The 57671-nt window shown below is 57.6% G+C and carries 49 protein-coding genes and 2 pseudogenes (1 of these 51 cut by a window edge); 19 read left to right on the forward strand and 32 right to left on the reverse strand.

All coding sequences use genetic code 11. The features are described from left to right. Positions 1 to 318 precede the first annotated feature (318 nt). The 4 genes and pseudogenes from CLV84_RS22375 to CLV84_RS21930 all read right to left on the reverse strand — a co-directional run bounded on the left by CLV84_RS22375 (position 319) and on the right by CLV84_RS21930 (position 2883). On the reverse strand, positions 319 to 654 hold the full coding sequence (locus CLV84_RS22375; protein ID WP_104421735.1) for an arsenosugar biosynthesis-associated peroxidase-like protein: 336 nt from the start codon (positions 652 to 654) through the stop codon (positions 319 to 321). Between the two features lie 288 nt (positions 655 to 942). Further along, positions 943 to 1644 (reverse strand): annotated as a pseudogene (locus tag CLV84_RS22380) (metallophosphoesterase family protein); the annotation flags it as partial. After that, positions 1610 to 1951, reverse strand: a complete 342-nt coding sequence (locus tag CLV84_RS20085) for a tRNA-binding protein (RefSeq protein ID WP_104421636.1) — start codon at positions 1949 to 1951, stop codon at positions 1610 to 1612. The pseudogene CLV84_RS22380 and the gene CLV84_RS20085, both read right to left, overlap by 35 nt. A 767-nt stretch (positions 1952 to 2718) precedes the next feature. After that, on the reverse strand, positions 2719 to 2883 hold the full coding sequence (locus tag CLV84_RS21930) for a hypothetical protein (protein WP_170067799.1): 165 nt from the start codon (positions 2881 to 2883) through the stop codon (positions 2719 to 2721). 69 nt (positions 2884 to 2952) lie between these two features. On the opposite strand from CLV84_RS21930, the gene CLV84_RS20090 reads away from it, so the two are divergent. From CLV84_RS20090 to CLV84_RS20095, 3 genes and pseudogenes are all read left to right on the forward strand, one after another. Continuing rightward, on the forward strand, positions 2953 to 4371 hold the full coding sequence (locus tag CLV84_RS20090) for a sigma-54 interaction domain-containing protein (protein WP_170067800.1): 1419 nt from the start codon (positions 2953 to 2955) through the stop codon (positions 4369 to 4371). A 783-nt stretch (positions 4372 to 5154) separates the two neighbouring features. Beyond that, a pseudogene (locus CLV84_RS22385) lies at positions 5155 to 5421 on the forward strand (PAS domain-containing protein); the annotation flags it as partial. Between the two features lie 58 nt (positions 5422 to 5479). Next, entirely contained in the window at positions 5480 to 6577 is a 1098-nt protein-coding gene (locus CLV84_RS20095) for a sigma-54 interaction domain-containing protein (protein WP_104421638.1), read from the forward strand. 13 nt (positions 6578 to 6590) lie between these two features. Here the strand turns inward: CLV84_RS20095 and CLV84_RS20100 are convergent, their stop codons facing one another. The 7 genes from CLV84_RS20100 to CLV84_RS20130 form a co-directional block, all read right to left on the reverse strand. Next, positions 6591 to 7979, reverse strand: coding sequence for an SLC5/6 family protein (locus CLV84_RS20100; RefSeq protein WP_170067806.1), 1389 nt, complete (start codon positions 7977 to 7979; stop codon positions 6591 to 6593). Beyond that, positions 7979 to 9403: a SusD/RagB family nutrient-binding outer membrane lipoprotein gene (locus CLV84_RS20105; RefSeq protein WP_104421639.1), complete on the reverse strand. Its 1425-nt coding sequence runs from the start codon at positions 9401 to 9403 to the stop codon at positions 7979 to 7981. Before CLV84_RS20105 ends, CLV84_RS20100 begins: the two co-directional genes overlap by 1 nt. Positions 9404 to 9421: 18 nt before the next feature. Beyond that, the gene (locus CLV84_RS20110) at positions 9422 to 12655 is read right to left on the reverse strand and encodes a SusC/RagA family TonB-linked outer membrane protein (protein WP_104421640.1); all 3234 of its coding nucleotides are present in this window, start codon (positions 12653 to 12655) and stop codon (positions 9422 to 9424) included. Between the two features lie 40 nt (positions 12656 to 12695). Further along, complete coding sequence (locus tag CLV84_RS20115; protein ID WP_170067801.1) at positions 12696 to 13358, reverse strand: DUF2064 domain-containing protein; 663 nt, start codon at positions 13356 to 13358, stop codon at positions 12696 to 12698. A gap of 62 nt (positions 13359 to 13420) precedes the next feature. After that, the gene (locus CLV84_RS20120) at positions 13421 to 14917 is read right to left on the reverse strand and encodes a xylulokinase (RefSeq protein ID WP_104421642.1); all 1497 of its coding nucleotides are present in this window, start codon (positions 14915 to 14917) and stop codon (positions 13421 to 13423) included. 43 nt (positions 14918 to 14960) lie between these two features. Further along, the gene (locus tag CLV84_RS20125) at positions 14961 to 15746 is read right to left on the reverse strand and encodes a (Fe-S)-binding protein (RefSeq protein ID WP_104421643.1); all 786 of its coding nucleotides are present in this window, start codon (positions 15744 to 15746) and stop codon (positions 14961 to 14963) included. 17 nt (positions 15747 to 15763) lie between these two features. Then, positions 15764 to 17113 (reverse strand): (Fe-S)-binding protein, encoded by a 1350-nt coding sequence (locus CLV84_RS20130; RefSeq protein ID WP_104421644.1) that lies wholly within the window; start codon positions 17111 to 17113, stop codon positions 15764 to 15766. A 581-nt stretch (positions 17114 to 17694) separates the two neighbouring features. On the opposite strand from CLV84_RS20130, the gene CLV84_RS20135 reads away from it, so the two are divergent. After that, positions 17695 to 19002, forward strand: coding sequence for an aspartate kinase (locus CLV84_RS20135; RefSeq protein WP_104421645.1), 1308 nt, complete (start codon positions 17695 to 17697; stop codon positions 19000 to 19002). A gap of 198 nt (positions 19003 to 19200) precedes the next feature. On the opposite strand, the gene folE is transcribed toward CLV84_RS20135, so the two are convergent. From folE to CLV84_RS20150, 3 genes are read right to left on the reverse strand one after another with little or no spacing between them, the layout of a single operon-like run. Then, on the reverse strand, positions 19201 to 19797 hold the full coding sequence (gene folE / locus CLV84_RS20140; RefSeq protein ID WP_104421646.1) for a GTP cyclohydrolase I FolE: 597 nt from the start codon (positions 19795 to 19797) through the stop codon (positions 19201 to 19203). A gap of 3 nt (positions 19798 to 19800) precedes the next feature. Next, the gene (locus CLV84_RS20145) at positions 19801 to 20226 is read right to left on the reverse strand and encodes a 6-pyruvoyl trahydropterin synthase family protein (RefSeq protein WP_104421647.1); all 426 of its coding nucleotides are present in this window, start codon (positions 20224 to 20226) and stop codon (positions 19801 to 19803) included. Between the two features lie 28 nt (positions 20227 to 20254). Next, a complete protein-coding gene (locus CLV84_RS20150) occupies positions 20255 to 21934 on the reverse strand; it encodes a GNAT family N-acetyltransferase (RefSeq protein ID WP_104421648.1) in 1680 nt (559 codons plus the stop codon). Between the two features lie 111 nt (positions 21935 to 22045). Here CLV84_RS20150 and pyrR point away from each other — a divergent pair, with 111 nt between their 5' ends. From pyrR to CLV84_RS20165, 3 genes are read left to right on the forward strand one after another with little or no spacing between them, the layout of a single operon-like run. Continuing rightward, a complete protein-coding gene (gene pyrR / locus CLV84_RS20155; protein WP_104421649.1) occupies positions 22046 to 22585 on the forward strand; it encodes a bifunctional pyr operon transcriptional regulator/uracil phosphoribosyltransferase PyrR in 540 nt (179 codons plus the stop codon). A gap of 8 nt (positions 22586 to 22593) precedes the next feature. Further along, the gene (locus tag CLV84_RS20160; protein WP_104421650.1) at positions 22594 to 23538 is read left to right on the forward strand and encodes an aspartate carbamoyltransferase catalytic subunit; all 945 of its coding nucleotides are present in this window, start codon (positions 22594 to 22596) and stop codon (positions 23536 to 23538) included. After that, positions 23539 to 24750: a 1-acyl-sn-glycerol-3-phosphate acyltransferase gene (locus tag CLV84_RS20165; RefSeq protein ID WP_104421651.1), complete on the forward strand. Its 1212-nt coding sequence runs from the start codon at positions 23539 to 23541 to the stop codon at positions 24748 to 24750. Here CLV84_RS20165 and CLV84_RS20170 read toward each other — a convergent pair. Further along, the gene (locus tag CLV84_RS20170; RefSeq protein ID WP_104421652.1) at positions 24745 to 25167 is read right to left on the reverse strand and encodes a Dabb family protein; all 423 of its coding nucleotides are present in this window, start codon (positions 25165 to 25167) and stop codon (positions 24745 to 24747) included. The genes CLV84_RS20165 and CLV84_RS20170 overlap by 6 nt on opposite strands. A gap of 49 nt (positions 25168 to 25216) precedes the next feature. Between CLV84_RS20170 and CLV84_RS20175 the strand changes: the two genes are divergently transcribed. From CLV84_RS20175 to CLV84_RS20185, 3 genes are all read left to right on the forward strand, one after another. Continuing rightward, positions 25217 to 25846 carry a rhomboid family intramembrane serine protease gene (locus CLV84_RS20175; protein WP_104421653.1) on the forward strand — a complete coding sequence of 210 codons (630 nt, stop codon included), beginning with the start codon at positions 25217 to 25219 and terminating at the stop codon, positions 25844 to 25846. A gap of 62 nt (positions 25847 to 25908) precedes the next feature. Then, on the forward strand, positions 25909 to 27006 hold the full coding sequence (gene ychF, locus CLV84_RS20180) for a redox-regulated ATPase YchF (RefSeq protein ID WP_104421654.1): 1098 nt from the start codon (positions 25909 to 25911) through the stop codon (positions 27004 to 27006). A gap of 538 nt (positions 27007 to 27544) precedes the next feature. Beyond that, positions 27545 to 27844: a putative quinol monooxygenase gene (locus CLV84_RS20185; RefSeq protein ID WP_104421655.1), complete on the forward strand. Its 300-nt coding sequence runs from the start codon at positions 27545 to 27547 to the stop codon at positions 27842 to 27844. A gap of 304 nt (positions 27845 to 28148) precedes the next feature. Here the strand turns inward: CLV84_RS20185 and CLV84_RS20190 are convergent, their stop codons facing one another. The 4 genes from CLV84_RS20190 to CLV84_RS20205 are packed head-to-tail and all read right to left on the reverse strand — an operon-like array spanning position 28149 to position 32136. Then, the gene (locus tag CLV84_RS20190) at positions 28149 to 29228 is read right to left on the reverse strand and encodes a chorismate mutase (protein ID WP_104421656.1); all 1080 of its coding nucleotides are present in this window, start codon (positions 29226 to 29228) and stop codon (positions 28149 to 28151) included. Between the two features lie 6 nt (positions 29229 to 29234). Beyond that, entirely contained in the window at positions 29235 to 30077 is an 843-nt protein-coding gene (locus CLV84_RS20195) for a prephenate dehydrogenase (RefSeq protein WP_104421657.1), read from the reverse strand. Next, positions 30074 to 31282 (reverse strand): pyridoxal phosphate-dependent aminotransferase, encoded by a 1209-nt coding sequence (locus CLV84_RS20200; protein ID WP_104421658.1) that lies wholly within the window; start codon positions 31280 to 31282, stop codon positions 30074 to 30076. The genes CLV84_RS20195 and CLV84_RS20200 overlap by 4 nt, the downstream gene beginning before the upstream one ends. Positions 31283 to 31284: 2 nt before the next feature. After that, a complete protein-coding gene (locus CLV84_RS20205) occupies positions 31285 to 32136 on the reverse strand; it encodes a prephenate dehydratase (RefSeq protein WP_104421659.1) in 852 nt (283 codons plus the stop codon). A 287-nt stretch (positions 32137 to 32423) separates the two neighbouring features. On the opposite strand from CLV84_RS20205, the gene rseP reads away from it, so the two are divergent. From rseP to yaaA, 3 genes are all read left to right on the forward strand, one after another. Then, the gene (rseP, locus tag CLV84_RS20210; protein ID WP_104421660.1) at positions 32424 to 33767 is read left to right on the forward strand and encodes an RIP metalloprotease RseP; all 1344 of its coding nucleotides are present in this window, start codon (positions 32424 to 32426) and stop codon (positions 33765 to 33767) included. Positions 33768 to 33834: 67 nt separating this feature from the next. Then, positions 33835 to 34344 carry an iron-sulfur cluster co-chaperone HscB C-terminal domain-containing protein gene (locus CLV84_RS20215; RefSeq protein ID WP_104421661.1) on the forward strand — a complete coding sequence of 170 codons (510 nt, stop codon included), beginning with the start codon at positions 33835 to 33837 and terminating at the stop codon, positions 34342 to 34344. A 2-nt stretch (positions 34345 to 34346) separates the two neighbouring features. Continuing rightward, positions 34347 to 35099, forward strand: coding sequence for a peroxide stress protein YaaA (gene yaaA / locus CLV84_RS20220; RefSeq protein WP_104421662.1), 753 nt, complete (start codon positions 34347 to 34349; stop codon positions 35097 to 35099). On the opposite strand, the gene CLV84_RS20225 is transcribed toward yaaA, so the two are convergent. Next, positions 35096 to 36190: a CgeB family protein gene (locus tag CLV84_RS20225; RefSeq protein WP_104421663.1), complete on the reverse strand. Its 1095-nt coding sequence runs from the start codon at positions 36188 to 36190 to the stop codon at positions 35096 to 35098. The two genes, yaaA and CLV84_RS20225, sit on opposite strands and share 4 nt — an antisense overlap. A 570-nt stretch (positions 36191 to 36760) precedes the next feature. On the opposite strand from CLV84_RS20225, the gene CLV84_RS20230 reads away from it, so the two are divergent. Next, complete coding sequence (locus tag CLV84_RS20230) at positions 36761 to 37177, forward strand: RDD family protein (protein ID WP_104421664.1); 417 nt, start codon at positions 36761 to 36763, stop codon at positions 37175 to 37177. Positions 37178 to 37208: 31 nt separating this feature from the next. Here CLV84_RS20230 and CLV84_RS20235 read toward each other — a convergent pair whose 3' ends face one another. The 6 genes from CLV84_RS20235 to serC form a co-directional block, all read right to left on the reverse strand. Next, a complete protein-coding gene (locus CLV84_RS20235) occupies positions 37209 to 38201 on the reverse strand; it encodes a S66 peptidase family protein (RefSeq protein ID WP_104421665.1) in 993 nt (330 codons plus the stop codon). 97 nt (positions 38202 to 38298) lie between these two features. Beyond that, entirely contained in the window at positions 38299 to 41175 is a 2877-nt protein-coding gene (locus CLV84_RS20240; protein ID WP_245911569.1) for a TonB-dependent receptor, read from the reverse strand. 90 nt (positions 41176 to 41265) lie between these two features. Next, positions 41266 to 43002 (reverse strand): T9SS type A sorting domain-containing protein, encoded by a 1737-nt coding sequence (locus CLV84_RS20245; RefSeq protein ID WP_104421666.1) that lies wholly within the window; start codon positions 43000 to 43002, stop codon positions 41266 to 41268. 114 nt (positions 43003 to 43116) lie between these two features. Continuing rightward, positions 43117 to 43755 carry an HAD family hydrolase gene (locus tag CLV84_RS20250; RefSeq protein WP_104421667.1) on the reverse strand — a complete coding sequence of 213 codons (639 nt, stop codon included), beginning with the start codon at positions 43753 to 43755 and terminating at the stop codon, positions 43117 to 43119. 121 nt (positions 43756 to 43876) lie between these two features. Next, positions 43877 to 44086, reverse strand: a complete 210-nt coding sequence (locus tag CLV84_RS20255) for a hypothetical protein (RefSeq protein WP_104421668.1) — start codon at positions 44084 to 44086, stop codon at positions 43877 to 43879. 190 nt (positions 44087 to 44276) lie between these two features. Continuing rightward, the gene (gene serC / locus CLV84_RS20260) at positions 44277 to 45335 is read right to left on the reverse strand and encodes a 3-phosphoserine/phosphohydroxythreonine transaminase (RefSeq protein WP_104421669.1); all 1059 of its coding nucleotides are present in this window, start codon (positions 45333 to 45335) and stop codon (positions 44277 to 44279) included. Between the two features lie 214 nt (positions 45336 to 45549). Between serC and CLV84_RS20265 the strand changes: the two genes are divergently transcribed. Both CLV84_RS20265 and CLV84_RS20270 read left to right on the forward strand, forming a co-directional pair. Further along, complete coding sequence (locus CLV84_RS20265; RefSeq protein ID WP_104421670.1) at positions 45550 to 47019, forward strand: hypothetical protein; 1470 nt, start codon at positions 45550 to 45552, stop codon at positions 47017 to 47019. A gap of 150 nt (positions 47020 to 47169) precedes the next feature. Beyond that, the gene (locus CLV84_RS20270; RefSeq protein ID WP_146088886.1) at positions 47170 to 48438 is read left to right on the forward strand and encodes a peptidoglycan DD-metalloendopeptidase family protein; all 1269 of its coding nucleotides are present in this window, start codon (positions 47170 to 47172) and stop codon (positions 48436 to 48438) included. On the opposite strand, the gene CLV84_RS20275 is transcribed toward CLV84_RS20270, so the two are convergent. From CLV84_RS20275 to CLV84_RS20290, 4 genes are all read right to left on the reverse strand, one after another. Further along, entirely contained in the window at positions 48430 to 49521 is a 1092-nt protein-coding gene (locus tag CLV84_RS20275) for an AAA family ATPase (RefSeq protein WP_245911570.1), read from the reverse strand. The two genes, CLV84_RS20270 and CLV84_RS20275, sit on opposite strands and share 9 nt — an antisense overlap. Positions 49522 to 49576: 55 nt before the next feature. After that, the gene (locus tag CLV84_RS20280; protein ID WP_104421672.1) at positions 49577 to 51469 is read right to left on the reverse strand and encodes a DUF4139 domain-containing protein; all 1893 of its coding nucleotides are present in this window, start codon (positions 51467 to 51469) and stop codon (positions 49577 to 49579) included. Between the two features lie 63 nt (positions 51470 to 51532). Next, positions 51533 to 53329 (reverse strand): sodium:solute symporter family protein, encoded by a 1797-nt coding sequence (locus CLV84_RS20285; RefSeq protein ID WP_104421673.1) that lies wholly within the window; start codon positions 53327 to 53329, stop codon positions 51533 to 51535. A 15-nt stretch (positions 53330 to 53344) separates the two neighbouring features. Further along, entirely contained in the window at positions 53345 to 53602 is a 258-nt protein-coding gene (locus CLV84_RS20290; RefSeq protein WP_104421674.1) for a DUF4212 domain-containing protein, read from the reverse strand. 226 nt (positions 53603 to 53828) lie between these two features. On the opposite strand from CLV84_RS20290, the gene CLV84_RS20295 reads away from it, so the two are divergent. The 3 genes from CLV84_RS20295 to CLV84_RS20305 all read left to right on the forward strand — a co-directional run bounded on the left by CLV84_RS20295 (position 53829) and on the right by CLV84_RS20305 (position 57089). Beyond that, positions 53829 to 54494: a cyclase family protein gene (locus CLV84_RS20295; RefSeq protein WP_104421675.1), complete on the forward strand. Its 666-nt coding sequence runs from the start codon at positions 53829 to 53831 to the stop codon at positions 54492 to 54494. Between the two features lie 100 nt (positions 54495 to 54594). Further along, positions 54595 to 55350, forward strand: coding sequence for a glucosaminidase domain-containing protein (locus CLV84_RS20300; protein ID WP_104421676.1), 756 nt, complete (start codon positions 54595 to 54597; stop codon positions 55348 to 55350). A 119-nt stretch (positions 55351 to 55469) separates the two neighbouring features. Continuing rightward, positions 55470 to 57089, forward strand: coding sequence for a VWA domain-containing protein (locus CLV84_RS20305; RefSeq protein ID WP_104421677.1), 1620 nt, complete (start codon positions 55470 to 55472; stop codon positions 57087 to 57089). Here the strand turns inward: CLV84_RS20305 and CLV84_RS20310 are convergent, their stop codons facing one another. Both CLV84_RS20310 and CLV84_RS20315 read right to left on the reverse strand, forming a co-directional pair. Then, positions 57090 to 57290 carry a hypothetical protein gene (locus CLV84_RS20310; protein ID WP_104421678.1) on the reverse strand — a complete coding sequence of 67 codons (201 nt, stop codon included), beginning with the start codon at positions 57288 to 57290 and terminating at the stop codon, positions 57090 to 57092. Between the two features lie 85 nt (positions 57291 to 57375). Next, positions 57376 to 57671, reverse strand: partial view of an acyltransferase family protein gene (locus tag CLV84_RS20315; RefSeq protein WP_104421679.1) — the 3' portion only. Its footprint extends 790 nt past the window's final position; 296 of the gene's 1086 nt are visible here — the last part of the coding sequence; its start codon lies beyond the right edge, outside the window — the gene reads right to left on this strand; the stop codon is at positions 57376 to 57378.

Below are 57671 nucleotides of genomic sequence, written 5' to 3' on the forward strand. Positions count from 1 at the left end.
GCCGCCGGCTACCAACGCCAACAGGAATGTCCCGAGAAAAGTTATTCGATGGCGTGGGGTTGTAGATGGACCTTTGTACTTCGTACTTCCTACCTCAGACATTGTACATTTTGAAGTACAATATTTAAAGGGTAAGGGACAAAGTACAAAGGTCTGGTATGCTTTTAACCCCTGTAGCATGTACTGCCGTTTCCGGTCTTTGAAATGCTAACCGGCTACCAACGCCAACAGGAACATCGGGGCAAAAGTTACCAAATCGCAGGGGCTGGTAAGCGAACCTTTGTACTTCGCACTTCAAACATTAGACTTCGTACTTTCCTACATCGTCACCTTCTCCACCTGCCGCTGCATCTGGCGGGCGTAAATAAGGGTCGTACCGGCTTTTACTGCCGCGGCTACGTGCACGGCCTCCATCATTTGTTCCTCGTCGGCGCCGGCCTGCAGGCTGTTGGTCGTGTAGGCGTCGATGCAGTAGGAACACTGGATGGCGTGGCTCACGGCCAGGGCGATGAGGGCTTTCTCCCGCTCGGTCAGGGCACTGTCGCCTTCGGTGACGCCGCTGTACCAGTTGAAGAATTTTTCACCCATCTCCTCCTGCCATTCGGTGATCTTTCCGAAGGTGCGCAGGTCTTTGGGGTCGCTGTAGGGATTCATGGTAGTGGGTTGAGGGATGTCGGTTGTCGGGTGCGGGATGCTTGGGCGACGGGGCGCAGGTGTGGAAGATTCCCCCAAACGGTCGGGGTCCATGGCACGGCCTTCCTCTGCCGCTTCGGTCGGAGGCATTATTTCCGTGTTATCCCAAATGCCCGTCACAAGGGTGGTCGCGTAACTGAGCGGGAGCCGCGTCCGGTGTTGCAGCATTTTCGCGCGGGCGGTGGCCACGTCATACGGAAGCGGGTGGAAGGTGACGCGGATGGCTCCTTCGGTATCGTCGAGGATGGCGTACCAAGTGCGAGGCGTACCGTCGTTGGCGGGCATGCCGAGGGCCCCGCTGTTGATCCAGAGCTTGCCGTCGCGACCGTCGGTAAAGGGCAGGCCGCTGTGGGAAGCCAGTATGACGTCGGCTCCGGTGCGGTCGAAGCTGCGTTGCTTGACGGCCCAGTCGGTCGACTTCCAGACGAATTCGCTCTCGTGTTCGGCCGAGCCGTGCAGGACGTGCACCCGCCGTCCGGCGTAGAAAAAGCTCAGTCGTTCGGGCAGGGTGCGCATATAGGCCATGCCCCGCTCGCCCACCTCCGCGCGGGCGTAGGCGTACCAGAGGCGGGCGAACATGTCGCAGCGGCTGCCGTCACTGAAGTTGCAGCCGCAGTCCTCCACCCCCGAACGCAGGTTGATCTCGACGTTCCCCGCGATGCCGTAAATGCCCCAATTTTCCTGGAGGTTCAGGCAGGCTTCCGGATCCGCGCAGTAGCCCGGCGTATCGCCGGTGCAAATCACGTTTCCCGGTGGGATGCCACGCCGCTCGGCCTCCGTCCGCAGGGCGGTCAGGGCCTCCAGATTGGAGTACACGCCTCCAAACACCAGTAGCGGACCGGAGCGGTTTCCAAGGTCAATGGGCTGGGGTGCGGTCATGGTAGCTAGATACGTTGCACGGGGTACTTTGGTTGTTTCATCCGATGCGGGTACCATTGGGTACGTTGGCATCGGGGGCCAGGAGGGTGACTACTTGGCGCTCCCCTACCGCTCCCAAAACCAGGCACTCGCTCATCAGGGTCGCTATCTGCTTGGGAGGAAAATTGGTAACCGCTACGACCTGCCGACCGATCAGCTCCTCTGGCCGGTAACGATCGGTGATCTGGGCCGAGCTCTTGCGGATCCCGTGGTCACCGAAGTCGAGGCGGAGCTTAAAGGCCGGACGGCGCGCCTCCGCGAAGAGCTCGGCGGCGACGATCGTACCGACGCGCATTTCTACGCGTTCGAATTCCGCCCAGCTTAAGGGTTCAGGTTCCATGGGGGAGGTTAGTTTACGAACTAGTAAGGTAGCAGATAAGGGAGGAATTCGAGCGGCATAATTACCACCCGAAGCGACAGCACAACGGCGTGACTGGCCCGCTACGAGTCACTTTTCGGTGGGCCGCCCGCCCAGCACCTCAGGCGATTTACCGACCAGGCCGCCGACGATTTCCAATCAGGTGGATAATATCGGTTTGGCGCGCGGTCTTCCCCGACCGCGAATTCTGCCTATGCGCCGAACAGGCTACGAATTAGCCCGGCGGCACAACCAAAATAAAACCAAAAGGGGTCCGGGCTGGGCCGATGGTTGGCGCAATAACCTGGCGTGGTCTCGGAGAATACTACAGTATAGGGGGAACCAACCACCCGTCCGGCCTCGCTGCGAAGGGGGGCCTTTTTCCCATTTCCTATTGATCTCAATGAAAGAGACCTTTGCGACCGGGTAGCGATGAAGGGATCCGTCATGCTGGCTTTCTGCGAATGGAACCCACCCTTCCGCCCGCCCGCGAGACGGCTATTTTTTTGTATGATATGTCATAAATATTACACGTTTATTTTTTATTATCTTGCATAGTAGAATAATTTAAGTATGCCGACCACCACTCGGCCCAAAATCGCCTTCTTATTCCAACACGTGACCCATTTAGAGTGCCCCAACAACAGGACCATTTTTTTTCTACCGTATTTACCAACTGGATAAAGGCCCTACCTTATCCTGTTTTGATCGTGCGGGACGAAAAGGTGGTGGTGCTTTCCAACCTTCCGCTACAAGCGCTTGTCGATCAGGTCCATTCCACCCTGGACGTTTGCTCCCCTTCTTTTCTGCTCGCTCATACGATAGTTGGGTGCGGCTCCGTCACGAAGTACGACGAAATGGTTCCGGGGGAGTACGTAGAGAATCTCATATCGTTCGACCAGGGAGAACGTCAATATTCCCTACGTGCGGTGAAGGTGGTGGTAAATGGGTCCTCCTGTTTCTGCTGTATTTTGATTCCGAAGATGCTCCGCAAAGACGATCCCGCGTACCTGCTGGATCACCTGGCCTGCTACGCAGCCGTGTTTGATCGCTCCGGACACCTACATCACGTTAACCGTCCGCTTTACAGAAGACTTGGCTATACGGCAAAGGACGCTCACCGGATCACCCGCTTGACCGATCTGTCCAACGACTTCCCCAAACCACTGGCGAATTCCCTCCGTGACATGGAAGAAAATCCTTGCCATCCGTTGCGGGAGCAACACTTTCGTGCTAAGGACGGGGAGCTGATCTCCGTGAGGGTATCCGTGATGCCATACCCCTCTGACGGCCCGGAGCGGTTTCTGCTGAGCGCGGAGGAAACCTCTCGCCACCTGGCGCGTGAAAGGGCGCTTGAGGCGATAATTACCGAGGGTGCCGACGAAAACTCCCTGCTGGAAAAGAAGAATTCATCGCTCATAAACAAGCTTGAATTAGGGAGTTGCGAGGGGGAAGGCCTCGTCTACTCCAGTAAGGCCTTTGCCAAAGTAATAACCAGCATCGATCTGGTCGCCAAGACGGACGCCAACGTGCTGATCACGGGAGAAACCGGAACGGGAAAAGAGTTGATCGCGCGAACGATCCACGACCGCAGCTTACGGCGGGACGGGCCGATGGTCACGGTGGATTGTAGTTCGATTCCCGAGTCGCTGATTGAAAGCGAGCTTTTTGGTTATCGCAAGGGCGCGTTCACCGGGGCGAATCGGGATCACCAGGGTCGCTTTAAAGCGGCGGATAGCGGAACCATTTTCCTCGACGAGATAGGAGAAATGCCCCTAATCCTCCAGACGCGGTTGCTCCGCGTGCTCCAGGAAGGGAAATTCACTCCCGTCGGCGACAATCAAGCCCACACCGCGGATTTTCGGGTGATCGCGGCCACCAATCGCGACCTCGAATCCTGGGTAGAAGAAGGGAAATTTCGACGGGACCTCTATTACCGACTCAACGTATTCTCCATTCCATGTCCCCCACTGCGGGACCGAAAGGGAGACGTGGAATGCCTGACGAACCACTTTATGATGCACTTCAATAAGAAGTACGGTAAGGATATCAATAAAGTGGGCGATGGACCGATGGAAAGGCTCATTCAGTATCCCTTCCCCGGCAACGTCAGGGAATTGGAAAACCTGATCGAGCGGGCCTTCATCGTTGCCGAGGGAAAAACCCTGCAAAACGTGTTGCCCCCCGACCTCGACTTTGTGAAGGGTTCTCCCGTACTGGATGTATTTAACGGGCAACTTACCGAGTTCCTGTCTTTCGAGGACTACCAGCGTCGGTACATCGAGCTGGTACTCGCCAGTACTGAGGGGAGAGTCAGTGGCCCCGACGGAGCCGCGGAGATCCTGAAGCTAAACCCCCAGACACTCTTCAGCAAAATGAAAAAACTCGGGATCAAGCGGTAGGTGTACGGATCACTTCTACTGCCTCTGGTCTTTTTGGCTCGTAATCGCAAAGCCTAGCGATCCCAAATAGATGCGCCGAAGCGGAAGCTCCGTATGGCCGGTTGGCCACGGCGATCGCGCTGCCACCGACATCAAAATTTACCCTACTGATGCCGCTCCAAGCAGACCTGCCGCGAAACGCGCGTGGAGGGCGTCCCTCACGTTGGTCACGAAGGGTTCCGTCTGGGCCGCGCCTTCCGTTCCACTTGCATATTTACGGCATATCATAATTTTTGGCCGTCTCAGAGGAGGCGGTTCCCCCGGAGTATAGGTGATTCCCATCTTGAGGGTGTTGATCTACGGCAGGCTGGTATACAGGACATCGCCGTGCATACAACCGCTTACATGGCTCTTTCGTCGAGCCGGCGGATGTCGGGACCTGAACCCCCGTCCTAGCCTGCCGAACCAAAACCTATAGTGACCGAAAAACCAAGACTTCCAGACATGGTCCGTGATTGGGTAAATTTAAACCCGCTCCCGACCTTGCTTTTATTCGATGACCAAAGCCTCTTTTACCAGAATAGCGGATTCAGGGAATTGATGGCGGAGCTCGACACCGATCATGTAAACTTCCTGTCCGCGACGAATACTGCCGCTAAAGAGGGCGCGCAATCCAAGTTTACCTACCCTGCCGACTTAAAGACGGGGGAATGCGTGGTCAAACCCGTAATACTGGGAGACAATCGGCGCGCCATCCTGCACTTGACGAAGCTGGCCGTGGAACCCGTTTCCTGTACCTGTTGTATGATCCTTCCCGGGAGCGACCCCTCGGACGCCAATCTATCGGGAATTCTGAATTCGGTGGAATCGCTGATCCTCCAGATCGACGGTCGGGGAAACGTCAGTTTTGTCAATACGAGGCTACGGGAGCTGTTGGGATACGAACGCACCGAGCAGGAGCGCATCTCCCACCTGCGGCAAATCGAGGTAAATTTCGGGGAGGAGACGCTAACACGACGGATCGAAGAGGTCCGCTCCCGGGGCCTGGCCCGCTACCGTGGTCACTTTAGACACGTGGGCGGAAGCCACCTACCGGTAGAAATCAGCCTCGTGGCAAGCAGCCATCCCGGTGATAGTAGCTTCTACCTTCACCGCACGCGACATCACCAATCAGTCCGCCCACGAGGTCGCCATGAACGAAGCCCTGGCGAAAGCCAACGTGGATCACGAGAGGGTGAAACTGGAACACGACCGGATGCTGGCGGAGATCAATGATGCCACCTTACCCAGCCTGGGACTCACGAGTACCAAAATGAAGCGGGTGATGCAGAAAATCGAACAGGTAGCGCCGACCGACATCTCCGTATTGATTACGGGGGAAGCCGGAACGGGAAAAGAAATAATCGCGCGCACGGTCCACCTGCTAAGTCCCCGCTCGAAAAATCGCTTTATCGTGGTCAAATGCAGCGATCTGCCGGCCGAACTGATTGAAAGCGAGCTTTTCGGTTACCCCAAAGGCGCCTTCACCGGCACCTACCGCGACCGCATCGGTCGCTTCGAGGCAGCGGAAGGGGGAACCATTTTCCTGGATGAGATCGGCGACTTGCCTTTACTATTACAAAGTCGGCTCCAAAGAGTCCTGAAGGAAGGAGTTTATACCCCGGTCGGCGAGTCCGGTCACCGCCCCGTGGATGTACGAGTCATCGCGGCAACCGACAAAAATTTACGGGCGCTGATTGAGGACGGCAAGTTTCGCTCCGACTTGTACTATCAACTCAGTTTATTTTCGATCGAATCTATTCCCCTCCGCGATCGCCCGGAAGACATCGGTAAATTGATCGACCACTTCATCAGAAAATTCAACCGCAAATTCAAGAAGAATATCTCGGGTCTCGACGACACGACTCTGCTTAGGTTGCAGACCTATGCCTATCCGGGTAATCTGTGGGAACTGGAATCCATGGTGGAGCGCGCCTTTATCGGTACCAGCAACGGAGTTCTACCGATACAGGTGCCGCCGGATGGCAACCCCGGGCCTACGCTCAATGTGTTCGACGGGCGACTCACCGAGTTCCTGCCTTTTGAAGAATACCAGCGAAAGTACATCCAACTGGTTCTCGACAGTACGGGTGGAAAAGTGAGCGGAGAGGGAGGAGCGGCCGAAATCCTGCAGATACACCCGCAAACCCTGTTCAGCAAAATGAAGCGCCTGGGTATAAAACGGTAGCGAACGGAAAACCTCAAGTGGCGCGCCGGGAATTGAACCATAACGGTGCCAAAAAGAGTGCGGTACACACCACCAGGCTACAAACCGTGACGCTAAGCAAATCGGCGTAGGATGCAGTGCCAACGGTAAGGCTGGCGGGCCACGCTCCGGCCGCGTAAATGGTACCGAAGACGAGCCCCGTCAGGACGGACACCGCGAAGGAATACCGCGGTACCGGCACCCACCAAAGACAAAAGACGGGTGCCAACCCCACCACCATGGCCCCCGACACCGTGGTGGCCGACAGGATGGCCGGATTCAGAAAGACCGGCACCGTGCCCAGCAGCGTAATCCCAACCATCGCCCAGCGGCCCCGGCTGATACTTGCGGTGTCCGTTTGCCGGTTACCCAGGTCAATGACGCTCAGCTTAGCGAAGCTGGAAAACGTACTGTCCAGCGTACTCGCGGCCGAGGTGATCATGATGAAGTTCATGACCAGCAGGATCGGTCCGCCGAGCAAGCGGGCCACCTCGACCGGTGCCTGCCCTTCCACGCCGGCGATCCGTCCGAAAACCCCAACGAAGCTGAATAGTACAATACAGAGCATGCCCAGCGGTACCGCCCAGAGAAAGGCGCGCAGGCTGGTTTTGGGGTCCGAGAGGAAGCCGCGGTCCGTCAGCACCGGATCGTGAAAGGGGTAGCTGAGGCTCTGGAGGATGGCAACCAGGAGCAGATTGAATCCGCCGGAAGCCATTGCTCCTGCGCTTCCGTCGCCCACCTGATTTTCAAATAGTGGACCAAGTTGGTAGTCGAGTCGAGGAAGGATGGCTCCCAGCACCACGGCGAGCAGTACGGCGAACAGGGCCATCTGGATCACGTCGGTCAGTATGGACGAGGACATGCCCCCCTTCACGCTGTACGCCAGGGTAAGCGCCGTGAAGACCACGATCGCCCAGTAGTAGGCTGCCGTACCCGCGTCGCCGAAGTAGCTGCCGATGACCATCGTATTGGACCACACCTCGTTGAAGAGCCGGAAGGCGATGAGCAGCGAAAAAAGCAACAGGGCACCGCGCCCGAAGCGCGTATGCAGGAAAGCGTGAATGCTGGTAAACCCGCCCCGGGTACGCATGAAGTAGATCACCAATCCGGCCACCGCAAAGCTCAGGTAATAAGCCGCGTAGGCCACCCCGCCGATCCATCCGAAGGAAAGGCCCAGGTTGGCCGCGTTGGTGATCGACTTGGCGAACAGCCAGGAGATGACGAGGCTGCTCATCAGGGCCCACGTTCCCGGCTGTCGCTCCCGGCGCGCGCCCCGGTAGAATGCGGAGGCCGAGCCGGCCAGCGGCGACACTAGGAACAGCAGCAGACTGGAGCCGATGACCAGCGCCCACTGCAGGGTCGTATAGCTGATACTGCCGGGCATCAGTCGACGTCCCACCACACGGGGACGTTCACGGAGTTGCCGTCGGTGGCCTCGGCGGCGCCGCGGTAGTTCTGGAAATTCAGCGCCTGCTCGTCGGCGGGATAGGGAAAGCGGACGGGGTACCGGCCGTCGTTCAGGCTGGCCGCCACGGGCAGCAGAGCCGGGTAGCCGGTGCGCCGCCACTCGATCCAGCCTTCGTAGGCGTCCCCGATCCCGGCGATCCACTTCTGGGTGATGATCTGTTCCAGACCGCGCGAGGCGTCCCAGGCGGCGGGACCGCTGGTCAGGTAATCGTCGGGCAATTCGGTTTGCCAGTAGGCGAAGGCGAGGGCCACGCCGGCGTCGTACAGCTCCCGGGCATCGGCCTCGATCAGGCCCCGATAGGCGGCTTCGGCCAGGAGCAGCCGGGTCTCCCAGGCGGTCATATAGTTGAAGTCAAGGTCACCGGTACGTTCCCGCCAGATCGTACCGGGGCGGGCGTAGTCATCGGGCACGATGGCGGTGGCCGCGTCGATGCCGTTGATGATGCCCCTGTATTCCCCGGTGTTGGCGGCGGGTCGGTACAGGACGCTGACCCGGGGGTCGCCCAGCCCGGCAAAGATGCCTTCCGCGGTCAGCGACATCAGGAAGACATTAAAGATGCCGACCCGGGCGGTGGCGAAGGCGAAGCTGTTCGGCGGGCCGGCGGCGAAGTCGAAGGTGGCGTTCTGCTCCGGGCTTTGGATGTAATCGCCGGCGGCGTACAGCGACTGAAGTTCCGCGCCGACGTCCCGCCTGCCGGAAATGCGCAGCAGGGCTTTGATGCGCAGACTATTGGCGAAGCGGCGCCAGGCGGTCAGGTCACCATTGAAGACGATGTCTCCGCCCAGGGGTATCGCGCCGGCGTAGTTCTCTATCGCGGCCACCGCGCTTTCCAGGTTGTCGAGGATGCCGCCTTCGGCCAGGTAGATGTCTTCCTGCCGGTCGTATGCCGGCGTGACGATGCCGGTGGTGCGCCCGCTGACCGCTTCGAAGTACGGGACGTCACCGAAGATGTCGGTCAGTCGCATGGCCTGGTACGCCTTCATAACCAGGGCCGGACCCTCGTAGACGGCCGCGGCGGGATTGTTCCGGCTCTGTTGGAGTACGGTTTCGTTGTCGCGCAGGGCCACATAAAGTACGTCCCAGGGATTGCCGCCCTCCTGCGGACTGCTCAGCGCGTGGCGGTCCAGCAGGTTAAAGTCGATCATGGCGAAGTGCTGGCTCAGCAGGTTGCCGGCCACAAAGCCCTCGTAGCTCATGGCGTCACCGTAGCCGTAGAGCACCTGGCGGAACAGCAGCTCGTTCTGGACGGTAGACGGCGCGTTGCCATTCGTGTTGATCTCCTCAAAATCTTGGGTGCACCCCAGCAAGATGAGCGGAAGCAGGTAGCGGAGCTTGTTCATGGGTAGTGATTGGGGCGGTTAGAAATCGAGACCGAGGCTAAGGCCGAAACTGCGGGCGCTCGGGTAGGTCATGTCCTCGACCCCGAAGACGATGCCCTGTCCCTGGATGGCGAACTGCTCGGGATCGAAGTGCGGGATCTCCGACCAGGCGTAGAGATTCCGTCCGATGAGACTCACCGAGACACCCTGGAATCCACCGAGGGGGCCGTCCGCGAGGGCGCTGCGGTCCAGGCGGTAGGTAAGCCGCAGCTCGCGCAGCTTCAGGTAGCTGGCGTCGTAGAGATTATTCTCCTCGTGGTTGCGGTCGTAGTAGCTGCGGTAGTAGCTCTCCGCCGAGATGGCGGTGGTGTTGTCGACGTAGACTGGTTCGCTGTCCGTCCCGGTATTCACCACGCCGGGAACGACGATGCCCGCCTCGGGGCGATAGGCCGTCTCTTCCAGCTGACCCGCTACGCCGGCCAGGCTCAGGCTGCGGCTGACGATCTGCCCGCCCTGCCGCCAGTCGAGCAGGAGGTTCAGTTCGAGGTTCCGGAAGCGGAAGCTGTTGGCGGCCCCGAGGATGAAGTCAGGATTGGCGTTGCCGATCTTCCGCAGGGTATTATCGGCGATGAACTGGCCCTGGTTTGTAAGGATGAAGCGGCCGTCGTCCGTTTTGCGGTAGCCGGTGCCCCAGATGTCGCCGATCTCCCCGCCGGGCTCGACGATGAAGTAGACCGTCTGGTTCACCGAGTTGTACACCCGGCTGTAGGCTAAGGTGAAGCGGTCCGTGCCGGCGGGGAGCTCATCCACCACGGCGCGGCTGCTGCTGAAGTTGAAGCGGCTGGTCCAGCGGAAATCCTCCGTCACGACGAGCGTAAGCGACAGGATGGCCTCGACTCCACGCGAACTCACGGTACCGCCGTTCACGATCTGCTGGTTGTAGCCCGACGACTGGGCGATGGGCAGACTCAAAATCTGGTTCTCCGTGCGCTGGGTGAAGTAGGTGAAGTCCAGTCCGAGGCGGTATTCCAGCAGCCGGATGTCGGCGCCCAGTTCCGTAGTGGTGGTCTGCTCGGGCTTGAGGTTCGGTTGGGCGAGTACGGACTGCTCCGTGAAGGTCGGCTGACCGTTGTACGGTGAACGCGCCACGAAGGTGGAGCTGGTCCGGAAGGGATCGGTATCGTTACCGACCTGGGCCACGTTCGCCCGCAGCTGGAGGTAGCTCACGGCCTCCGGCAAGTCCAGCAAGCGGCTGGCCAGGAAGCTCACGCTCGCGGACGGGTAAAAGAAACTGGTGTTGTCCGCACTCGCCGGATTGGCCAGGGCGCTCGACCAGTCGTTGCGGCCGGTCAGGTCCAGAAAAAGGTAGTCGCGGAAGCCGAAGCGTGCCAGTCCGTACAGGCTGTTGATGCGCTTCTCGGCGGCCTGGTCGACGATCACCACCGGACTGGCCGCGTTGCTCAGGCGGAAGATGCCGGGCTGGGCTAGCGTCAGGGCGTTGCTTTGGTTGTTTTCGGCCAGCTGGGTGAGGCGGTTGCCGCCGGCGAGCAGGTTGAGAGTGAAGTCGCCAAAGGATTGCGTGTAGTCCAAAAGGAAATCCGTATTGATCTCGCGGAACAGCACGTCGTTCTCCGCGTAGCCGCCCTGGGGAAAACGGTTGGAGCTGAAGTTGCGGAGAAAGCGGCGGCGCTCGTTGCTGTAGTCCATGCCCGACCGCACCTGCAGACTGAGGTTATCCAGCAGTTCGTAGCGGGCGGAAAGGAAGCCGAACAGCCGATCGCGGTCCAGCCCGTTGCGGTTCTCCAGCAGGGTGAAGTACGGGTTGTCGAAGAAGGTGTAGTTGTAGCTGTACTGCTGCGTGCCCTCCAGGCCGGGCTGCCAGTAGTCGCGCAGGATCTCAAGGTCCGTCTGCCGGCCCAGCCAAGCGGTGAGGTCGTAGTTGATGTTCTCGGAGCCGTAGCCACCGGCCGGGCGGTTGTCGGAGGTCGTATTAATGTAGTTCAGGCTGGCGTCCAGGTGCAGGCGCTCGGCGGGGCGGAAGCCGAAGCGACCGGCCAGCGTCTTGCGCTTCAGGTTTACCCCGGGGATGTAGCTGTCACTGCGTAAGTCGGTGACCGACAGCCGGAAGTCACCGTCCGCCCCACCTCCGCTGATGGCGAGGTTATGGATGGCGGTGGTTCCCGAGTCGTAGAAATCGCGGACGTTATCCGGTTGGCTCACGAAGGGTGTCGAGGGGATCGGCAGTCCACCGTGGACCGCCACGTCGCCGCCCCGCACCACCGTGCCGTCCGCCAGGGTGACCGGGCTGTCGAATTGGGGCACCTGGTTGCCGACGTCCAATCGGGGCCCGTAGCTGTAGGTGATGTTATCGCTGATGCCGCCGCCGAGTCCGTCGACGAAGGCGAATTCCCCACCCTGCCCCTGGCCAAATTCATTCTGGAAGCGGGGCAGCTGGAAGGGTCGGTCGAGGGTTAGGCTGCTGTTGAAGCTGATGCCCAGCCCCGGCTGCTTCCCGCCCCGCTTGGTGGTGATCACGATGACGCCGTTCGCCGCCCGGGTACCGTAGAGGGCCGCCGCGGAGGCCCCCTTGAGTACGCTGACGGATTGTACGTCCGCCGGGTTCACGTCCATCGCCCCGTTACCGAAGTCGACCTCCTGGAAGCCGGCGGCTTCCTCGTTGGTCCTATTGATGATGGTGTTGTTGTTGATGGGAATGCCGTCGACGACGAAGAGCGGATTGTTGTTCGTGAAGCTCGTCTCGCCCCGGATCACCACCTGGCTGGAGGATCCAACCCCGGTGGCCCCGGCCGTTACCCGTAATCCGGCGACCTGACCGCTCAGGTTGTCCACGAAGTTGACGGCCTGGACATCCGTCAATTCTTCCGATTGTACCTCCTGTACCGAATACCCCAGGGTACTGTTGCTGCGGCGCACGCCCAGGGCGGTCACGACCACCTCGACGTCGTCCAGGGTAATGCCCGCTTCAAGGTGAACGTCTAGTGGCAGGGGAGTAGTCGCATCAATCGGGAAACTGCGGCTAGTGTACCCTAAATAGTTGATTTTTAAAATCGACGGAAAATCTTGAATGAGTAATGTAAATGTTCCGATCGAGTCCGTTACGGTCCCTTTTCCGGGATGATCGGCTTCATAGACCGTGGCCCCGGTGAGGGGTCCGTCAACCGACGTCACGGTTCCCGAGATCGGAACCTGGCTCAACAGGAATACAGGCAACAGCAGGTTACCAGCGGTAATCCACGCGCGGAAGCGAAGCATACGAAAAGATATTAAAGGAAGGAAAGGTTGGGCGGCACGGTCAGGCTCTGGCCGGGGGAGCCCTCCCGAAGGTATCGCGGCAGCCGATGCACGGCCGGCTACGTTTTCCTTCCCATTCGCTTTCCGTCCGGCCGCACACGATGTCGTACAGCTCGGAAAGGCGGGCCTTCCACCGTTTCCAGTTTAGCAGGATATCCTCTACTCCATTACAATCTGCCAGTGGCCGAAGTAGCTCCGGCGTACCGAGCACCCGATGCAGTTCCCGATAAACCCCATTGGTCTGCCAGGGGATAGACCGCAGGGAGGCGCTTTCGAAGGTAGACTGCCTTATACCGATTAGAAAAATCCCGCCTCGGCGGTCCGGGCCGAGCACGTCCCTCCCTGCGGTAAGCTGATGGGCGGCGGCGCGCAGGTGCTGCACGGTTAGTCCGGGGGAGTCATTGCCAACGACGATTACACTCCCGTATCCCTCGGAGAAAACGCTTTTTAGGCACCCGTCGAGCCGGTCCCCGAAGGTATCACCTACCTGGGCGGCTTCGTCGAAGTGGATCACCGGTAGACCGACGCGGTCCAAGGTCCGTTTCGTCCTTCCGATCAATGCATTCGCTACGCGCAGTCCTCCCCTTCGACATCCGCCGAATTTGGTCACCGCTTCCGTTGAGGCGGAGCGGCTAAAGAGGAGGATGGCAGTGGGCTGGTTCACGACATGGGGACCGCGAGGTGTTGCGAGCTCGTATGGGCGAAACGAGCTACGCATTTTTCAGTTCATCGGTTTGCGGCGAGGGCGTTCCGGAGGGAAGTTTCCCAGCGGGCATATGCTGCCTCGAGGGCAGGTTTATCCGCCTCCCGTGGTTCAATTCTTCCCAACACTTCCTGCTGGCCCACCGCTGCGTCCAGGTCGGCACTCATGCTGGCGGCGACGCCCGCGGCCAGCGCTGCACCGACTGCGCCGTTGGTGTTATGAATCTCGATGGTCGCTCCAGTGAGCGTAGAAATGGTAAAGGCGAATACTTCGCTCTGAAACATATTATCATTTCCTACGCGGATCGTGCTCAGTTCGACGCCCAAATCCTTCATGATCTTCATACCGTACACAAAGGCAAAGGCGACCCCCTCGATGGCGGCGCGTACCAAGTGGGCCCGCTCGTGGCGGTTGAAGTCCAGGCCAAGCAGCCGGGCACCGACTTCCCGGTTCTGGAGCATGCGTTCCGGCCCGTTACCGAAGGGCAGAAAGTGGAGACCGTCGCTCCCGATGGGCACCTCGGCGGCTAGCAGCTCCATGTTTTCGTAGGTGGTGCCGGGTGAGCAGACTTGCTGGCGGATCCATCGATGGGCAATCCCCGTACCGTTAATGCAGAGTAGGATACCGATGCGGTTACTGTCTTCGGTGTAGTTGACGTGGGCGAAGCTGTTCACCCGTTGGTCGGGGTCGAAGGCCATCCGGTCGGTGACCCCGTACACTACCCCGCTCGTGCCGCCGGTGGCCGCTACTTCGCCGGGACGAATGACGTTGAGGCTCATCGCGTTATTCGGCTGGTCACCGGCCCGGTAGCCGATAATCGTGCCGGCGGTTAGTCCGGTTTCCGCGGCTGCCTTTTCGGTTACGGTGCCTTGCATCCCTACGGCGGGTACGACCTTGCACAGCTTATCGCGGTCCAATTGCATTTGCTCGATTACCAGGTCGGCCCGTTGCTTTTCCTTAAAGTCCCAGAGCACGCCCTCGCTGAGACCCGTGATCGTCGTAGTAGGCTCTCCGCCTAAGCGGAGGGCAATGTAATCGCCGGGCAGCATGGCATGGGCGGTGCGCGCATAGTTGTCTGGCTCGTTGTCGGCGACCCACTTGAGCTTGGCGGCCGTGAAGTTGCCGGGGCTGTTAAGGCAGTGACTCAGGCATTCATCCGCCCCGATCGCTTTGAAAGCCCGGTGCCCGGTATCGACGGCCCGTCCGTCGCACCAGATGATCGAAGGCCGAACCACCTCATGGTTTTTGTCGACGAGAACGAGACCGTGCATCTGGTAACCGATTCCCACTGCTTTGATCTGGTCGCTTTGCACCTGCGTCCGCGCCAATAACTTTTGGGTGGTTTCGACCACGTAGCGGTACCAGAGTTCCGGGTCCTGTTCCGCCCAACCGGATTCGGGGGCATCCATGTCCATTTCCTCTTCGGGCGCCTGGACGCGGGCGAGCACTTTTCCAGTGGCCGCTTCTACCAGGGCTGCTTTGACGGATGAGGAACCAATATCGTAACCGATCGAGTACATGGCGGGGCTTTTTTTGTTAGGGCCCCCAATGTAGAGCGCAATTTTAACTCCGGGCCATACTACGGACCACTAATTCGCTCAGATCGTATACCATGACCTTATCCTGCGCCTGGCGACCGGTCACGCCGTCGTTCATCATGGTCATGCAGAAGGGGCAGTTGACGGCGATGATGTCCGGGTTGAGGGTGAGTGCTTCGTCGGTGCGCTCCATATTGACGCGCTTGTCGCCCGGTTCGTCTTCCTTCCACATTTGCGCGCCCCCGGCCCCGCAGCAGAGCCCGTTCTGTCGGCTGCGCTTCATTTCCACCAGCTGGCCGTCGAGCGATCGCAGGACGTCGCGCGGAGCTTCATAAATGCCGTTAGCCCGCCCCAGGTAGCAGCTGTCGTGGTAGGTGATCCGCTTCCCCTTGAAGTCTCCGCCTTCGGTCATTTTGATTCGGCCGTCGTTGATGAGCTCCTGCAGTAGCTGGGTGTGGTGTACGATATCGTAGTGACCGCCCAGGGCCGGGTACTCGTTCTTGATCGTGTTGAAGCAGTGGGGGCAAGCCGTGACCATCTTCTTGACGCCGTACATGTTAAGGGTCTCGATGTTTTGCAGAGCGACCATCTGGAACAAGAATTCGTTGCCGGCGCGGCGGGCGGGATCGCCGGTGCAGGCCTCCTCGTCGCCGAGAATGGCGAATTCGATGCCCGCGGCGGTCAGGATCTCGGCAAAGGCCCGGGTGATCTTCTGGGCGCGATCGTCGAAGGAACCGGCACAGCCCACCCAGAACAGGATCTCGGGTTGCTTGTCTTCGGCGGCGAATTCCGCCATGGTCTTTACTTGCATTGGGCTATAGGTTGGGGCTAGGATTCCTGGGTCCACGCGGTGCGGGAGGTGCCGACGCTCCAGGCGCGCTGCTGATTTTCGATGCTGTTGAAGAGCGGACGCCAGTCGGCGGGTCCGGCGGCTTCGGTGAGGATTTCGTGGCGCCGCATCTTATTGATCATTTCCAAAGGATTGATCAGGATCGGGCAGGCCTCCACGCAGGCGTTGCAGGTGGTGCAGGCGTGGATCTCTTCGCGGGTGATGTAGTCCCAGAGGTTACGGCCGTCGTCGAAATTGCTACCGCTGAGGGGGGCCTCCTTGTCGGGCGCGAACTCCATATTGCCGCTTCGGATCTTCCCGCCAACCTCTTCGGCGCGGTCGCGGACATTCATGACAATCTTCCGGGGACTCAGCTTCTTGCCCGTAATGTTGGCCGGGCAGACGGCGGTGCAACGGCCACATTCCGTACAGCTGTAAGCGCCGAGCACGTCGATCCAACTCATTTCATTTACGTCGTCAGCACCAAACTCGGGAAGCTCGGCACTCATATCCGGTTCCGGCGCGTTGGGATCGCCCAGTCCCATCATGGACTTCACCTCGTTCATCACCTCCGGCATATTGATCATTTCCCCGCGGGGCTTTAGCCGGGCGAAGTAGGTGTTCGGGAAGGCTAGTAGAATATGCAGGTGCTTTGACTTCGGCAGGTAGTTTAGAAATACAAAGACCATAAGCAGGTGGCCCCACCACCCCACCCGTTCGAGGGTGTAAAGCGTCGAGGCTTCCATTCCGCCGAAGACCATCGGTCCGAAGACGCCACTCACGGCGAAGTTGGTCGGTCGGTAATGGTCGGGGTCCATGTCCTGCAGAACAACGTCCGTACCGTTCATGGTGAAGATGCAGGCCAACAGGATCAGTTCGAAGACCAGGATCAGGTTAGCATCCAGTTTCGGCCACCCCTTCATTTCCGGCTTATGGAAGCGGGGGATGTAGAGGGCATTGCGTCGGATCAGGAAGATCGCCGTGGCCACGAAAGCAAGCACGCTAAGCAATTCGATGGTGCTGATAATGAAGTTGTACATGCCACCGAGTGGCCCGAGAAACCAGCGGTGCACCCCGAAGATTCCATCGATAAAAATTTCGATCAGCTCGATCTGCGTGAATACGAAGGCGGCGTAAAGCATGAAATGCAGGATCGCCGGGATCGGCCGCTTGAACATTTTTTTCTGTCCAAAGGCCACCAGGAGCATATTCTTCCACCGTTCGCCCGCTGGCCCGGTGACGGCTTCGTCTTTTCCCAACCGGATATTGGCGGCGACTTTACTGAACTGAAAATAGGCAAAGCCCAGCGCCAGCAGCGCAACAACGGCAAAAACGATCGACTGTACCATGTGGGTAAAGGTATAATGCAGTGGCGGGGGACCCAAGGGAAGGCGGCGAAAATTCGCTGTACGTTGCCGACAACGGACGGTAAATCATAATAGCCGTAAGAGAAAAATGTTTTTTCGACACAAATTGTTTTGTTTGCCAGTTTGCCCTATCTTACCGACGGCTTTACCGGCCTGGCCTTCCCCAAACGTTGCACACATACACCGATTTGCTCCCTGCTTCCGGATCCGGGGAGTGGAGCAAATTGGTCATTTTCCACTCCGACCGTCGCCCGACACGGTTACGGACGGCCACCGGCGTGGGCGGTGGTGCGGGTCGGAGTGGGTGCTGTGCGGCGGCGGCCTGGGTGGGACTCCCACCCTCAAAGCCCCTCCTCAGCATTCACATTCATTCCTTCTTTTCCGAAACCCTAATCCTGAATCAACCGGTCAGGTCGGTGCTCGGCCAGCTTGCTTTGGATAGCCGAACCGCGACCTGGTGATCGGTGGAACCGCCGCCCAAATATCCACCCCCAAAGCAAAATCAGGAACAACCACCGGTTCAGGGTGCCGTCATCCCGACTCCTTTTTACCTTTGCGGCACTATGCTGCAACAAACCAAAGTTTTCAAGTTCGGGGGCGCGTCCCTCCGCGATGCTTCCGCCATTCGTAACGTCGGTAACATTTTACAAAAATTCAGCAGTGAGAAGCTGGTGATCATTGTATCCGCGATGGGTAAAACCACCAACGCGCTGGAAGAAGTGGCCAACAGTTACTGGCAGGGCAACCCGGCCGCCGCGAAAGAAAAACTGACCGCCATTCACGCTTCGGTCACCGAAATCATCCAGGAGCTGTTTGCCGAGGTGCCGGAATCGCTCACCGCTTCCCTTAACGACCTGTTTGTATCGGTGGAATGGGCGCTGGACGAGGCCCCCAACGAGGAGTACGACTTCGATTACGATCAGATCGTCAGCCTCGGAGAGTTGGTTAGCAGTCACATCGTAGCTACCTATCTAGACCGGATCGGCCTGTCCACCAACTGGGTCGACGCTCGCGACATCATCCAAACCGACAACACCTACCGCGAAGGGTGGGTAAAATGGCCGGAAACGGTGACCCGCGCCCAAAGCCAACTCCCGCCACTGCTGGAGCAGAAAAACTTTATTTTGACCCAGGGATTCATTGGTAATACCAGCGAAAACTACACCACCACGCTGGGTCGCGAGGGATCCGACTATTCCGCGGCCATATTCAGCTACTGCCTGGATGCCGAGTCCATGAGTATCTGGAAGGACGTCCCCGGTGTACTCACGGCCGATCCACGGCTGTTCGAGCACGTGACCAAGATCGACCGGCTGAGCTACAAGGAAGCCATCGAGATGACCTACTACGGTGCCAAGGTCATCCACCCGAAAACGATCAAACCCTTACAGAATAAGAGCATCCCACTGTATGTCCGCTCCTTCATCGAACCGGACGCGCCGGGCACCCTCGTTACCGATGACGCCGGAGACGCCTACCCCCCCATGGTAGCCGTAGAGAAGGATCAAGCGCTGATCAACATCAGCACCCGCGACTTCAGTTTCGTCGCTGAGCACCACATCAAGGAACTGTTCGGTCACATCACCACGACGCGACTGCAAGTCAATATGATGCAGAATACGGCCATCAGCTTCAACGTGGTCGTCAATGACATCGACGATCGGGTCGAGCGCTTCTGTGCCCTGGTTAACGAGCACTTCAAAACCACCGTAGATCGTGACTTGGAACTCATCACCGTTCGACACTACACCTCGGAAGTAGTCGAGAGCCTCCGCCGGGGCAAGGTAAATATGCTGGAAGGCAGGCTCCCCCTTACGCTCCAGATGGTGGTTAAGGACGTACCCGTCATGCGGCGCAAAAAGCTGGAATAGTGACGATCAGGGTGGCGCGCAGCGCCTGATCGGGCGGCGTAACCTCCCTTTAATAGGCTAAGCCAGGGTTGATGAATCGAAAGTCGTCCGTACGCTAAGTCGTCGGACGAGAACTCATCGGACGACATCTCGCGCGACGAATACTCGTCCGACGCGTATTCGCACGACCAGTACCCCCAAATATATCCCGTAAACCGCCTAGTGCAAATTGCTGGTAATCAGCTTCAAAAACTCGTTCCGCGTCCGCTCCGATTTAAACGCGCCGGTAAAGGCGGACGTGGTCGTCACGCTGCTCTGCTTCTGTATCCCCCGCATCATCATGCACATGTGACGGGCCTCGATCACCACGGCTACACCCAGGGGATTAAGCGTGGTATGAATGGCCTGCAGTATCTGGTCGGTAAGCCGCTCCTGTACCTGAAGGCGACGGGCGAAGACCTCGATGACACGCGGAATTTTACTCAAGCCAACGATGTAACCATCGGGAATGTACGCGACATGGGCCCGACCGAAAAACGGCAGGACGTGGTGTTCGCAAAGAGAGTAAAATTCAATGTCTTTCACGATGACCATTTCGGAGTAATCCTCCGCGAACATGGCCGACCGCAGGATATTCTCCGCGTCCATTTCGTATCCCTGAGTGAGGAACTGCATGGCTTTAGCGGCGCGCACCGGCGTCTTCAGTAGTCCGTCGCGACTAACGTCTTCGCCGAGCTCGGTGATGATGCTCGAATAGTGGTCGCTTAATTGGTCGGTGACCGCTTTGTCGGTGACCAGCGCTTTATCGTGGGGCATAATTTATGGTCTTCCCGCCGGACCGTAGTAGTCGGCGTAGATGTTTTCAGTTTCGTACAGTCTTACTCGGTAGAGGGCGCTACCGGCCGCACTGACCTCGTCAACCAAGCGTTCCCAGATCGCCGTAGTCAGGTTCTCCGTAGTGGGCAGGCGATCGCGGAACCAGTCTACGTCGAGGTTTAAATTCGAATGGTCCAACACGTCGACTACCGTCCGCTTGATGATCTGGGAAAGCACTTTCGCATCCATTACAAAGCCGGTGACCGGGTCGGGGCTGCCGGAGACGGTCACTCGAAGGTCGTAGTTGTGGCCGTGCCAGTTTGCATTGGCGCACTTTCCAAATACTTCCCGGTTGCGCTCGTCGGACCAAGTCGGCAGGGCCAGCTTGTGGGCGGCGTTGAAAGTTTCGCGGCGGGTAACGTAGTGCATAAGGCTAATTTTCGGGGCGCAAAGGTAACTATTTCGGTGGGTCCAGCCGGTGTAGCTTATCGAGCAGCAAAGCTACTTGGGCGTTCAGACGCTTGCCGGCATCAAAGTACTGTCCGTCAATGAGCAGGTGATCGTCCCGTACCATCACCTGCCGCAGCGTGGTATAGGTAGCCGCTCCGGGAGGTTGCAAAACGTTCTTCCAGTAAATACCGGCATCAGTCATGGCAAATCCCTGTTTTCCAGCGCCGAAGATGCTCTGATCGCAAATGAAGAACAAGCGTTCGTCGCGGCTCGTTTGCAGGTAAGTCGTAGTGGCCCGCTTCAGGACTTTCGGGGGGATGATCACGAAATCGGTGTACACCTGCTCGGAAACCGCCTGGAAATCCAGGTAGTCCATCACCATTCGGAAAAGGTCCACTCGCTCCCAGTCCGTCCCCTGATACCGAAGCACTTTCTGGGGGAAAAGACCATCGTGCAGTCCGGCGGCGGGTTCCACGACGAAGTATTCGATCAGCTCCCCCATCACCCGGTCTTTTCGTTGCCCTACCTTCCCGCCCGGCGGCCGTCCGTTGATCCACTGGCTCAGGCTGGCGAGCTGTGCGTCGCGGATCCGGTGGAAGTTTTCGGCGTTCCGGTACACGGTCAGGTAGCGGGGTAGCTCATCCGGACCGAAGTAGGCGGTCAGCCGTTCCCCCAGCCGATCCTCGAAGGTTTCCCGTAGTTCGGCAGGGGTCATCTCCTCCTCGGGCTCGGGGAGATCTTCCAGGTCTAAATGATCGACTGTCTCCTCTTCCGTTTTTTCGGCATCGTTCTGGGCGCCGCGCGCGGGTTCCTCGCTTTCCCCGTCGAACGCAAACTCGAAACCCAACGAAGGGCCCTTTTCCCGTTCCGTCTTCTTCCCTTCTACCGTTTCGGCGGGCTCCTCGCGGTTTCCGTAGTCGATCTCAAAGGCTACTTCAGGATGCCGACCGCTGCCGGAAGTGGCATGTTGCCGACGCTCTTGCTCTGCCTTCAGGCGGCGCGCTTTGGCGATGAAGTCTTCTACTTCCTCGATCTGTCCCCGGTCCAGACTGGTAGTTTCCGGATCGAAGCCAGCCTCACCGAACGCTTCCTCGGTGGCGAGCTGATAGTCGGGGAGTTCCGCGTACACCGGTGCGAGGTGGACCTCGTCCGCTTCGGTGGGGAAATCATCGTAACCCGGATCTTCCTCCTCCGAGCTAACTGTTCCTTCCTTCCGGAGTAGGATGCGCGGGATGTCAAAATCTCCGGCCGACTCGCCGGTGTTCTCCAGCCCCCGGCCGCCGAAGAAGGCCAGCGCCCGTTCGTTGTAGTAGCGCACGGCGGCCAGCAACTCCTTTCCGGGTGCGTCCGTCTCCACGGCATGCTCCCAGAGGGTCTTGGCCACGCCGGTTCCCCGATCACCCTTACGCACAATGAGCTGGTCCACAACGGCCAACGCTCCGCTACGGTGGTGCAAGACCAGATAGCCCGCCAGGCTGCGCTTCTTCTCATCCCAGGCAACCCAGACGGTATGCCGCTTACTCCGTAGCGCCGCTTCCACCGTTCCTTTAGCTTCTTCCACGAGTCGATCGTTCTCGGACCGCTGGGAATCCGTGAGTCCGGGTACGTCGAAGGTGGGAAAAATGGCTTGCCAGACGAAAGTTTCCAGGTGACCGAAGTCGCTTTCCCGGCCGGGGCGGTACTGCATGGTTAGTAGGTAGGGATATATGGGATACTAGTAACCGGCGAGGCATGGCGTAGTTCGGATACGCAGCCGGCGTGGCACCCATCGTAATGGGTAAATTCCTACCTTCGCCCCGTGCCCGATATCCGGATTATACACGACAGCCAGCGCTTCGCCCTCACGATCGAGCGACTTTGCCGCCACCTCATCGAGGAACACGGCGACTTTACCAATAGCTGCCTGATCGGTATCCAGCTCGGCGGCGTACAGCTTGCCGACCGACTCTACCGCAGGCTACAGGAACTGGGCGTCTCCGATCTCCCCTTCGGCAAGCTGGACATTACCTTCTACCGAGACGATTTTCGCACCAAACAAGGTCCACTTAAAGCTTATCCCACCGAAATTGAATTTTTAGTGGAAGACCGGCGGGTCATTCTAGTCGATGACGTATTGTTCAGCGGTCGTACGGTGCTTAGTGCCATGACGGCCCTCAACCACTACGGCCGGCCTTCTACGGTAGAGCTACTGGTGATGGTCGACCGGCGCTTTCGCCGCACCCTGCCCATTCAGGCCAATTATAGCGGTCTGCTCGTGGACACCCTGACCGACGAGTACGTCGACGTACAGTGGCAGGAAACGCACGGTGCGGACCAAATTTTACTTCTCGGATCCTAAACTCCCGTATGGCCTCCGTTCAGCAACTTTCCACGAAGCACGTTCTCGGCATCAAGTACCTCACCTCCGCCGACGTCGAGCTCATCCTGGATACCGCCCGGGAGTTCAAAGAGGTTATCAACCGGCCGATCAAAAAAGTCCCGAGCCTGCGGGATATCACCATCGCCAATCTCTTCTTCGAGAATTCCACCCGGACGCGCATTAGCTTCGAACTGGCGGAAAAGCGGCTCAGTGCCGACACGGTCAACTTCAGCGCTTCCAGTTCTTCCGTGAAAAAGGGCGAAAGCCTGCTGGATACCGTCAATAACATTCTGGCCATGAAGGTGGATATGGTGGTCATGCGCCATCCGGCTCCGGGCGCCCACCACTTCCTCTCCCAAAAGATCGACGCCAGTATTGTCAACGCCGGCGATGGCACCCACGAGCACCCTACCCAGGCCCTCTTAGACGCCTTCTCCATGCGGGACGCGCTGGGGGGTGAGCTGCGCGGTAAACGCATCTGCATCTTCGGCGATATCACCCACTCCCGGGTCGCGTTGTCGAATATATTCTGCCTGCAACGATTAGGTGCCCACGTACGGGTGTGTGGCCCCCCTACCCTCATCCCCAAGCACATCGCGGCCCTGGGCGTCGAGGTCAGTCACGACGTACAGGACAGCCTCGCCTGGTGCGACGTCGCGAACGTATTGCGCATCCAACTGGAGCGGCAGGAAACGAAATTTATCCCCAGCCTGCGGGAGTACAATCGGTACTTTGGCATCACCAAGGCCCGTATCGATCGCCTCGACAAACCGATCATTATTATGCATCCCGGCCCCATCAATCGCGGCGTGGAGATCGACACCGAAGTGGCCGATTCGGAGCATAGCATCATTTTACAACAGGTCGAAAATGGCGTAGCCATCCGGATGTCGGTCCTCTACTTACTCGCCGCCCGCCGCAACGACCTTTAAATGGTATACCACCTGGTCCGTCCGGTAGCCCGCTACGTGCTGAGCTACTATTTCCGAAATATTGATATCACGGGGCTCGCCAACATTCCCCCGAATGCAGCCGTCATCCTGGCCGCCAACCACCCGACCGCCTTCATCGAACCCTGCTTGCTGGCCTGCTTCCAGTCGCGTACGCTACACTTCCTGGCCCGGGGCGACCTCTATAAGAACCGACTCGCTACGGCAGCCCTGCGCGCGCTCAATATCCTGCCCGTCTACCGTATTCAGGACGGCGGCTACGCCAAGCTATCCCGCAACTACGAAACCTTCGCCCAGTGCTACCGGGCGCTAAGCCAGTGCAAAGCGATCATGATCCTGGCCGAAGGTCGCTGCATTCACGAAAAAAACCTTCGCCCGCTCCGGAAAGGAACGGCCCGCATCGCGCTCGGAGCGCTGGATCGCGATGCTACCCTCGGAGAGGTATACATCGTTCCGGTAGGGGTCAACTTTACCGCAGCCGAACGGTATCGGTCCACCGTAATGATTCGCTGCGGCGCACCACTGCGGACCAGCGATTACCTGGCCGCCTTTCGAATGAACGAAGCCGAAGGCATTCGTCAGCTTACGGAATCGGTGCGCGCTGCGCTATCGGAGCACGTCATCCAGCTTCCGGATAGGCCCACGGACAACGCGGCCGGTGAGGTACGCCTGGCCATGGCAAGAAACAACCTTGGGGATCCACCTGCGGGAATCACCCATTCCGGAAAGCAGGTTCAGGTTGAATTGGAGGAATCCGCCAAACGGCCCGTTGATCCGGCTCCGTTCCTGCGCTACGCCGCCCAACTGCAAACCCATGGCCTTCGCGACGAGGATGTGGTAAGCGCCAGACCGACTCGCTTTCCAGCGGCCAGCCCGCTTGGCGTAGTCCTGTTATTGCCGTTGCTTCCGCTCTGGCTGGTAGCGGAGATCGTTGCGCTGCGCGGACCGGCCACAATCGAGTTTTACAGCCCCGTGCGCTTTGCCGCAGTGGCCGCCGGGACCTTGCTGTACTTGCCCCTGCTGTTCGTCGTCTCCTGGCCCTGGAAGCTCTACCTCCTTGCCTGCCTTCTGACGGTACGGTGGTCGCTACGAACCGTTGAGGACGTGATTACCTGGCGGCGAGCGAGAAGATTTACCCAACTTAGTCCGGAGCTCCGGCGGGAATTGCGGGAGCTCCGGGCCGGTTTACTATAGGCTGTTGTGGTCGTAGACCCTTACCTCTTTAAACTTGGCTTCGTGGTCCTCGACGAATTTTAGGTGCACCGGGGAAACTTGGTATGCGTCGTGGCCGGCCACGTCATCGAACCAGAGAATCAGCGTGTAATCGAAACTGTTGTCAACTACGCCCCGGGAGGGCGTAGCGGCGGGTTTACCCAGGAACAAGCGGCGTACGCTGGGGGAGCTTTCCAGGCTGCGCACCCCTTCCTCGAAGCTAGCGCGATCGGCCTGGGTGAGGCTGTCCTGCAGCCAGAAATAAACGGTGTGAGCTAAGCCGGGATCGGTCATTTCGTCCATATTGGTAGATTGATTTTCGGGTTGATCTCCGCCACAAGCCGTCAGGAAGAAGGCGATAATAAGTGCGGAAGGCAACAATAGCGTACGGTAGATCATTGATGATGGTTATGCGGGAAAGATAGCCCCATCGACCGAAATTCGACTTATGACGATCATAATCATCCTCATTACCGTCCTGATCTCCTGGCAGGCGTTCAATAATCCGGAACTGAAGAGCAAGCTGATGTTTCTGCCTTCCGCGATCAAGGACCGCGGGGAATACTACCGCTTCCTGACCCACGGTTTCGTGCACGGCGATTTTCAGCACTTGCTATTCAACATGTACGCGCTGTACATATTCGGACAAACCGCCGAATCGATCTTTTCCTCCTACCTCTTCGGCCCCACCTTCGGCAAGTTGGCGTATCTGGTATTTTACTGCGTAGCTATCGTGGCCGCCAGCGTACCGGATTACCTGCGGCACCAAGACAACCGGATGTACGCCAGTCTGGGCGCCTCCGGCGGCGTAGCGGCCATGCTTTGGCCTTACATCATGCTCGGCCCCTGGAACTGGTTTATTTTTCCGCCACTGCCCGCTATTCTTCTCGGTATCGGATACATTCTATATTCCCACTACGCCGATAAACAGGGGCGCGGCAACATCGGTCATAACGCTCACCTTTGGGGAGCAATTTTCGGCCTGGTGACGTATTCGGTTCTGCTGTTGAGTCTGCAACCCGAACTGATGCAGTATTTCCTGGAGCAACTGATGCAACCCAAGGGGCCGAACTTCTAGGAAGCTGGTAAAGCAGCCGGCTAGGTTGTACCTTTGCCGCCCTTTAGCAAATAAAACGTTTCATGGGACTCAAATGCGGCATCGTCGGCCTACCGAACGTGGGGAAGTCAACCCTCTTTAACGCCCTCACCTCGGCCAAGGCGCTGGCTGCCAACTACCCCTTCGCCACCAAGGATCCGAACCTGGGCGTGATTACCGTCCCGGACCCCCGCCTGGACAAACTCGAAGAACTCGTCAACCCCCAAAAGGTCATCCCGACTACGGTGGATATCGTCGACATTGCCGGCCTGATCAAGGGTGCCAGCAAGGGCGAAGGCCTGGGAAATCAGTTCCTGGGTAATATCCGCGAAACGGATGCCATTCTGCACGTCGTCCGCTGCTTTGAAGACGATAACGTCGTGCACGTCGACGGAAACGTGGATCCGGTGCGCGATAAGATGATTATCGACACCGAACTCATCCTCAAGGACATCGAGACGGTAGAAAAACGCGTGGAAAAGTTCCGGCGCACCGCGAAAAGCGGCGATAAGGAATCCAAACGTATCGTGGAAGTAGGTGAGGCCCTGCTTTCCCACCTGGAAAGTGAAAAGCCCGCCCGGAGCTTTGAAACGGACGAGGAAGGCCAGCAAGTAGTAGAAGAATTGTTGCTTCTCACGAGTAAACCAATTCTCTACGTCTGCAACGTCGATATAGACAGCATCGAAGACGGTAACGTCCACACCAAAGCCTTCCGGGAATCGGTAGCCGACGAAAACGCCGAGATCATCCTGATCTCCGCTGGTATTGAAGCCGATATCGCCGAATTGGAAACGAAACAGGAACGCGCCGAATTCATCGAGGAAATGGGGCTCACCGAGCCCGGTGTCAACAAGGTCATCCGCGCCAGCTACGAACTGCTGGATCTGGTCACCTACTTTACCGCCGGTGAAAAAGAAGTCCGCGCTTGGACCATCACCCGCGGCACCAAGGCACCCGGAGCCGCTGGCGTGATCCATTCCGATTTCGAAAAAGGCTTTATTCGTGCGGAAGTGATTCACTACGCCGATTTCGTTACCTACGGCAGCGAATCCGGTGCCCGCGATAATGGCAAGCTCAACGTCGAAGGCAAAGAATACGTAGTGCAGGACGGTGACGTGATGCACTTCCGCTTTAACGTATAAACGACCGGGTATTCCAGACCCTCGGAGGTCCTTGGGACACTCCGAGGTCTTGATATCCCTCACGAGGCTTACAGGACCTCGAAGTGTCGGCGTAAGCCACCTTCGAGTGTCCGGTTCGTATGTTCCAACCCAGAGCCTCGCCGGTCATTCGAATACTTCGAGGTCTTCAACTCCCTAGGGAAAGGCATAGGACCTCGGAGCGTCGGCGCTAGCCACCTCCGAGTGTCCGGTTCGTTCGTACCCATCCAGAGCCTCGCAGGTCCTTCGGACATTCCGAGGTCTTCGACTCCCTCGGGAAACGAATAGGACCTCGGAGCGTCGGCGTTTGCCACCTCCGTATGTCCGGTTGATAATCTCTTGTCCAGACCCTCGCAGGTCCTTCAAACACTCCGAGGTCTTAACATCCGTCGGGAGGCGTGTAGGACCTCGAAGTGTCGGCGCAATCCACCTTCGAGTGTCCGGTATCGAAACAGCCCTCCCTCGTAGCCACCGTGAACCCCCTTCCCCATCCACAGTTAGGTGAGCAAACTCAACGACCATGTCCAAGCAACTATATCTCACCGCTCAGTTCGAGCTTGACAACCCCGATGCATTTGCCTCCACTTTCGGCGAGCACTCTAAAGCGAGTCGCGCCAAGGAAGGCTGCCTCTTTTTCTACCTGATCCGCGATCGTGACAACCCGGCGCGTTTCGCTACGATGGAATGCTGGGATACCTACGCCCACTTCGAACAGCACGTAGCTGATGACGAGCATACCGAGTTCCAGTCCAAACTGAAGCCACACCTTAGGGGGAAGCCACAGGTGATGGAAGCTGATCTGGTGATGGGAATGGAGTGAGTAGTAGTCTTTTAGTTCTTTAGTCTTTTAGTCGGCTCGTTCTTTAGTCTTTTAGTTCTTTAGTCTTTTAGTCGGGTCGCTTTTCGGACTTTTAGCCGGTAGTCTTTTAGTCTTCCAGGTAGAGACTGTAAATAGAACGGAGTATCTGTCGTGTTTTCCTCCAGGTAGCTGTCACCACGGACATATCACCGATTATACGTAGAGAAACTACCCGACTAAAAGACTACCCGACTAAAGAACTACCCCACTAAAAGACTACCCGACTAAAGAACTAAAAGACTACCCGACTAAAAGACTAAAAACCCTACCTAGCCTTATTCACGATAGCATCCTGGTGATCGATGCTCTCCTGGTGGATAGCCCGGAGGTAACCTTCCATGAATTCCTCGCTCAGTCCGTGGTCCTTTCCCTGTTTGGTGGCTTCTTGGAGAACCTCCTCCCATCGACTTTCCTGAAGGACGGCGATGTTGCGCTCGGCCTTAAATTCGCCGATCTGGTCGGCAAGCTTCATCCGGCGACCGATCATGCCGATCAGGTCATTGTCGATCTCATCGATCTGGCGGCGAAGCTCGGTGAGGCGTTCCATTTCTACCTCGTCGGCGGTGGGCTTGCGGAGGCGGAGGTTCTTGATCAGTTCACCGAAGACGGCCGGGGTGATTTGCTGGGCGGCGTCCGACCAGGCCTCATCGGGCCGGGGGTGCACCTCGGTCATGAGTCCGTCGTAGTTGAGGTTCAGCGCCTCCTGGGCTACTTCGGCGAGCAGGTCGCGGCGTCCGCAGATGTGGCTGTTGTCGACGATCATCTGCAGATCGGGGAAGCGGCGCTTCATCTCGATGGCCATCTGCCAGCGCGGTACGTTGCGGTAGATGGTTTCGCCGTGGTAGCTGAAACCGCGGTGGATCAGTCCGATACGGGTGATGCCGGCTTTGTAGATCCGTTCTACGGCCCCGATCCAGAGTCCGAGATCCGGGTTGATGGGGTTCTTGATGAGCACGGGCACGTCGGCGCCGTTCAGGGCATCGGCGACTTCCTGTACGCTGAAGGGATTGACGGTAGTACGGGCACCGAGCCACAGCACGTCGATACCGGCCTTTAGGCAGTCGTAGACGTGGCTGGCATTCGCTACCTCAGTGGTTGTTTTCAGTCCGGTTTCTTCCTTGACCCTTTTGAGCCAGGAAAGGCCTTCCTTCCCTACCCCCTCGAAGCTGCCGGGGCGGGTGCGGGGCTTCCAGATGCCGGAGCGATAGAGGTCGACCTGACCGAGTTTGGCGAGATCGCGGGCGCACTGCATCACCTGGCCCTCGGTTTCGGCACTGCAGGGTCCGGCGATAACGACACCGCGACCGGGAGTGGGCTGGATTACTTTTCCGATATTCATTTCCATGGTCTTCTACTTTAGAATTTTTTCAATTTGATTGGCGCGACGGATGCGTTCGTAAAAGCCATCAAAGTCGCGTTTAATTAGTTGGGTGCGAAAACGGGAGAGCTGCTCGATGTGCTCGTCCAGTACGTCCAGTACGTGGTCGCGGTTCTGGCGGAAGATCGGCACCCACATATCCGGAGAGCTCTTCGCCAGACGAACCGTTGAGCTAAAGCCGGAGCTCGCGAGCTCGAAAATTCGCTGCTCGTCCTTTTCCTTTTCCAGTACCGTGAGGGCCAGGGCGAAGGAGGCAATGTGGGAAATGTGACTTACGTAGGCACAGTGCAGATCGTGGGCGTTCCGCTCGAGGTGGGTGAAGCGCATGCCGACGGTACCGAACACCTGCTTGGCGGTATCAACGGCATCCTGGTCGCTGTCTTCGGCATCGACGATGACGCAGGTTTTCCCTTCGAAAAGGTGGGGGATGGCTGCCTCCGGACCGCTGAATTCCGTACCGGCCATCGGGTGGCAGGCTACGAAGCGCCCCCGGTTGGGGTGGTCTACCACCGTGTCCAGTAGCGTTTGCTTCGTGGAGCCTACGTCCAGCACCGTCTGGTCCTTGCGTACCATGTCGAGCAAATCGGGCAGGAGGTCGAGCATGGCGTCCATGGGGGTAGCCAGGATAATCACATCGGCCAGCCGAATGCCGGCCTCCAGGGGGAGGTCGTCGTCGATCAGCCGGCGGCGAACGGCCTTATCGAGGTTGGCCTGACTGGCATCCATGCCGATGATCTGCTCGGCCAGCCCGCTTTCCTTCAGGCTGATGGCCAGGGAACCACCGATGAGTCCGATGCCGATAATTCCGATGATCATAATGAACGGGACTTTTGTTGCTCCTGCGCGCCGGCGCCCAAACGGTACAGGGCTTCCTGCAGTTGTTCCTCGGTGCTACAGAGACTGATCCGCACGTACGGCTTGCCGGCCCCGCCGAAGATTCCGCCCGGCGTAAGAAAGACGTCCTTGTCGTAAAGCGCCCGGTCACAGATACCGTAACCGTCCGTATCCGGAGGACACCTGGCCCATACAAACAGGCCCACCTGCTCGCGGCTGTAGGTGCAACCCAGTTGGTCCATAATGCGAAAAGCGACCTCCCTGCGGCTACGGTAGACGGCGTTGAGCTGGCGGTACCATTCGTCACCAAGCCCGAGCGCCACCACGGCGGCCTCCTGGACGGGCAGGAACATCCCGCTGTCCATATTCGACTTGAAGCGCAACACCGTCTGCAAGTAGGCCGCCGCCCCAGCCAGGGCTCCGACTCGCCAGCCCGCCATGTTCTGCGCTTTGCTCAGGCTGGACAACTCCAGAGCTACCTCCCGGGCGCCGGGTACGGACAGCAAGCTCTGCACCGTGTCGGTCAGGATGAAGGCGTACGGATTGTCGTTCACGAGCAAGATGCGGTTCCGGCGGGCGAATTGAACCAGCTCCCGGAAGAAATCCGGAGTGGCCATGGCACCGGTTGGCATGTGCGGGTAATTCACCCACATGATTTTAACCCGATCCAATCCTTCACTCTCCAGGCGATTCAGGTCTGGCAACCAACCGCTTGCCTCGTTTAAAGAGTAGCTCCGCACGGTACCCCCGGCCAGCTCGGTAGCGGAACGGTAGGTGGGGTAACCCGGATCGGGAACGAGCACTTCGTCGCCGGGATTGATAAAGGCCATGCTCACGTGCATGATACCTTCCTTACTGCCCATGAGCGGAAGCAACTCCTGTTCGGGATCGAGGGAAACGCCGAAGTAGCGATCGTACCAGCCGGCGAAGGCCCGGCGCAGCTCGGGGCGACCGGTATAGGGCTGATAGCCGTGGGAATCGGGGCGTTCGGCAGACCGGGTCAGCGCGCGCAGCACTTCGGGAGCGGGGGGCAGGTCGGGACTTCCGATTCCCAGGTTCAGGATATCCTTTCCCTGTCCGCGAAGCCTGGCGATCTCCCGCAGTTTGGTGCTGAAATAGTATTCCTCGGTGTCTCCCAGGCGATCGCTGACCGGAATGATGGGGGCAAAGGTGGTCGGGGTGGTCATAGTCAGGGTTTTTCTCCGGAGGGGTACACGCCCAGGATGCGCAGTTCTTTGGTGATCGGACGGATGCCGGCCAGGGCTTCGGCCAGGGTGATGTTGCCGTTGAGCATAAAATCGACGTAGAAGCGATACTGCCACGGGCGACCGACGATCGGCGTGCTCTGAATTTTGGTCAGGTTAATTTTGTAGGCGTCCAGTACCATCAACACCCGGGAGAGGCTTCCGGCCTCGTGGCTGGTGCTGAAGCTCATACTCACTTTGTCACCGCGGTCGCCGTCGGTATTCCGGCCGCGCTCCAGCACGAGAAAGCGGGTATGGTTCAGTTTATTGGTCTCGATACCGTGGGCCAGAATTTCCAGATCGTACAGGCTGGCGGCTATGCTGGCCGCTACCGCGCCGCGGGTACGAACCCCTTTCTCCTTTACGTGCAGGGCGCTCAGGGCGGTATCGGCCGACTCTACCAACTGAATTTTTGGCCACGCCTGGAAAAACTCCCGAACCTGCATGAGGGCGATCGGGTGGGAGTACACTTCCCGCAGCTCCTCGATCTTCACGCCCGGTAGGGCCATCAGATTCTGGCGGATACGGAGGTAAACCTCTCCGGTGATGCGCAGTGACGACCGTTGCAGGAGATCGTAATTGGACATAAGGCTGCCGGCGAGGGTATTCTCGATGGCCATGAGCGCTACGTCGCTTTCCCCCGCTTCCACCTGGCTGATGACTTCCGCGAAAGTGTGGCCGGGCACGGTCACAACCTCACGGTCCTGAAAGTGCATCCGGGCGGCAGCTTCGTGAAAAGCGCCGGCGTATCCCTGGATACTGACGCGGAGTTGTCGAAGGGCGGCAATTGGTGGCATAGGATGTTAGCAATAAAAAAAGCGGCTCCCTGGATGGGGGGGACCGCTTCTGCTGTGACTTTCGATTTCAAACGTTCAGCGTCCCCTACTCGCGTAGGCGGTAAAAGCTAAACCAGAAATAGGAAGTCGTTTTCGTCATTATGCCACAAACCTACGGCCTTGTTTTCGTACCACAAAATGTTGTTGTGGCAACGTCCTACAGAAAGATCTTCCTCAACCATCGGGTCGAAGACTGGTTACTTTATGACCCGGGCCGCGTTTTGACCCCCGGTGGCTAATTTTACTGCATGGATACTTTGATTACCGTCGGACAGCTGGTCCTGAGCCTTTCCATTTTGATCGTCTTGCACGAATTCGGCCACTTCCTGCCCGCCCGACTTTTCGGCACCCGCGTCGAAAAATTTTACCTCTTTTTCGATCCCGGCTTCAGTTTGTTCAAGAAACAGATCGGGGAAACCGAGTACGGTATTGGATGGCTACCCCTGGGCGGATACGTCAAGATCAGCGGGATGATCGACGAAAGCTTCGATACCGACCAAATGGACCAGGAGCCTCAGCCCTACGAGTTTCGCTCGAAGCCGGCCTGGCAACGGCTCATCATCATGCTCGGTGGCGTGACGGTCAATTTCATTCTCGGCTTTTTCATCTACGCCATGGTACTCTTTGCCTACGGGGAGGAGTACTTTCCCGCGGAGAACGTCACGGCCGGTATTGCCGTAGACAGCCTGGGGCAAGCAATCGGCCTGGAGAGCGGCGACCGGATTCTCTCCGTCGGCGACGCCCCCTTCGAGCGGTTCAATGACCGGATCGTGCTGCGGGAGATCGCCATTAATAACGCCCGCGATATCGAGGTGCTCCGAGACGACCGGCAGCTGACCGTCGACGTCGACCCCAAGTGGACCGACCTCCTTACCCGCTACGAGAACAAGAATAGCCGGCTGTTCACCATGCGTATCCCCCTGGTGGTTGGGGACGTAGTCGCGGGCGGCCCGGCGGACGAGGCCGGCCTGCGGAAGGAGGACCGCATCGTCAGTGTGAACGGCACCCCTACCCCGTACTTCGACCAGGTCACCGAAGTACTGATGGATAATAAAGGACAGACCGTTACCCTTGGCGTCGAAACAAAGGAAACCCAGCAAGTTCGGGAAGTACCCCTTACGCTAACCGAGGAGGGACGCATCGGCATCGGCGTGGCTCCACCGGAATATTTTTACGACACGGAACGGCAGGAATACGGATTCCTGGAGGCCATCCCCGCCGGCATTGACCAGGGCGTCAACTTCCTCGGCGACCAGTTCAAGGCCTTCGGGCAGATGTTTGCCGGAAACATAAAGGTGACCGAAAGCCTGGGAGGATTCGCGAGCATCGGAGGCATGTTCGGCAATGTCTGGGTGTGGGAGCGCTTCTGGTACATGACGGCATCGCTTTCGCTGATCCTCGCCTTCATGAACTTGCTGCCGATCCCTGCCCTCGACGGAGGTCACGTGATGTTCCTGCTCTACGAAGTCGTGACGGGGCGCAAGCCGAGCGATAAGTTTATGGAGCGCGCCACCATGGTCGGCTTCGTCATCGTGCTGGGACTGGTCGTGCTTGCCAACGGACTGGACATCTGGCGCTGGATCAACAGTTAAACCCTCTAATTCATTCGCTGCCGCGGAGCGATCGCTCTCGGTACAAGCCGCCCGCTAACCCCACTTCATGCCTAATTACTTCGAATTTTTCGGTCTGCGCCCTTCCCCCCGGGTTGACCTCGCCGAACTGAAAAAATCATTTTATGCTAACAGTAAACGGTTCCATCCCGATTTTCATACCCTCGAGGACGAAGCTATCCAACGGGAAGTGCTGGAAAAGAGTACGCTAAACAACGAGGCCTATAAGATTCTCGCCGATGACGACCAGCGCCTGCGCCACCTGTTGGAACTGCACGGTGCGCTGGGCGAGGAAGGAAAGAACGAAGTGCCCCAGGAGTTCCTCATGGAAATCATGGACGTCAACGAAGCGCTGATGGAGTTGGAATTCGAAGACGACCCCGCCGTCCGGCTCAAGGTCGAAGGGCTCATCGACCAGTTAGAAGGCGATCTGGATCGGAAAGTGGGCCCCCTTATGGCGGGGTATGATAATGACAGGGTTTCCGAAGCCGATCTGCGGTTGCTCGCGGATTACTACCTCAAACGGCGGTACCTGATGCGACTGCGCGAAAAAATATAATCATGCTTATCCTGCTATCGCCGGCCAAAACGCTGGACTTATCCGAAGTGGAGGCCCCGACTACGGCGCCCCGATTTCTGGAAGATACGAACGCGTTAGTTGACATTCTGAAGAAGAAATCCGAAGCGGAACTGATGGACCTGATGTCGATCAGCGAAAAGCTCGCCTCCCTCAACCACGATCGGTTCCAGCGTCACCAGCGGGAAGCAATCGGCAAACCGGCGCTGCTGGCCTTTAAGGGAGATGTGTACCAAGATCTGCAGGCCGCTGACTTTACCCAACGGGAACTTGATTTCGCCAACCGGCAGATCAGGATGTTATCGGGACTGTACGGACTTCTTCGCCCCCGGGATGTGATGCAGCCCTATCGTCTGGAAATGGGAACCAGTCTGGAAACCGACCGGGGGGCTAACCTCTACGACTTCTGGGGCGATAAAATCACCGACCTGCTCAATCAGGATCTGGACGAAGACGGCACCGGGCTCGTGTTGAACCTCGCCAGCAAAGAGTACACCAAAAGCCTGAACTTCGGCAAGCTCCGGGGACGGGTATTAAACGTGCAGTTCAAGGAAAGAAGGAACGGTAAACTCCGCTTCATCACTTTCAACGGAAAACGCGCCCGGGGCATGATGGCGCGGTTAATCACCCTGGAAGGGATTCGAGAAGCGGAACCGCTCAAGGACCTGGTAGTCAATGATTACATCTACTCCCCGGAACACAGCACGGAGGACGATTGGATGTACGTAAAAGATTAATCCGCGATCTCCTCCCAGTACCCCAGCAGCTGTTGGGCACGTTGGGCGGTCGTATGGCTTGACAATACCCGTTCGCGGGCCGCGGTCCCTACTTTCCGCCGGGTAGCTTCGTCGGTACCGTAAAGAATATCCAGTACATCCTGCTCGTCATTGACGCAAAAAAGCTCGCGGTCCACCTCGAAGAATTCATCCACCCCGTCCCAGTTTTCGGTAAGTACCGGCACGCCGCAGGCAGCCGCGGCCAGCATCTGTCGGGGCGGGGTATAGCCGTATTCGCGTCGATCGCTTTTCCCGAGGATGAGGGTACAGGCTTGTCGGTTGTAAAAATCTACCCGATTGGTTTCGGGGAGGTGTTCCAAATAGGTCAGGTTTTGCGGCCAGATGGAGGCGAAGGGGTAGCCGTCTCCCGCCAGGGCAAACTGCCGGTTCGGCGTGATACGCGCCGGCTCGAGCAAAAGCGTTTCCAGGAGGTACTGCCGCTCGGGCTTGAAGGTGCCGATAAAACCGAGATCGTAGTTGACCTCAATGTCCATCCGGTAAAAGGAGAACGGATCGATGCTCTCGTAGAGGGGGCGTACGCAGGATACGCCGTAGTCGGCCGACAATCGCTGAAGGGCCGGGCCACCGGTGGTCGACAAATAGAGGTTAAACGACTGAATGGTATGGTGGCTGAGCCGGGAAGTATCCCGGATGTGGTTTCCCGAATCCAGGTGTCGCAAGGTCTGGCACAGGTCGGTATCGTAGTAAATCTTGATTCCCCGGGCCTCCTCCGCGATCCAGGCGGCAATGCGGTCGCACTCTTGCAATCCGCTTCCGAGAAGGACGAGGTCGGCCGAAGCGATCACCGGCAGGTATTCGCTGAGCAAAGTATCCACGTCGTCGTAGGTCCATACCTCGCAGTAGGGCGACCGGAGCATGTCGCGGGGGGCTTTACGGCCGCGCTCCCGGGGCTCCAGGTAGGTGGTGCGGTGGCCATGGTGCGCCAATTCATTGATCAGCCCCCGGTAGAGTTCCGCGCCGGGGTTAGCAACGCTGCTGAGGATGGAGCGACCGATAATGACCAGGTCCAATGTCTGATTGGCGAAATTCACGGGAACAAGGTACGCAGTGGCGGCCGTTGGTCAACCAGCAGACCGTTACGAAAAGCTTAAATCCCGTCGTTTGCGCGACGCGGCCCGGTATTATCCAGCAATCCCGCGGAAAGCCCACGTAACGGCATCGGAAATGTTTTTCCCGTAGTACCGGTTCCTCTACCGGACGTGGTAATCGGCCGCGGATCAGGCGTACGCTAACCCGCAACCGCTAGTGCTTCCCCTACGGAAGGTAGCCGGCCAGCCAGCCGAGGGAAAAGCAAAACCAGAAAAGAGATCCGAGTAACAAAAGGTGGCGCTTGCGCAGGGTGATCGGGGTGTTCATTTTAGGTGGTTTATTACCCTAAATTTCCTATTCAATCCGGTTACATACCAGGACGATACAGCGGGTTACGTTCCGATCCCGGAGGCCTAATTTCGCACTCCCAAGGTTGGTAAATCACTGATTTATAGGTCTTTGAATGATTATATGCCGCCTAACCACGTTCGTCGGGTTTTTAGGGATTTGCGTCGACCATTTTTGGGCTGGGGTGGGCCCGGGCCTAGTTTAGACGAATAAACCATTACCCCATGAATGTCTGTGCACGCTACCTGATCTACCTCGTCGACTGCCTCGTTATGCTCTTCGTCATCGGATTGCAGTTTCTGGTGTTCCGGGGCGAATTACCCTTTGACTACGATTCCGAAAGCTGGCTGAGGATCCTCCTCGACGGAGGCAACGTCGGCCTGGTCACCCTGCTCGGCGGAACGCTGTATTGGTCCATCGTCGATTATCACGATGAACTGAAGGAGCTCCGCCGGTCCACGATTATCTCTAGCGAAACGGGTGAGGAGCCGGAAATGGCTACCCGGGTCGTACGCTCCGGCCTCAAGGCTTTTACGCTCTTCACCTTTCCGGTACTGCTGGTTTTTGCCCTGTTTAGCGAAAATCATCGCTTTCTACACGATTACGTGGCCAAGACGGAACGGGTCAAGCTCAACGGTTAACTGATTTAGCGAAGCACCCGCGCGCCGGCGCCTAAACGGAAGGCTCGATGTAAAAATCCAGGGCGCTAAAACGGACGGTTCCTCCTACCGGCAACGTACACATATCCTTGATGTGGCCGATCGGTAGTCCGTAGGCAACCGGAATACCCAAGTCTCCGAGTCGGTCGGTCAGCGTCTCCCGCAGCGTCAGGGATCGGTCGCCGGCGTCGGCCTCGCAATCGTGGAAAAGGCCGAGCATAATTCCGGCGCAGCGTTGCAGTTGCCAGGCCTGCCGTAGTTGGGTGAGCATCCGGTCGACGCGATACGGCTTCTCCCCTACTTCCTCAATGAATAATACCTTCCCCTCCAGGTCGGGCACGGCTTTCGTTCCCACCATGGCGGCCAGTAAACTCAGATTGCCGCCCCACAGGCTTCCGGTGGCGATGCCGGGGTGAATAATGTACTGTTCCGTGGCGCCATCCGGCAGTTCGATGCGCTGCCACGCCTCCCCTTCGAGCAGGGCATTGCGCATGTGACGCTCGGTGTAAGGCGTGAATTCCGAGCTTCCTACCGGACCGTGGTAGGTGACCAATCCGGTTTGGTTGGTAATGGCATTGAGCAGCGCGGTGATGTCGCTATAGCCGATCAGGATCTTGGGATTACGGCGGATCAGGTCGTAGTTAAGTGCGGGCAGCAGGCGGGCGCTGCCGTACCCTCCCCGGGCGCACCAGACGGCCTTGACATCCCGGTCGGCGAACATCGCGTGCAGGTCGTCCAGCCGTTCGCGGTCGCTGCCGGCAAGGAATCCGTGCTCCGACCGCAGGTAGCGGCCGGGTTTCACGGTGAGCCCAAGTCCTTCGATTTGCTGGTAAGCCCGTTGCAGGGAGTCATCGTCAATAAAGCTGGCGGGGGTGATCAGGCCGACGGTGTCTCCCCGCTTCAGGCGGGCAGGCAGGAGGGGGCGCCGGGGCGCGGGTGCGGCGGAAGTCGTAAACGGTAAGGCCAATCCGGTGGCCAGGGCGGCGGTGAATCTTCTACGGTCCATGTCCGTGAAGATACCCAAACAAAGACGCCCCCCGTGGGATACGGGGGGCGTTGTAAATGGGACTACAAAATGTAATCTAGTGCGTCTTGGTGTGGACTTAGAGGCCGTAGCTGATACCGAGGGAGAATTCACGGCCGCGCTCGTAGCTACTGAAGAGATACTCCTTTCCCTTAAAGTCGCTGAAGGTTTCGTACTTGGGATTAAGTACGTTACGGGCGCGAGCACTGAACGTGATGTTATTGATCTTCTTGGTGAGATTAATGTCCAGGCTGCTGCGGCCCCTTTCGAATATATCGCTGGCGCCTACCGCACCGATACTCGTGAGCCGGTCGGCGAAATAATTGAAGCTTACAAAGGCATCCCAACCGCTTTCCTGGGTGGCGTACCCGAGGTTCGCATTAACGATCCATGGCGATTGCCCGTTGAACGGGCGCGTTTGTGGAAAATCAGGATCGATGTCCAAGGCATCCCGGTATTCCTTGTCGTCGATGTCTTGCACGGACTCAATGTAACTCAGGTTGGAACTGAAGGTGAAATTCGTGAACGAACTGCCGATGAAAGCCAGGCTCTTACGGAACTCCAATTCCAAACCGTACAGACTGGCCGATTCGGAATTGGTCCAGGTAAATTGCTGTTCGCCGGCGTTGCGGAAGGTAGTGACGATCGGGTCCCGGAATCGCTTGTAAAAGGCACTGATGGCGATAACTTCTCCCGCATTCGGAAAGATCTCGTACCGAAGATCGTAATTATCGATGCTGGTCACGGACAAGTCCGGATTGCCGAAAACCGGCGGCTCACCGATAAAGCCGAAGCTACCGAAAGGCGCTACCTCCCGCATATTGGGTCGGGCGATGGTCTGACTGAAACTGGCACGGATATTCTGGCCGTCACGCAGTTTGTACACGAGATTCAGAGCCGGAAGCAGGGCCAGTGTATCAATGTGGGCTTCGTAGTCCTCGGGGTTTAGAGAGAGAGCTGCCAGATCGCTAACGATATCGATCTTGGTACCCTCGAGGCGAAGTCCGCCAATTACCTTAAACTTGGGGGATACTTCGTAGGTAACCATTCCGTATCCGGCATAGATATCGTAGGAACCTACGTAGCTATTGGATAATTGTGTGTTGTCGGTAATGTACAGTCCGACAGTATTCCGGCCGGGCTCTCCACCGATGACCCCGATGTTGTCATCACCGAAATAAATACCGGGATCTCCGTTGGCCTCGCCAAAGCTGAGTCCGCTACGGTTCTCGTAAACGTAGGACGTCTCATTGAAATCACGGTCCTTCGTATTGTAGAGGCCGCCAAATTTAATGGCGTTTCCACGGCTTTTTGCCTGGAGGAACGGTATCGTGATATCCACTTTACCCTGGTAGCTATCGTCCGACAAGTCCCGGTAAAAGTGACTGGGCAGAATCAGCTGGGCGGGGTTAATCTGGGGAAAGCCGCCATTCACGGTGTACGCAAGGAAGCGAAGATCGGGCTCGTTCTGCTCGGAATCAACGTAATTACCCGCCCATTCGATCTTGGTATTTCCTAGGCCTTTGATGACGTGCTGTCCTTCGACAACGTAATTACGTAGGTCCCGGCTCAGGAAGGAGTTGGTTTGGGAAGCGAAGTAGTTGTCTTCCGTACCTCCGAGTCCGAAGTCGTTGTTGGCTCCGACCAGCGAACGCCCTTCGATAAAAGCCTGGTGGCTATAGATGCCGTAAAGATTGATCGTACTGGCTGATGAGGGGCGGAAGCTCAGACCAAGCATCCCGCCGATTTTTGGAGCTTCGACACTTTGGTTGTCGCGTAGGTTGAATTCTTCCTGCAGGTCGGCCCCGGTCATGGGGTTGATGTAGTTCGCCCGAACACCGTTGGTATACTGGCTGTAATCCCGACTGTAACTCAGGCTGGCAAAGGCCCCGACCGGCATGTTACCCAGATTGAACTGGTTACCGATATTGGCACTGATGCTGTAATCCAACGGCGTATTCATTTGCTGCAAACCGAAGCCGTTGGTGAACGAACGGGCGGTTTGGTCGAGGAGAGCGGCGGTTGCATCATCTCCTCCAGCGCGTCGAGCGCTACTACTGGCCAGGATATCCAGCTCAGCAATGCGTGGGTCGTCTAGAATAGCCGGCCGATCCAGGGTACCGTCATTGTACCCTAATCCCGCGCGGTCACCGGCGTTGAAAGTCAGAAAGTCATCGCGGAGGTTTGACTGCGCATTATAGGCCGTGGATACACTAACGCCGAACGTAAAGCGCTCCGGCAGGGCCTTCAATTTTATATTTACGCTTCCACCGGTAAAGTCACCGGGTAGATCGGGAGTGAAAGTTTTGTTGGCAACGATGTTGTCCAGCAGGTTCGTCGGGATCAGGTCAAGTTGCGCGCTGTTCCGGTACGGATCGATACTGGGTAAGCGGAGACCGTTCAGCGTCGTCGCCGAATACCGATCCCCCAAGCCGCGCACGTAAACGTATTTCCCGTCGACTACCGTGGTGCCCGTAACTTTTGTGAGGGCGGCTGCGGCGGTACCGGCTCCAAGACGCTGAATTTCCTGGCTCGAAATGATGTCCTGAACCTTATCGCTGTTTTCACGAAGCTTCAGTACGGCGACTTCGCCTCGCTCCAGCGCTTGGGCGGTTACGGTGACATCGAGCGCAAGTTCTACGCCAGTATCCTCACCGAAGGTGATATCAAGGATGGTGGTTTCGTTGGGAAGGACGGTGACATCCTCCAGAATTTGTTCGCCGAAGCCTACGTAAGAGGCAACGAGCGTGTAGGTACCGGCGTCCACTTGGAATTGGTACTTACCTTCAATAAAATCCGTCTGTGCACCCTGTGAGGTACCTTGAATAACGACGTTGGCGCCCAACATGGGAAAGCCGTCGGGATCATAAACCGTTCCCGCGATAGCCCCCTTTTGTGCTACCATTTGGAGGCTGCTCAAGAGAAGGACCGTGCCGAATAGCATTCGGTAAAGCATACTGATTAAATTGAAATTTGCACTAGAAAATCGGGATGGCGATTCCAGCTAAGGGAACCGCCATCCCATATAAGTAGTCTTTCGCGGAGATTACCGCTTCACGCTCAGCTTCTGTACCAGACGGCTACCGGCTACGTCCATAATGACGAAGTAAGTTCCGTTGGCTAAATGGCTGACGTTAAAGGTCTCCGACTGTTCGCCTGCCGTGTAGAAGGCAGTGCGCCGGAAGATCGGCCGACCCAGCAGGTCGATGATCGTCATGGTAGCGTCCTGAGCTCTGTTCATTTCGAATTCCATGCGCACGGAGGCATTCGCGGGGTTTGGCACCGGAGCGCTAAGGCTGAAGGTGGCCGCGGAAACGGACCCTACGCCAGTCACTTCCCCATAAGCATTTGCCTGGTCGAGAGCCGTCCATCCGGCTAGCCATGCCATATTATCCGAACCGTTTCCGGGAGCGAAAGCACCGTAGTAGCCGACCGAGTCAAGCACCGTGGTGTCGGGTGCCGGAGCACCGGTCGCGGCGGCGCCGAACAAGTTCGGACGGAGGTCAAACATCTCACCGTCTTCGCTACGATCGTCGCTGTTGAATTCGGGATCCGCAATGACATTGCCATTCTCAGCAAAGTTGGTGACCACCTGGGCGGAGGATGTCGTGTTGATCATCTCATCACTACCCACAGCGAGGAAGATCGCTTCGGCAGTTCCCTGGGCATCACCCTCCCCGCGGCCGAAGCCATAGAAATAATTGTTCTTGAGTACCAAGTCACCGGCCAGGAGGCGGCCATAGCTGTCCACATCGGTATCGGGAAGATCTTCAATACCGATCGCGGCACCGTTGAAGTCGTAGAATATGGAGTTCTGGTAAGTTCCACCGGCGTTATCGCGAAAGATCACGGCGAAAGGAATGTTGGCTATTGCATCACCGGTGCCCGTTGAAGTGCCTTCTTCACCAATACCTACGTAGGTAGCGTTGGCAATATTCGGCTTACTAAAAGGAGCAAACCCGTCGGGGGAGGCGCCATCGTGTTCGCCGGCCCGGCCCGTATCGTCTCCGTTGGCTTGCAGGCTAAACCAGTACTGTCCGGTTCCACGCCATCCAAAATCGTAGTCGAAGCTATCATCACCACAGAAGGCTACCGCAGCGTGTTTTATGGAAACAGTGCCGCCGAAGAATTCAATGCCGTCATCCTGATTGGCAAAGACTTCTATATAGTCGATCGTTGTTCCCGAGCCTACCCCACCAAGGGTGAGCCCGTTAATTTCATTGTTGTTGGAAAGGATACTTCCGCCATGCCGAATGGAGACGTAAGTCAGGGTTCCCGAGCTTTCATCATTGACCGGGTTATCACCTCCTCCGTACTGTGCACGGGGCTCGTCGGCATCGATGCCTTCTATTCCGACTTGGCCCCCGGTGGTGGCGATTTCGGCATTGCCCAGAATGATCAAGCCTCCCCAAAGCCCCTTATCGTCCAGATAGCTGAGGTCATCGGCTACCTCGAGATCATCATCTTCAGCGGTAAAGATGATTGGAGCTTCCTGGGTACCGGCAGCTTTAATGGAAGCGCCTCGGGTGATAATCAGCGCGCTGGTCCGGTCGCCCGTGGTCGGGGTTTCCATGCCGCGGATGACCGTACCGGGCTCGATGTTCAGTACACCCTCCTCCTCAAGGTACACCAGACCATCGAGCATGTATACGTTGTCGCTTGTCCAGTTGTAGGTAGTCGCTCCCACCAACGATAGATCGTTAATGGTGACTACATTATCCTGAGCCTGGGCGGAACCGAAGCCCAAGACAAGGAGAAAAATGAAGGTAAATCTTGCGTTCATAAAGAGGTGGTTGATTTTCTTGCTTGCGTTTTAAGACGCTGCAAAGGTCCTACCTGGCTATGAACTGAGGATATGTATCAGGTTAAGTTATTGTAAAGGGAACAATAAGCTTCCTTACCCCGCTTCGAGTAGTTCCAGGGCCCGTTTCAGGGCTTTGGCGTTATCGGTCACCATTTCGTCGGCGTTCGTCACCTTGTCCGTTAAGCCAATTAAATAACAGCCCGCCGCTTTGGCCGCTACCCCACCGGGGCCGCTGTCTTCTATGGCAATACACTCAGAGGCCGGAAGGCCTAATTTCTCCGCCGCCAGTAAGTAGATGTCCGGCTCCGGTTTCATGTGCTCGACGTCGGTGGCCGTGACGCTAATGGATGTGAAGCGGTCCAGCCGGGTGGAAGCTATCATGAGGTCGGCATCCGAACGGCCGCTGTTGGTCGCGATAGCCAGTGGGAAGCGGGCGGCGATCTTCTCGAGCAACTCGGGTACTCCCGCGAAAACGGATCCTTCCCTGCGCACTGCCGCCTGAAAGCGGGCCTGCTTTTCATCAATCAGTTCCGCCACGGTCATTTCCCAGTCGTGTTCCTCAATCACGGAAGCGGCCACTACGGTATCGCTAGTCCCGATCCACTGTTCGAACCAGTGGGTGTCATATTGGACACCATAATCTTCCGAAAGCAGGGTGAGCCAGGCGGTACAGTGCAGGGGTTCCGAATCCGCCAGCGTACCGTCGAGGTCACACAAAAGTCCTTTTAACATAAGTCAGTATTAATGCCTGCGGGAATCGCCGGTCCACCCCTAACGGTTCAATCCGCGGGAAGTCGATGACCCCGGTGGAATAGTCACGGAAAAATGACGGGAGAAGCGATGAAAAGCCGGATTAGCGGAGAATGACCCGTTTAACGACGGTAACGGCCCGGTCGATAGCGGTGTGGGCGTCGATGATTTGCTCACTCACTTGCCGCATCTCCTGTAGTTTTCCTTCTTCGTGTAGTTTGATGGTCCGTCCCGCCAAAAAGCCGGAACAGGCCGCGCTCACAATGAAGAGCAGTAAAACAACAGTTAGTAAGGTGAACTTGGGACGAGTCATTAGACCACTAATATAGGCATTTCGACGCACCCGTGCTACGGTCTGACCGGTAATCACCCTTTTTTTCGACGAAACGATCCGCTCCGTCGACGACGAAAGACGTTTAGGGTCCCTTATCAACCATTGCTGCGGATTTACCCGCTGCTGCCACCGGATAGAAGCAGCTTACCCCACTGGCTGGTTTTGATTATTAGAAGTCTTTCATCACGTTCACCAGCGTCTCCACGCCTTCGTAGGGCATGGAGTTATAGATGCTGGCCCGGAAGCCACCGACGCTGCGGTGTCCCTTAACGCCGTCGCATCCGGCTTCGGTAGCCTCCTTCTGAAAGCGCTCGGTATCCGCTTCGTCGGTACATACGAAGGTGACGTTCATCAGGCTGCGGCTTTCTTTGTCCGATACGGTGCCTTTGAATTTCGGATTCCGGTCGATCTCGTCGTAAAGCAACTTCGCTTTTTTCTCGTTGTGCTTCTCCATGGCCTCGAGTCCACCCTGTTCCTTGATCCAACGCAGCGTCAGCATCATCACGTAGATGGGGTAAACGGGCGGGGTATTGTAGGTGCTGGCCCCCTTGATGTGGACGCGGTAGTCCAGCATCGAAGGCAGAGCCCGTTCGACGGTACCGAGCAGGTCCTTTTTCACGATCACCAGGGTTACGCCGGCGGGGCCGAGGTTTTTCTGAGCGCCGGCGTAGATAATGCCAAATTTTTCCAGCGGGATCCGGCGCGAAAAAATGTCCGATGACATGTCCGCTACCAGGGGCGTGGAGGTCTCCGGCCACTCGTGAATCTGAGTACCGAAGATGGTGTTGTTACTGGTAACGTGCAGGTACTTCAGTCCCTCGGGGATCGTATACGACCGGGGAATGTGGTCGTAGTTGCTCTCCTTGCTGCTGGCGAGTACGTTGACTTTACCAAAGAGTTTGGTTTCCTTGATCGCCTTGGCCGACCAGGCCCCGGTGTCGAGAAACCCGGCGGTCTCTTCTGGGTTCAGCAGGTTCATGGCCGTGTAGAAAAATTGGGTGCTGGCTCCACCGCTGAGAAAAAGGACGGCGTACTCCTCCCCTACCCCCATGAGCTCCCGGACCAGACTCTCCGTTTCGAGGAGTACCTGAGAGAAAGCCTTCGACCGGTGGCTGATTTCCAGGATGGAAAGGCCGCTGTTGTTCAGATCCCGTACGGCATCGGCGGCCTCTTCGAGAACGCTGGCGGGAAGAATGGCCGGTCCGGCACTAAAATTAATCTTTTTCATGGATGCGGTTTTGCGGGGGCGAAAATATGTTCCTTTAGCACGGAATTCATAGAATTGTTCGGGTGTTTTACGGTTTAACCGGCCGCTCCATTTCCCGGTGAAGGGGTGGGCGCCGCGCGCGGGAGCAACGAAACTTCCATTACTCGCCCGATCGGTACCCGTCAACATCCGGCGCCTTTGCATCCTTATAGAGACTATAAACCTTGCCTTCCACATGGACCGAATTTTTACGCCATTGATCGCCTGCTTCGCCCTAGCCTTCTTTCTAGTCGGCTGCTCTCCGAAGACCGCAGGCCCCGCCGTTAGCGAAACCCCGCAAACCACCACCAAGCAGCCTTCCACCGCCGATCGGTCCGCCACTGCCGACGAAACGCTTAGCGACTGCCCGAAATTCAGCGACGCCCCCAACCCGGATGCCGCGGAAACGAATTACGTCATCTACCGCAACGCGCTTAAAGCGAGGGAAATGGAGCGGGCCATGGAAACCTGGCGCAAGGTATACGCCGTCAGCCCCGCTGCGGATGGTCGCCGCCCCACGGTGTACACCGACGGCGTGGAATTCTATAACTACCTCATCCAGGAGAACCCCGATCAGCGGGAAGTATACGGTGATTCCATCCTCATGCTGTACGAGCAGGCCCGGCAATGCTACCCATCGGACGGCTATATGGCTGCCATTCAGGGTTTCGATAGCTACTACACCTACGCCGGCAGTGCTACCGATGAGGAGATTTACTCCCTCTTCCGGGAAAGCATCGAAATGGACGGCCCCGAGAAACTCCAGTACTTTGTCATCAACCCCATGTCTCGCTTGGTTGTCGATCAGCACGAGAGCGACAACATCGACGACGCCGAAGCCAAAGAGGTGGTAACCGCCCTGAAAGCACGACTGGCGAAAGGTCTGGAGGAGTGCCAGGGCGCCGATTGTGATGCCTGGAACGCCATCGAGGCGTATGCCCCCAGCAGCCTCCAGTACTTCGAAACCGTAAAGGGGTTTTACGATTGCCAGTACTATATCGATGAATACTATCCCGACTTCGAGGCCAATCCCGAGGAGTGTGACGCCATCACGACCGCCTACGGCCGGATGCGGTGGGCCGACTGTGCCGAGGACCTGCCGGAATACCAGAAAGTAAAGGCCGCCTACGAAGCTAACTGCCAGGTAGTCGCCACCACCTCCGGAGGGGGAAGCACGATCCGTCAAGCCTATGAGGCCCTGCGGAATAACAATTCCTCGGAGGCCGTGCGCCTCTTCGAGCAGGCTGCTCAGGAAACCGAAGACAACGAACGGAAGAGCCTCGCCCTACTTACCGCCGCCAAGATCTACTACCGGGACTTGCGCAATTTTAGCCAGTCCCGCGCCTACGCCCGCCGGGCCGCCGATGCCGACCCCAGCAATGGCGAACCCTATATGCTGATCGGAACCCTGTACGCGAGTAGTGGCCCCCTCTGCGGTCCGGGTACCGGATTCGACAGCCAGGTGGTCGTCTGGCCGGCAATCGATATGTGGCAGCGCGCCAAATCGGTCGACCCTTCGGTAGCCGCAAAGGCCAATCAATTGATCGGGCGCTACACCCAGTATATGCCCTCCCGCGCCGACGTTTTTCAACGCGGAATTGAAATCGGCTCCACGTATCAGGTGGGTTGCTGGATCCAGGAATCCACGCGGGTTCGGACGCCCTGATTTATTTCGTCAAGCAATCGGGAAAAGCTACAATATTCCGGTCTGCAGAATCTTTCTATATTTGTCGCAAGTCGATTGACGACTCGGAAAGAAACATATACGTAAGTGAAGAAAGGGCTACAAGTTCCAAAAGGACAGCTACTCTCGGTAGTGATTGCATTGGTAGTAAGTATCGCGTTGGGAAGCACCATTATCGGTGGTCTCGTCGCCGCCAGTCCCCCGCCTCCGAAAACCAGTAAGCAACCGCTGCTCAAACCCTTCCCCATCATCGAGCCTACGGTGCGCTACGGCGTTGCCCTGGATACCTTCTCGGTGGATATGGATACCATCCAGTACGGACAGACCCTTAGCGATATCCTACTCGCTACGGGGATGCAGCCCGTGAGCGCACTCGCCGCATCCAACAAGTTCAACGAGATGCTCGACGTGCGGAATCTTCGCGCCGGGCTCACTTACCAGTTGCTCGACGACCCGGATACCGAGGGCCCCGACTACCTGATTTACTCCCCTAGCGTATACCGTTACCTTAAACTGGACTTACAGGGGGCGGGACAGGACGAATACGTCGACCTACCCATCCGTATCGAAGAAGGACTGGCCGCGGGAAAGATCGAAAGCTCCCTCTGGAACGCGATGGTCGACTCCGGCCACAGCTTCGCCCTGACCGATAAGATGGAGGACGCCCTGCAATGGTCGGTCGACTTTTACCACGTGCAAAAGGGAGATGCCTTCCAACTGGTCTACGAGCAGGAATACGTGGCGGGCACCGAGGCCGGATTCGGTCGCGTCAAGGCCGCCCGCTACAGCACTGGCGGTAAGGATATTTACGCTTTCTACTTCGTAAGCCAGGACAGCAGCCAGCAGGGCTACTTCGGACTGGACGGACAGCCCATGAAATCCCTGTTCCTCAAGGCCCCCGTCCGCTACAGCCGCATCAGCAGCCGTTACAATCTCACACGGTTTCACCCCGTCCAGCGCCGGGTGAAGCCCCACCTCGGCACCGATTACGCCGCGCCCTACGGAACCCCGATCGTGGCAGTGGCCGATGGAACTATCAGCAAGTCGGGCCGTACCGGCGGCAACGGTATCTACGTCAAAATTCGCCACGACAAACGGTACGCCACCCAATACCTCCACATGCAGAAACGGGCTCCCGGCATGGTCGTTGGTAAGCGCGTCAGCCAGGGTGATGTAATTGGGTACGTCGGTTCCACCGGGTTGGCTACCGGACCACATGTCTGTTTCCGCTTCTGGGACAATGGCCGTCAGGTGGATCACACCCGCATGGACTTCCAGGATGCCGAGCCGATGCCGGATGAATACCTGCCGGAATTTTTCGAGCTGCGGGATACCTACCTCGCTCAGCTCAACAGCGTCGGCGAACCAGTAGAGGCGCCGGTACCGCCCGTCTCAAAGTAGCAGATCCAGGTCGATGTGTTCCTCGATCAACTCCACCGCCCGCCGGATTTTCCAGGGTGTTTTCAAGTTGATCTTCACCTCCATTTGACTGATCCGTACCGCGGCCCCGTAGGTGTCCAGTGAGCAGGCCACTACCGGAATATTATGCGCGGTCAGAAACTCGCTGTGTGGAAGGTCGGCTTCTTCGTCCGATAATCCGGTCACTACCACTCCGGAGATCGTCGTGCCCGGGAGCGAACGGTCTTGTAGGATGCTTTGTAGGGCAGACAGGGCTTCGTTGAGTCGGCGATGACTTACGATAACCAGCAGGTTTTTCAGATTTTCCACTTCTTCCTGGGCGAGTAAGCTTCCGCTGGCGATGTTTTCCACCTGGTTGTCGAGTCCTTCCCGGTTAAGCAGGGTGCGCCCCTTTATACTGTGCCGAACGGATGCCATGATCGGGTTGGCGAGCACCTTTTCGAAAGGCAAAACGCCGAGCAGTGGGATCCCCTTTTTTTCCAGGTACATGCCGACGTACTTCCGCACCTTTTCCAGCTTGGCCGGCCGCGTCTTGTTGACAATGACGCCCCGCACGGGTACGCGGCGCTCTCTGAACATCGCGAGGTTCATATTCAGCCGGTCGATGGTGCTGCCGATCCCCCCTTCCACGATCATCACTACCGGCGCGTTCAGTAACTGAGCGACCTGGGCATTGCTGACGTCACACACACTTCCCACCCCCGGGTGGCCGGTGCCTTCGTAAATCACGAATTCGTTCCGCGCCTGCAGCTTTCGACTGGCCTTGGTGATGGCGGTCCGGAAATCGAAATCGGCAGGATGATCCAGGTACCTGGCGGTTACCCCTCTACCGATTATGACGGGACTGTGCAATTCCGCCTTAAGATCAAATTCCATTCCGCGGGCGAATAGCAAGGCATCCTTGTCTACCTGGAGTCCTCCCATCTCTACCCACTCCTGCCCTACCGGCTTACAGTAGCTTACCCGCTTTCCGCGCTGCTGGATGGCCGCCATAAGCCCGAGGGTGCAGGTGGTCTTGCCGACGTGTTGGGAAGTGGCGGCTATATAAAGGCGATCGATACTCACGGCGCTGGTTTAGGGTTAAGTCGCGAAGTTACGCTGCCCCACGCCGGGTTACCTGCTATTCCAGGTAAACCGAACCACTACCCGAATACCTTACCCGATAGCCGAATTCCGTTTGCCACTCCGAACCCGAAGACAAAACGGTTCTCCACTCAACCTGACCGGTTTGGGGATCGTAGTTTGCTCCCGCCGGTAGTTCCGTCTCCACGTCAATAGTTCCCTCGGCGGAGACGGGCACCTGATCGATAATCGTGAGATCGACGGGCATCCTCTTAGTGTTGCGGACGGCGACCTCCCAACCGCGCCAAACAACCCGCTTTCCACCGAGTAAGCCTACCTCGCGACTGTAGCGCTCGGCCGCCGTACGATGAATCACGACTGCGGGGTCGGGTCCCAGGGAAAACACCAGGCTGTCGGCGGTTTGGGTCGCGTCCAGTTGGGAGGTGCCCAGGTAGGTACCCGCTACGAAGAGCTGCACTTCACCGGACAACAAGTCATATTGCTCCCAGTCTCGCACGATGGCAGACAGGAAAACCCGCTCGTCTACCTTGGGGACCGCGAAATGGCGGTAAGTAGCGGGTACGTCGAAGTCCTGTATACTGACCAAACGGGCGGCTTCACCGGACACGATCGTATACGGAAGGTCGATTTGAAACTGAAGATTCGTGGCTTGCCGCTCGACGGTGATGGGCAGTTGGGGGGGTACGGGCTTATCAGGAAGGTTACTAGTGCCCGATGCAGGTTCGGATAGACCGTTACGGCGGCCGCCGTAACCGGCTACGACTACCTCCTCCAGCGAATTTTGCGCCTCGTCCAAGGTGATGGTGAGATACGAATCGGTGACGGGTACCATACGATCCGTATATCCGAGATAGGTGACCCGAAGCAAATCCGCGCCGGAAGGCAACTGCAAGGTGAAACGGCCATCGATATCGGTAACCGTTCCCAAGTCAGTTCCCGCAACGATCACGGTAGCTCCAACTAACGCGCTTCCGTAGCGATCGCTTACAACACCGTGAATCCGTCGGGCCTGGGTGACCGTAAAGCCGGGATCCGGAGCGTGGTAAACCGGTGGATGTAGATTTGTCGCCAACCGCCAGGTCTTCAGTTCGGGGATTTGCGCTGTTCGCCCCGGGTCGCTGGTCGATAGCCTCAGGCGGACTTCCCGCCAGTCTTCTCCCGTTCGCTGATGCACCCGGGCGCGGTAGCCTAGTTGGAGGGTTCGATCGAGCTCGGTGAGGCGTAAATCGTAGGCCGGTTCCCACCCCGCCTCGGCTACGAGGTAGGTGAAGCGGATGCTATCCGTTATTCCCGACCGCGCATCGACCTCCACGACGATCTCGCTGGTTGCCGACGGGACAGAATCAAGGGTTAGTTCGGACAAGCGTTGGGCGAGTAATTTCTGGCGGTCAGCCACCAGCCGCAGACTATCCATCAGTTCCAGCCGCTCCATCCGAATGGTGGTAATTCGTTCCCGGTGGTAGCGAACGCCGGCCTCCAGTTCCGCCGCCCCCACGCCCGTGTTATCACCGCTCAGCTTGCGGTTAGCCTGCAGAATGGCCTCTTCCTCTTCTCCGATACCAATTCGGGTACGCAGCGCTCGCTCGCGGGAAGCCAACGTCTCCCGCTCCGCGGTCAAGGGTAGGGCTTCGTGTGCGAGAGCGGGTGCATCGGCGAAGTGCAAGCGATGGCGTACGCCGAGGATTAACAACGATTCGTTCGCCACGGCCACCTGGATGCTTTTTTCCACCAGGGATTCCGTAATGCCGGTGAGTACGATGGTCTGACGGCCGGGTGCCAGGTTCAGGGGGGCGGACCGACTGACCTGGGCTCCCTCGCGGTAGACGGTAACCTCGTCAATGGTGGATGCCAGTCGCACGTCCGCCTGGCCGAGGACTGAAAAAGAAAGGGCGAAAAAGGAGCAAAGTAAAAGTGAAAGTGTAGGGTGCATGCCGGGGTCGTTTCTTCCTGGATGCAGCTCCGGTTTTGATTACACAACTACTTCCAAAGTATCTTAATGATCGATGGCCGCTCCGGCTCCCTTCGGGATGCGAATGGTTTCGACGATTTCCTGTACGTCTTCCGGCGGCGGCGGGGTGACCCGACTGACCACCAGGGCTACGGCAAGATTGACGACCATGGCGACGCTGCCGAACCCTTCCGGACTGATGCCGAACCACCAGTCCGACTCCGGCGGGACTTGATCAACAAACCACCCCAATCGGTAAACGGCCATGTAGCCGAACATCAGGATGATGCCGGTGAGCATTCCCGACACCGCGCCGGCCCGGTTCATGCGCTTATCGAAAATACCGAGCACGATGGCGGGAAAGAAACTGGCGGCAGCGAGTCCGAAGGCCAGGGCCACGGTAGCGGCTACGAAACCCGGGGGATTGACCCCGAAGTAAGCTGCCACGAGCACCGCCGCGGCCGCACCGCCGCGGGCCCACCAGAGCTCCTCTTTTTCACTCATGTTCGGCTTGATCTGCATGCGCATCAAGTCGCGGCTTACGGCGGTACTGATGACGAGCAGAAGGCCTGCGGCGGTAGAGAGGGCGGCGGCCAATCCGCCGGCGGCAACCAGTGCGACGATCCACGCCGGTAATTGGGCGATCTCCGGATTGGCTAGCACCATGATGTCCCGGTCGATGTAAACTTCGTTGCGATTGTCGGTGGGTAGGTTGTTGAGGAGGGTTTCTCCGTATGGGCCTTGCTCCCGCGCTCCGGCGCCATCCCTTACCTGATCGACCGCCCCGACGAAGGCCTCCCCGGGCCCGTACTGCAGGAGGCCGTCACCATTCTTATCCTGCCAGGCTACCAGGGCGGTCTCCTCCCATTTAGCGAACCAGGGGGGAAGTTCGGCGTACGGTTGCTCGTTGATGGTGGCGATCAGGTTGGTGCGGGCGAAGGCAGCGATGGCCGGTGCCGTAGTGTACAGTATGGCGATGAAGAGTAGCGCCCAACCTGCGCTGATGCGGGCGTCCTTCACCCGGGGAACGGTAAAAAAGCGGACGATCACGTGGGGTAAGCCCGCCGTCCCGGCCATCAGGGCGAGGGTGATGGCAAAAACGTCGGTGGTCGATTTGGTGCCACTGGTGTATTCCGCGAAGCCCAGCTCGGTGTGCAGTTGATCGAGCTTGTCCAGCAGGGCCATGCCCGAGCCGTCGTTGATGTCGCCAATGAAACCCAGTTGCGGAATCACGTTGCCCGTCATCTGGAGGGAGATGAAGATTGCCGGCACCATGTAGGCGAAGATCAGCACGCAGTACTGGGCGACCTGGGTGTAGGTGATGCCCTTCATTCCGCCCATGATGGCGTAGAAGAATACCACGACGGTGCCGATGTACACGCCGGTATTTATTTCTACCTCGAGGAACCGACTGAAGACCAGCCCTACCCCGCGCATCTGACCCGCTACGTAGGTAAAGCTCACGATGATGGCGCAGATGACGGCTACGGTACGGGCGACATTGGAATAGTAGCGGTCGCCGATAAAATCCGGCACGGTAAACTTGCCGAATTTCCGCAGGTAGGGTGCTAACAGCAGGGCCAGCAACACGTAGCCGCCGGTCCATCCCATCAGGTAAACCGCGCCGTCGTAACCGGCGAAGCTGATGATGCCGGCCATGGAAATGAAACTGGCGGCGCTCATCCAGTCGGCCGCCGTAGCCATACCGTTAGCCACCGGGTGGACGCCGCCGCCGGCCACGTAAAACTCCTGGGTGGATCCCGCCCGCGCCCACACGGCAATGCCGATGTAAAGGATGAAGGTGGCACCGACGATCAGGTAAGTCCAGACTTGTACGCTCATGCTCGGGAAATGCGACTATTCATTGACGCCATAACGGCGATCAAGACGGTTCATCAAGTACACGTACACGAAGATCAGCACGACGAAAACGTAGATGCTTCCCTGCTGCGCGAACCAGAACCCCAGCTTTGCCCCACCGATACGCAATCGATTGAGTTCATCGACCAAAAGGATGCCGCAGCCGAAGCTGACGGCAAACCAGATGGTTAATAAAATCGCTAAATACCTCAGATTAGTCCGCCAGTAACGGTCGTATGCTCTGGGTAAGGCCATCACGCAAGAATTATAGTACGGGTAGTGAAAGAGGTAATGGCCAGTCGAAAAATTTGCACGATCGACTCGATTCTTAACGGCGGTACGCGCCGAATACCCGACCAAGATAATTCGAAGGATACCAAAGCAAAAACTTTTGCCCCCAACTTTTTCATTTATTGTGGATCGGCTTCAACCATTTAGGCGTTTTTCCCTTACCCCTGCAATAACAATAGAATTACGGCTAATGGCGATGTGGTATGAAGGTTGGACGGACGTTACCTACCCGATCTTTGAAGGTATGACCGGCTGGCCGGGGCAGCCGCAAACGGACCTGGAAACCCTCAGCTGTATTCACTGCGGAGATTCCGCCATGGTCTCCGTACTGCACATGAGCCTGCACAGCGGTACGCATATGGACGCACCGAGCCATTTTCTGGCCCAGGGAATTGATATTTCACAGGCTCCTTTCGAGGTTGGCATGGGCCCGGTCCGAATTGCCGACGTAAATCCCGAAGCCGAAGTGCGCCCGGAAGACCTGGACGCCTACGAAGCCCGTACCCGGCCGGTCAAACAGGGCGAGCGGCTTATTCTACGCACCCAGAATAGTAATAAAGCCAATTGGCTGCAGGAGGATTTCGACCGCCACTACCATGCCATCGGCCCGGATGCCGCCGCCTGGATCGGTAAACGAAAGCTCCGACTGATCGGTGTAGACTACCTGTCGGTCGGTCCGTTTCACCACGGTAACCCCCAAACCCACCGGACGCTGATGGGCGCGCAAGTCTGGATCATCGAGGGGATTGACCTGCGAAACGTAAGCGAGGGGGACTATGAAATGATCTGCCTCCCGCTGAAGATTGCGGGTGGTGACGCCTCCCCTATCCGGATTCTTATCCGCAAACATCAATAAAACTTTTTGTTGGTTATATTTTGCCAATTAAAACAATACGTGTTATATTTGTATCATGTCCCACTGATCCGGGATACGGTTGCAAAAAATTCACACGGTTATGGCATTCGATACTACTCCCACTCACGCGGAGACGCAGGGTAAAATCCTTAACATCAACTGGGCGCTGCTGGCTAAACGCCTGCGTACCCGTGGCAGACAGTTGTTTACTTCAGCGCGCCACCGCGCGGCGCAGACGGAATACATTCCCCCTAGCTGGATGACCCGGCTGCGACTTACGTGGTTCCGGCTGGGCTTGATCGCTATCGCCGCTTTCGTCATCACCCAGAAACAGATCGACTTCACCGTCTCCGTCGGTGCACCCGCTACCGAAACCGATGGTGTTGCGTCCGACACGGAGACGAACTCCACCTTCAGTCTTATTCCCGGAGTAAGCGCACCCGCGTCGGCTCCGAAAAAACTATGGAGTGTAGCCGATTACGACCGTACGGCCGTATTGGCCTACATCGAGCGGTTCGAGCGGGTAGCCCGCACGGAAGCGGAAAAGTTTGCCATTCCCGCCCCGGCCAAAATGGCCATGGCGATCGTGGAGAGTCAGGCGGGGGGATCGATGGAGGCCCGGGAAAACAACAACCACTTCCCCATGAGTACGTCGGCCACCCGATACGACAATGCCTGGACCAGTTGGCGGGCCCATAGCCAACTGATGGAGCGCCGCTTCCCCGAATTGGCCCACGAATCCGTCAATTACCAACAGTACATCGAAGCGCTCGTCCGTACCGGCTACAGCCGTGACCCGCAGTACGGACAAAAATTGAACGCCGTGATCGAGGCATATGACCTGGCCGACCTGTAAGTGGTCCCTAACGCAACGATTATTTTTTTCTCTAAGTGGTTTTATCGGCCGCCTTCCGTTTACCGGTCGGCGGCCCTTTCTTTTCCTGAACTACCCCTGAATTTGGGAGTTACCTAGACATGCCCACGGTAGACGATGTACTCGAATCGGAATTTCAGCGCTTTATTGAATTCGGAAACCTGCTGGATCGCCGTACCCGCCGTTACCTGGTGGAGTACATGCGTTCGAAGATCACCAACACGCCCCCACCCGAAGGAAACCTGAATGACCAGTATGGTCTTTACTTCCAACAGTCCATCGAGGAGGTTTTTTCCATCGACCAGCTTCTTTTTGTCTGCGCCAACAATGCCAGCATCACCCGACAGATCGTACTCGATACCCTCTACTGGATCAAGAAGACCTTCCAAAAGTTGGAGGCGAAACACCCCTATGGCAAGGAACTCGATTTTTTGCAAGGGTGGTCGGTAACCCCTGCCAAGGCGTTCCGCTACCGCTACCCCCATTTGATCCAATTCCTGCGTAGTGAGTATACCCGCGAAGAATTGGACACCTTCTTTTACGAAGACCGACTGCAAACCTTTTACCAGAAGGCCGCCGAAGACTGGACCGGTTCGGATCACCAAAACTTCGACCGCATCCTGACCGATCTGTTGGCGCAGTGGGACGCCCTCCTGCAGGCCCGGATTCTAGCCTACCAGCTCCGTAAACTGGGAGAGGCGAAAGCGCACTACCTGGAACGCTTGGAGCAAAAGGTGGAAGAATACCGGCAGCTCACTTCCATTCTCGATCCTTTCACCGATTACCTCGGCTGGGATATGAGCCGGGATTTATGGCAAGCCACCAGTTTTGACGTACTCAAGGAATACAACGAGCTGCTCGCAGACGAGGACAGTTTGCGGCAGCTGGCGGATCTACTCGGAAAGATGCGGGAAGCGGAAATCGTGATCGAAGAGGAAAGCTTCGAAAAAACGATCGTCCGCCAGGAGTGGACCGTCGATCCGCTGGGTAAGTCGGAAATCGTCGGTGTCCACGAAAGCAGCGACCTCAGTCACATTCTCAGTTCGGAAGCCGCCCTCCTCAGCCGCCCCGATACGGAAACGGCCTTTCTAAAGAAATTCGCGGACCAAAGCCTGCTGACCCTGCGGTATGAGGAGCGGAAACTTACCCGCAGTGATACCCAGGAAATGGAGGTCCACCACCGAATCAAGCAACGGGAACGGGGGCCCTTCATCGTTTGCGTGGATACCAGCCAGTCGATGATGGGCCGGGCCGAGCAAATCGCCAAAGTGCTGACCTTCGGCATCCTGAAAATGGCCATCAATACGAATCGCCGGGCGTACCTAATCAGTTTTAGCACGGGGATCAAGACGCTGGACCTGCACGACGTTGCTAATTCCCTGGACGAGCTAGCTAAGTTCCTGCGCATGTCGTTCTACGGCGGTACCGACGCCACCCTCGCCCTTTACGAAGCGCTGCGCCAACTGAAGAGCCACGACTACGAAGACGCGGATGTACTCATGATCAGTGATTTCGTGATGTACAAGATCGACCGGGAAATACTGGATGAAGTCGCGTTCTTTCAACACAACAAGGCCACTGAGTTCCACAGCCTCGCCCTCGCGCGGGAAGCAAACGCCGAATTACTCGGCCGTTTCGACACCAACTGGATATACGACCCGGACCAGCGGGGGGTGATCCGCGAGCTGACCCGTGGACTGGCCACTATCGCCGCGCGCTGATCAATCCCTACCGACCCGTTTCGTGCGGCTGCGGAGAAAAAACAAACCGCCGAGCAGGACGAGGGCCAGCAATATCCACAAAGTAGGTGATTCACCGACTCCGGGATCCGGATCGGTGGGAGGATTGACGTCGACGCCCGCCTGCGCAAGCAATCCAAAGGCGAGCATACTGAACAGAGCGGTAGATAAATAGCGGTACATAGGGAGACTTTACCCTATAAATGCTAACCGCCCTCCGGGGTTCGGTTCGCTTTTGGACGGCCTACGTCGGCGTCTCGCGGGCTGACTACACTTTGAAGAAGATCTTTTTCCGGTAGAGCCATACGCCCAGGGCGAGGTAAAAGAGCACCAGGACGACTGCGTAGAGCAAGCTCGAAAGTTTGTCCGGCAGAAAGTCGTGGACGAAAATCTGCTGGTAAAGGTAGCCGTGCAGAGAGGTATCCCCCACCGGAATACTTCCAAAAACCTTGGCAAAAAAGCTGGAAAGAAAGTAAAGAATCAGGGCATTCGCACCGGCGTAGATAAACACCCTACCCCATACCCATCCTCTCACGTCGGTCGTGTAGTAGATGGCACCCAGAA

This window comes from Neolewinella xylanilytica, assembly GCF_002934605.1.
Classification (GTDB): Bacteria; Bacteroidota; Bacteroidia; order Chitinophagales; family Saprospiraceae; genus Neolewinella; species Neolewinella xylanilytica.

Bases quoted from the DNA above. Each gene is read 5' to 3' on its own strand.
- CLV84_RS22375 (WP_104421735.1), bottom strand. From the start codon at position 654: ATGAATCCCTACAGCGACCCCAAAGACCTGCGCACCTTCGGAAAGATC.
- CLV84_RS20085 (WP_104421636.1), bottom strand. From the start codon at position 1,951: ATGGAACCTGAACCCTTAAGCTGGGCGGAATTCGAACGCGTAGAAATG.
- CLV84_RS20090 (WP_170067800.1), top strand. From the start codon at position 2,953: ATGCTCCGCAAAGACGATCCCGCGTACCTGCTGGATCACCTGGCCTGC.
- CLV84_RS20100 (WP_170067806.1), bottom strand. From the start codon at position 7,979: ATGCCCGGCAGTATCAGCTATACGACCCTGCAGTGGGCGCTGGTCATC.
- CLV84_RS20105 (WP_104421639.1), bottom strand. From the start codon at position 9,403: ATGAACAAGCTCCGCTACCTGCTTCCGCTCATCTTGCTGGGGTGCACC.
- CLV84_RS20110 (WP_104421640.1), bottom strand. From the start codon at position 12,655: ATGCTTCGCTTCCGCGCGTGGATTACCGCTGGTAACCTGCTGTTGCCT.
- CLV84_RS20120 (WP_104421642.1), bottom strand. From the start codon at position 14,917: ATGTACTCGATCGGTTACGATATTGGTTCCTCATCCGTCAAAGCAGCC.
- CLV84_RS20125 (WP_104421643.1), bottom strand. From the start codon at position 15,746: ATGCAAGTAAAGACCATGGCGGAATTCGCCGCCGAAGACAAGCAACCC.
- CLV84_RS20130 (WP_104421644.1), bottom strand. From the start codon at position 17,113: ATGGTACAGTCGATCGTTTTTGCCGTTGTTGCGCTGCTGGCGCTGGGC.
- CLV84_RS20135 (WP_104421645.1), top strand. From the start codon at position 17,695: ATGCTGCAACAAACCAAAGTTTTCAAGTTCGGGGGCGCGTCCCTCCGC.
- folE (WP_104421646.1), bottom strand. From the start codon at position 19,797: ATGCCCCACGATAAAGCGCTGGTCACCGACAAAGCGGTCACCGACCAA.
- CLV84_RS20145 (WP_104421647.1), bottom strand. From the start codon at position 20,226: ATGCACTACGTTACCCGCCGCGAAACTTTCAACGCCGCCCACAAGCTG.
- CLV84_RS20150 (WP_104421648.1), bottom strand. From the start codon at position 21,934: ATGCAGTACCGCCCCGGCCGGGAAAGCGACTTCGGTCACCTGGAAACT.
- CLV84_RS20160 (WP_104421650.1), top strand. From the start codon at position 22,594: ATGGCCTCCGTTCAGCAACTTTCCACGAAGCACGTTCTCGGCATCAAG.
- CLV84_RS20165 (WP_104421651.1), top strand. From the start codon at position 23,539: ATGGTATACCACCTGGTCCGTCCGGTAGCCCGCTACGTGCTGAGCTAC.
- CLV84_RS20170 (WP_104421652.1), bottom strand. From the start codon at position 25,167: ATGATCTACCGTACGCTATTGTTGCCTTCCGCACTTATTATCGCCTTC.
- CLV84_RS20175 (WP_104421653.1), top strand. From the start codon at position 25,217: ATGACGATCATAATCATCCTCATTACCGTCCTGATCTCCTGGCAGGCG.
- ychF (WP_104421654.1), top strand. From the start codon at position 25,909: ATGGGACTCAAATGCGGCATCGTCGGCCTACCGAACGTGGGGAAGTCA.
- CLV84_RS20185 (WP_104421655.1), top strand. From the start codon at position 27,545: ATGTCCAAGCAACTATATCTCACCGCTCAGTTCGAGCTTGACAACCCC.
- CLV84_RS20190 (WP_104421656.1), bottom strand. From the start codon at position 29,228: ATGGAAATGAATATCGGAAAAGTAATCCAGCCCACTCCCGGTCGCGGT.
- CLV84_RS20195 (WP_104421657.1), bottom strand. From the start codon at position 30,077: ATGATCATCGGAATTATCGGCATCGGACTCATCGGTGGTTCCCTGGCC.
- CLV84_RS20200 (WP_104421658.1), bottom strand. From the start codon at position 31,282: ATGACCACCCCGACCACCTTTGCCCCCATCATTCCGGTCAGCGATCGC.
- CLV84_RS20205 (WP_104421659.1), bottom strand. From the start codon at position 32,136: ATGCCACCAATTGCCGCCCTTCGACAACTCCGCGTCAGTATCCAGGGA.
- rseP (WP_104421660.1), top strand. From the start codon at position 32,424: ATGGATACTTTGATTACCGTCGGACAGCTGGTCCTGAGCCTTTCCATT.
- CLV84_RS20215 (WP_104421661.1), top strand. From the start codon at position 33,835: ATGCCTAATTACTTCGAATTTTTCGGTCTGCGCCCTTCCCCCCGGGTT.
- yaaA (WP_104421662.1), top strand. From the start codon at position 34,347: ATGCTTATCCTGCTATCGCCGGCCAAAACGCTGGACTTATCCGAAGTG.
- CLV84_RS20230 (WP_104421664.1), top strand. From the start codon at position 36,761: ATGAATGTCTGTGCACGCTACCTGATCTACCTCGTCGACTGCCTCGTT.
- CLV84_RS20235 (WP_104421665.1), bottom strand. From the start codon at position 38,201: ATGGACCGTAGAAGATTCACCGCCGCCCTGGCCACCGGATTGGCCTTA.
- CLV84_RS20240 (WP_245911569.1), bottom strand. From the start codon at position 41,175: ATGCTTTACCGAATGCTATTCGGCACGGTCCTTCTCTTGAGCAGCCTC.
- CLV84_RS20245 (WP_104421666.1), bottom strand. From the start codon at position 43,002: ATGAACGCAAGATTTACCTTCATTTTTCTCCTTGTCTTGGGCTTCGGT.
- CLV84_RS20250 (WP_104421667.1), bottom strand. From the start codon at position 43,755: ATGTTAAAAGGACTTTTGTGTGACCTCGACGGTACGCTGGCGGATTCG.
- CLV84_RS20255 (WP_104421668.1), bottom strand. From the start codon at position 44,086: ATGACTCGTCCCAAGTTCACCTTACTAACTGTTGTTTTACTGCTCTTC.
- serC (WP_104421669.1), bottom strand. From the start codon at position 45,335: ATGAAAAAGATTAATTTTAGTGCCGGACCGGCCATTCTTCCCGCCAGC.
- CLV84_RS20265 (WP_104421670.1), top strand. From the start codon at position 45,550: ATGGACCGAATTTTTACGCCATTGATCGCCTGCTTCGCCCTAGCCTTC.
- CLV84_RS20280 (WP_104421672.1), bottom strand. From the start codon at position 51,469: ATGCACCCTACACTTTCACTTTTACTTTGCTCCTTTTTCGCCCTTTCT.
- CLV84_RS20285 (WP_104421673.1), bottom strand. From the start codon at position 53,329: ATGAGCGTACAAGTCTGGACTTACCTGATCGTCGGTGCCACCTTCATC.
- CLV84_RS20290 (WP_104421674.1), bottom strand. From the start codon at position 53,602: ATGGCCTTACCCAGAGCATACGACCGTTACTGGCGGACTAATCTGAGG.
- CLV84_RS20295 (WP_104421675.1), top strand. From the start codon at position 53,829: ATGGCGATGTGGTATGAAGGTTGGACGGACGTTACCTACCCGATCTTT.
- CLV84_RS20300 (WP_104421676.1), top strand. From the start codon at position 54,595: ATGGCATTCGATACTACTCCCACTCACGCGGAGACGCAGGGTAAAATC.
- CLV84_RS20305 (WP_104421677.1), top strand. From the start codon at position 55,470: ATGCCCACGGTAGACGATGTACTCGAATCGGAATTTCAGCGCTTTATT.
- CLV84_RS20310 (WP_104421678.1), bottom strand. From the start codon at position 57,290: ATGTACCGCTATTTATCTACCGCTCTGTTCAGTATGCTCGCCTTTGGA.